The following is a 57,671-nucleotide window of genomic DNA, read 5'->3' on the forward strand; positions in this document are numbered from 1 at the left end:
TCGACCGTCCCGCGCGCGTGCTGTCGGCCGACGGCCAGCTGATCGCCGAATTCCGGCCCGTCAACCGCGAATGGGTGCCGCTCAAGCAGATCTCGCCGCACATGGTCGATGCGCTGATCGCGACCGAGGACCATCGCTTCTACGCGCATCACGGCATCGACTGGCGCCGCACGCTCGCGGCCGGCCTGCACACGTTCTCGGGCAGCCGCCAGGGCGGCTCGACGATCACGCAGCAGCTCGCGCGCAATCTGTATCCGGATGAAGTCGGCCGTGCGCCGACGCTCACGCGCAAGCTGAAGGAGCTGATCACCGCGTTCAAGATCGAGACGGTGTACAGCAAGGACGAGATTCTCGAGACCTACCTGAACACCGTGCCGTTCCTGTACAACGCGTTCGGCGTCGAAATGGCCGCGCGCACCTACTTCGGCAAATCGGCGGACCAGCTCGACATCGTCGAAAGCGCGACGCTCGTCGGGATGCTGAAGGGCAACAGCTACTACAACCCGGTGCTGAACCCGGAGCGGGCGGTCCAGCGCCGCAACATCGTGCTCGCGCGGATGGCGGCGATGGGCATGCTGTCGCCGCAGCAGCTCGCGCGATTGCAGCGCCGGCCGCTGCGCGTCGACTTCGAGCCGCAGACGGCCCAGCCTGGCCCGGCCCCGCACTTCGCGGTGCAGCTGCGCAAGTGGCTGATCGCATGGGCCGACCGGAACAACTACGACCTCTACTCGGACGGCCTCGTCGTGCGCACGACGCTCGATGCACGGCTGCAGGACATGGCGACGCAAGCGCTGACCCGGCAGACCGAACGGCTGCAGACGGTCGCCGACGGCGCGTGGCGCGGCCCGTCCGGCTGCGGACTGCGCAACGACCTGTTCCGCGGCTTCATCCGGCAGACATCCGACTACCGCGACGCGCGCGATGCAGGGCTCGCCGATGCAGCGGCACTGAAGCAGCTCGGCGCGAATCGCGCGTTCATGCAGGCGTTGTGCGAACGCAAGACGCAGGTGCAGGCCGGCTTCGTCGCGATAGATCCACGCAACGGCGCGATCCGCGCGTGGGTCGGCAGCCCCGATTTCGGCAGCGAGCCGTTCGATCACGTCACGCAGGCGCGGCGCCAGCCGGGCTCGACATTCAAGCCGTTCGTCTATGGCGCCGCGTTCGCGGACGGGATGCGGCCGGGCGATACGTTCGTCGACCGCCCCGTCGCGATCCCGATCGACGCGCACACGGTGTGGCATCCGACCGATGCGGAGCCGCCGACCGACGCGCCGATGACGCTGCGCGACGCGCTCGCGCTGTCGCGCAATCGCATCACCGCGCAGGTGATGCAGCGCGAAGGCGCGGCCAGGGTCGCGCAGCTCGCGCGTGCGATGGGTGTGCGCGACAGCCCGCTCGAAGCGGTGCCGTCGCTCGCGCTAGGCACGAGCCCCGTCACGCTGAAGGAGATGGTGTCCGCGTACGGGACGATCGCGAACCGCGGCGTGTATGTCGCGCCGCAGATGATCACGCGCATCGAGGATCGCGACGGCAAGGTGCTCGCCGCATTCGGCAGCGCGCCGCCCGAACGCGCGCTGCCGGTGGCCGCGGCGCAAACGCTGGTCGACGTGATGCGCGGCGTCGTCGATTACGGGACCGGTGCCGACATTCGCTCGCGCTACGGAATTCGCATCGACGTCGCGGGCAAGACCGGCACGACGCAGGACAACACGGACGGCTGGTTCATCCTGATGCATCCGCAACTGGTGGCCGGCGCGTGGGTCGGCTTCGACGACGGCAGCGTGACGCTGCGCAGCGACTACTGGGGTGCGGGCGCACACAGCGCGTTGCCGATCGTCGGTTCGTTCTACGATGCAGCGCTGCGGGCGCGGGTGATCGACCCGCATGAGCAGTTCTCGCCGGACTTCCGGCCGCGCAGCGCACCGGCGCCGAAGCGGCGCGCGCCGCAGCATTCGGGCCTGTTCGACTGGTTGAGGTTCTTTCGCTGATTGGGATAGCTGCACGCCGGGCTACCGAGGCGTCGTCGTCGCGTGCCCGTCTGCGTACAGCCACACGGGCACGCCGTCGTCGCGCAATGCGGCGACCGGTTCGTCCATGCTCCAGCGCCGCGCGATCTCGACAAGGCGAACGAACCACGGCATCAGCGTCACATGCCGTGCATTGTCGTCGCGATCGTCGTCGAACAGCGTATCGTCGCCGATCCGCGTGTAACGCGCCGGATGCAGCACGGTGCCGTCCGCGCGCAGCACCGTCGCCCGCACGTCGTTGCCGCCCTCGTGCTGCACGCAGGCCAGCCAGCCGTGATCGGCTCCCCAGAACAGGCCGGCCACGTCGTCGTAGCGCCCCTGCGCGACCGTCCCGCCTGTCTCGAGATCGCAGATCGCGAGTTGCCCCGGCTCGCCCGGCAGGACGCCGATCGCGTAACGCGTGAACAGCTCGCCCGGCACGGCTTCGTCGTCGGGCAACCACGTCAGCGCCCCCATGTTGACGAAGTCGAACGGCGTCAGCACGCGGCCCTGCCCGTCAACGATCGCGCAACGCCCGTCGTCGCGCCGCACGATATGGCGGATCGCGCCGAGCGCGTCGAGCATCTCCGCCCGCTCACCGTCGGTCAGCGGAGCGACTTCCGCGTAATGCGGTTCGACAATCACCCGACCTTTCGCATCGACGAGACCGACGCGACCGTCGCGCCGTGCGACGAACGCGCCGCACGCGGACGACCATTCGAGCGCCGTCCACTCGGGCCGTGCGTGCCATTGCCCGTCGCGCCCGATCAGCCCCCACTGCTCGCCTTCGGCTACCGCCGCGACGGCGCCGTTCACGAATTCGTGCGCGTCGTCGAAGCGCGGCGGAATCGCCCACGCGCCACGCGCATCGACGAAGCCCCAGCGGCCATTCAGGCTCGCCGACGCGACGCCGCCGGTGAACTCGCCGAAATCGTCGAGCGACGGCTCGAGCGCCCACGCACCGTCCGTGCGCACGAGCCCGAACCGCTCGCCGACGCGCACGCAGGCGACGTCGCCGCTGAAATCCCACACCGCATCGAACGCCGGTTCGCGCACGATCCTGGCACCGTCGCCCTCACCGTCCCCATCGGCAAGCAGCAGGCCGACCTTGCCGTCGCGTGCGGCCCACAACAACCGGTCGTCACGCGCGCCACTGGCCCACAGGTTCGTCCATTCGGGCGGCACGATCACGTCCCACGCGTCGTCGGTTTCGCGCCGCACGCCCCAGAGGCCGTTGCGTCCGCGAAAGCTGAACGTGTCGTGATCGAGCCAGTTGCCGTGCAGTTCGCCGGCGTCGAACATCTCGGCGAACGTCACGCGGCGCGGCGGATTCTGGCGCCGGAAATAATGATGCGACACGCCGCCGAACCCAAAGCCCCACGCCCAGTCGCGCCAGTCGGCGGGCGTGTCGATCTCGAGTACGTCGCGCACACCGCGCACGTCGCGGAAGTCCATGCAGTTCGCGACGCGCCACCACAGGCGCGTGCAGGCATCGCGTTCCTCGTCGATGTAGTCGTTCGCATCGCCGTCGTCGAACCATGACAGTTCGTCGAGGTTCGCGGATAGTCGCGGCGCGCCGTGCGCATCGCCGAGCGCATCGATCGATTCGCCGAGATGGCGCACGACCGCATCGAACTGGCGCGCAAGCGCCGGATCGTCGCCCGGCAGCGGATACGCGGTGACGAACGCCGCGAGCCGGCTGATGCGTGCAAGCGCGGCGCGTGCATCGCTCACGAGATTCGGCGTGCCCGCGTCGCCGAACACACGCTGATCGGCAATCGCGTCGCCCGCGCCGCCGTCGGCGAGCAGCACGCGCCACAGCAGCGGGAAGTGGTTATTGGATTCCGCGAACTCGATCGTTCGCGCGACGTCGCCGTCACCGGCCTGCAGATACAGCCATGCTCGATTGCCCATCGGAAGGAGTCGCCTCGTTGTTATGTCGTCGTGTGCAGCAACCTGCCGGTCCGCTCGCCATCAGCGCGCGGCAACCGTGTTCACGGCGCCGGCGGCGAATCGCCGCTGCGCGCGACCGGATGGAGCTCGATGCCGTCGACCTGAAAGCCTTGCACCATCAGCAGCAGGACACCCGTGGTCGAATGCTTCGTCGTGAAGTTGCTGCCCGTGATCGACGTGACCTGATAGGGCGAGCCGATCGGCATCCTGATCAGTTCGCCGCCCGGCACGTCGAGCACGCACGCGTCGGCAGGCGGCTTCTCCGGACCGTCCATATCGAGCTCCGCCACGCGCGCCGGGGCCGTTTCGGCGCTCCAGCGGCCGGCATCACGCGCACGCAGCACGAAGCCGTCGCCCGCCTTCTCCACCCGCAGGGTCGCGGGCTTGCCGGCGGCCGGCGCGTAATCGCCCAGCAGCCCATCGCAAGCACTGCCGGCTCGCGCGGACAGCGAGACGAACAACATCAGACAGAAGACGGGGATACGCACGGGGAGCCTCTCGGAATCGAATTATTGTCGGAATGCCGGCGCGGGCGCGCGCGGCGGCAGCGACACGCTCGGGCGCTGCCGGTCGCCAATATAGCGAATGCGATCGAGGTATGCCAGCCTGACACGCATAGCGCGGCGCGGAGAGACGACAGGACGCGTGCGCGGCATCCTGCTCCGCCCGTGCACGGCCCGGGGCCGTCTGGAAGAAGTGCCGACCGGTCGAGCGACCGGCCGGAAAGCATGCCCGGGCGCGCTCAGTCCGCCGCGAGCGTATCAGCCAGCATGTCGAATTCCGGCGCCCACGCCGCGCGCCACGCGGCCTTCGTGTCATCGTCGACCCACGCGCCGTCGATCCCGTTCAGCATGAACTGCTTCAGGTCGGCGATCGCGAAGCCGAAATGGCTGAACATCAGCTCCCACGCCTCGGACGGATTCACCTTGTGCAGCGTCGGGTCGTCGGTGTTCGGATGGATCTTCAGCCCGAGGCCCGGCATCTTGCGCATCGGATGCCGCTCCGCCCATTGGTCCGGCGGCAGCGTGCGCAGGTAGTACGAGTTGGTCGGCACGACCGTGAAGACGATCCCGCGCTCCGCATAGCGCGCGCAGAGCTCGGGGTTGTCGACGATCGTATAGCCGTGATCGACGCGATCGACGTGCAGCAGATCGACGGCCGTCTCGACGTTGCGCCACGGCATCCCGAACTCGCCCGCATGCGCGGTCGTGCGGAAGCCGGCCGCACGCGCGTCGCGATACGCCTTCCAGAACAATTCCGGCGGCCGGTCGTTCTCGCGATAGTCGATCCCGAGCCCCGCGACTTCGTCCGCGCGATTCGCCTTCATCCAGTCGACGATCGCGACTGCTTCGTCCGGATCCTGCTCGCGGTCGATGCTCGGAATCAGGCGCGCACCGATCCCGAAATCGCGCGCGGCATCGCGCATCCCCGTCACGATCGCGGCCTGCGCGTCCGCATACGGAATGCCCGACACGCGCACCGTACCCGTCGGATTCCAGAAGAATTCCGCATGCCGGACGTTGTGCGCGGCTGCATCCTCGAGATACTCGTACGCGATCCGCCGCAGGTCGTCGGGCCGCGTGAGCAGGTATCGGTCGAGCGCGCGCAGCACGTGCAGCACGCCGACCGGCTTCTCGCCGCGCGCATAGAACGCGTCGATCTCCGCGCGCTCGATCGGTGCGCCGCTGCGCTGCGCGAGCGCGACGAACGTGTCGTGCCGCACCGCGCCGAGCAGGTGGCAATGCAGCTCGACCTTCGGCAGCGCATGGAAGAAGGCCCCATGAGCGGCCGTGATCTCGATGCCCGTGCGCGCGGCCGGGACGTTGCCTGGTGTTCCCTTCATGTGTGTCTCTTTTACGGTAGTGCCGATGCGTCGTGAACACCGTCTCTCAGTGCGGCTTCACGACGGTCCAGAAGTAGTAGCCGAGCGGCAGCGCGAGCAAGACGAGCCCCCACGACACGTCGCGCCAGCGGCCGGCCAGCAGCTTGACGAGCACGTAGCACAGCAGCCCGCCCGCGATGCCGGTGCCGAAGCTGTTCGACATCAGCGTGAGCAGCACCATCGACGTCACGGGCAGTGCATCGGTGAAGTCATCGAAGTGCGTATGGCGGATCGTCGCGAACATCGACAGCCCGATCAGGATCAGCGCCGGCGCGGTCGCCTCCTTCGGGATCGCGAGCGCGACCGGCACGAACAGCAGCATCGCGGCGAACAGCACGGCCGCCGCCAGCGACGACAGCCCGCTGCGGCCGCCGGCCTCGACGCCCGCCGCCGATTCGATCAGTGCGGTCAGCGCGGGAATGCCGAACACGGGGCCGAACGTCGCGGCGAGCGAGTCGACCAGGAACGGCCGGTTGATGTTCGGCAGGTTCCCTTGCCCGTCGAGCAGGTTCGCCTTCGCGCCGACCGCGAGCGCCGTGCCGAGCGTCGAGAAGAATTCCGCCGCGAAGAACGCGAACAGGTACGGCGCGGCCGCCAGCGTCAACGCGCCGCGGAGGTCGAGCTTGAACGCAATCGGCGCGATGCTGTGCGGCAGCGACACGAACGACGTTGGCAGATGCGTGACGCCGAGCGGCACGCCGGCCGCGGCCGCGACGAGAATCGCGATCAGGATTGCGCCGGGCACTTTGCGCGCCTGCAGCACGATCGCGACCGCGAGACCGATCAGCGCGACGAGCGCACCCGGCCGCGAGAAGTCGCCGAGCGCGAACGCGTTGGTCTTCGCGTTCGCGACGACCATCCCTGCATTGCGCAGCCCGAGCATCGTCACGAACAGGCCGATCGATGCGCCGAGCCCGAGCTTGATCTGCACCGGAATCAGCCGCATCACGACGCCGCGCGCGCCGAAGATCGTCAGCAGGAAGAACAGCACACCCGACACGCACGCGATGCCGAGGCCCGTCTGCCAGCCGACGTGTTCCGTCGTCGCGAGCGTCACGCCGATGATCACCGAGCCGCCGATGCCGGGGCCGACGAGGAACGGCAGGTTCGCGTAGAAGCCCATCAGCGTCGTGAACAGCACGAACACGATGATCGTCGCGGTCGTCGCCGCGCCGCGCTCCATCCCGCCCGTCGCGAGCAGCGACGGGATCACGACGAGCAGGTACGCGGCCGCGAGAAACGACGTGATGCCGGCGAGCGTCTCGGTGCGCACGCTCGTGCCGCGCGCCGCGAGCGCGAAGCGCCGTTCGAGCCAGTTGGCCGGCGTACGCGCCGGCATCGTGTCAGTCGCTGACATGGTGGTTCTCCTGTGATTCCGATTATTGTCCTGTGTCGGTTCGCGCGGCGCGGCCCTATACTGCCGCGTACCGCCTCCGACCGTTATTGCCCGATGTCGTCCGACCGCTCGTCGCTGTTACCCGCACTCACGCTGCGGCAGGTCCAGCACTTCGTCGTCCTTGCGCATGCGCGCAGCTTCACGCAGGCCGCGCAGGCGCTGTCGCTCACGCAACCGGCGCTCACCGCGTCGATCCGCCAGATCGAGTTCCTGCTCGGCGGGCGCCTGTTCGCGCGCACCGCCCATCGACTCACGCTGACCTCCGCCGGCGAGGCCGTGCTGCCGCTCGCCGAGCGGCTGCTGAACCAGGCGCGCGGCACCTTCGACGACATGACGCGGCTCATCGGCGAACGCATCCAGACGGTGCGGATCGCGTTCATCCCGTCGGTCGCCGGCCGGCTGCTGCCCGCGCTCAACGCACTGCGCGGCACGCATCCGGCGCTGCGCTTCACGCTCACCGATCTGCCGAACAGCGCGCTCGTCGAAGCCGTGCGCGACGGCGTCGCGGATCTCGGCATCGGCGTGCGCGAACCCGACAGCGACGACGGCACGCTGCACTACCAGCAGCTCTTCGAGGACGAGATCGTGATCGTCGTGCGGCACGACGATCCGCTCGCGGGCGCGAAGAGCGTCACGTGGGCGAAGCTCGTCGACCGCGAGCTGGCCGTGTTCGTGCGCGGCAGCGTCAGCGAGTCGCTGCATCGCACCGGCGGCGCCGCGAAGCTGCGCCTGAACGTCGCGTACCGGATGGAATACACGGAGCCGCTGTACGCGCTCGCGCGCAACGGCCTCGCGACCGCCGTGCTGCCGAGCCTCTACACGATGCATCTGCACGATCCCGAACTCGTCGCGCTGCGCGTCGAGAAACCGCGCGTCACGCGCGCGATCTCGCTGATCTCGCTCGCCGCCGACGATCGCGGCCCGCACGTGCGCACCTGCCGCGAGTGGATTGCGAAGCACATCTGATCCGGTTCGGTGCGGGGCGCGTTGCGTTCAAGGAAGCTTCGCGATGCGCTCGGCGAGCGTCGCGTAGAAGCGGTCCGCGTCGACCTCGTTGATCCACGTCGCGTTCGGCGCGCGGCCGCTGCGCCCGTTCCAGTCGATCACCGTCTCGCCGAGCGTCCACTGCCCGGCCGTCTCGACGACCACGTTCACCTTGCGTCCGTTGAACAGCGTCGGATCGACGAGATAGCCGACCGCGGTCGGGTCGTACATCGGGCCGTCGTCGACGCCGCGCCGCTTCTTGTTGTACGCGAGCTCGGCGTCCATGATGTCCGCGACGATCGCGCCGCAGCGGTTGCCGAGTGCACGGAACGGCGCGATGCGCGCCGGCGTGATCGGCGCCTTCACCGCGACGTCGCGCGGCAGCACGACGATCGGCACCCCGCTGCCGAACACGACTTCGGCCGCCTGCGGATCGACGTAGATGTTGAACTCCGCGGCCGGCGTGATGTTGCCGCGCTCGAAAAACGCGCCGCCCATCAGCACGATCTCGCGCAACGCGCCGCGGATCTGCGGCGCTTCGACCAGCGCGGTCGCGATGTTCGTCAGCGGGCCGAGCGCGCACAGCGTCACGCTGTTCGGCGCCGCGCGGCTCAGCGTATCGACGAGGTACGACACCGCATGCCCGGACGCGAGCGGCGCGTGCGGCTCGTGCAGCGCGACACCTTCGAGGCCGGTCTTGCCGTGCACGTTCGCGGCCGTCACGAGTTCGCGCACGAGCGGGCGCGGGCAACCCGCGAAGACCGGCAGTGTCTGCGTGCGGCCGGCCCAGTCGCGGATGATCCGCGCATTGCGTTCGGTCAGCTCGAGCGGCACGTTGCCGGCCACGGCGGTCAGCGCGCGCACGTCGAGGCGGTCCTGCGCGCCCAGCGCGAACAGGATCGCGATGGCGTCGTCCTGCCCCGGGTCGGTATCGATGATCACCGTGCGGCGCGCGGCGTCGCCGCCGGCCGCGAACGCGCCCGTTTCGGGCAGCAGCGCGGTGCCGGCCAGGGCGGCGGACAGTTTCAGGAAGGTGCGGCGGGATGCGATCGGATGGGTCATGGTCGGGCTCTCAGAATACGTGCCGCACGCCGAGCGTCGCCATCATCTGGCGCGTGCCGGTCGAGCGTGCGTACGCGAAGATCTGCGCGTGCTGCGCGTCGCCGGCCGCCTGCTGTGCGATCACCGTCAGCGCGACGTCGGTGCGTTTCGACAGGAAGTAGTCGGCCTGCAGGTTCACCTGATGCCATTTCGGCCGCTTGTCGATCACGTCGTACTTGCCGTTCGTGAACGCATACGCGGCACCGAGAAAGAGCTGCGGCGTCATCGTATAGACGACGTTCACGCCGACGTTCTGCAGGTGCAGATGCGAATTGTCGAGGTAATCGTAGCGCACGTCGGTAAACAGCGCCGCGAACTGCGCGCGGCCGATCGTGTAGAAGCCGCCCGTGCCCGCGATGCGCTGCCGACTCGCGAACACCGCCGGTGACATCGCGCTCTTCGCGAAGATCAGCAGCGGCGAACCATAGTCGTTCGCGATCGCGCCGTCCGGATTCGTGCTGCTATAGGGATGGTTGTACTGCGCGTAGACCACGCTCCAGCGCAGCGGGCCGCGCTCGTAGCCGAGCCCGAAGCTGTACGCGCTGTTGTTCGCGAAGCCGGTCGCGTTGCTGAAGCCGTACAGCGCGGTAAATTTCAGGCCGTAGTAGACGGGGCTCACGTACTTCACCGAGTTCTGCACGCGGATGTCGTTGTAGCCGTTGTCGTTGTCGCCGATGTTCACGCCGTTGCTCGCGATGATCACGGGCCCGATGTAGTCGTGGATCGCGTCGTACTGGCGGCCGAACGTCAGCGCCCCGTAGGTGCGGTCGGCGAGGCCCACGTAGGCCATGCGCCCGAACTCGCGGCCGTTCTGCGCGGCCGTGCCCGTCATCACGTTGAAGCCGTTCTCGAGCTGGAAGATCGCGGACAGCCCCTGCCCGAGATCCTCCTTGCCCTTCAGCCCCCAGCGCGGATTCTGGTTCGTGCCGGACAGCGCCTGCCACGCGTTCTTGCCGCCCTGGTTGGTTGCGTACCCGACGCCGGCGGAGATGAGACCGTACAGCGTGATGCTGCTTTGCGCACCGGCATGGGTCGCGAAGGCGCCGAGCATCGCGAGCGGAGCGAGCTTGTAGAGAGTTTTCATGCGGGTCGTAGGGTCGGTGAGGGTCCGGGCGCGGCAGGTTTTCCGCGAAACCGGACTCGACTATACGAATCGCGATCGGATAATAAAAGTTTGCTTTTCTTATGTATCCATAAAACGGATTTATTCTTATCCGACCACCTCCCGCGGCGGACCGGCTGCCGTCAGTCCGCCGTGTCGCCGTTCTTCGGCAACTTCGACCACGCGTTGCGCCCCGGCGCCGGCGACCATGCCGGACGCGTCTTGCGCGCGCTGTCGATCACGACCAGGTAGCGGCCGGCGATCGGCGTGATGTCGCGATCGTGGCGCAGCACCCACAGCGACTTGCCGGCTTCGACGCGCGCCTGATAGTCGTCGTCGAGAATGCCGTGCCGGTCGAGGAACGTGTTCAGCGACGCGGGGATCCGCACACAGCCTTTCGAGTGGCGGATGCCCAGCAGCGCCTCGAGACGGTCGGGGTCGGTCGCGTGCATCTGGAAACGCATCGGCGACTTGCCGCCCTTGCCCCAACCGCGCTCGCCGTCCACCCAGCCGAAGTCGTAGATGCGCATGTCGCGGTGGCCGTAGCCGCGAATGCCGTTGTCGTTCGTCGTGCCTTCCGCGCGGAAGTCCATGTTGTCGGGCGTGTGATGGAACACGCCGAGCGGCGTCAGGAAGTGATCGTACTTGCCGGGCCAGCCGGTGCCGACCGGCGACGCGCCGATCATCAGCCACGCATTGGTCGGCGTCGCGCGGAAGTAGATGAACAGCGCCTGCACGTTCGGCGCGCGATCGACCATCACGATGTACTCGCCGGCGAGGTCGCCGAGGTTCGCATCGGCGAGGGCTTTCTGAAGGCGCACGCCGTACGCGCGCTGCTCGCTCGCGGGCACGTTCAGGCGCCGCGTGACTTCCTGCGTGAAGTCCTTGCGCATGTCGATCGCTCGCGCGGTTGCGTTCTTCGCTTCATCGGCCGACAGCGGCGGGTGCCGGCGCGGCGGCATCGGCGCGGGAGCCTCGGCTTCGCTCGCGGGCGTGCCGGAAGCGGCCGATGCGGGCGATGCCGCGGACGCCGGCGATGCGGTGGACGCGGCGGATGCTGCTGATGCCGCGCTGGCGGATGCAGCATGATTCACAGCGGATGCCGCTGATGCCGCGCTGGCCGGCGCAGCGTGATGCACAGCGGATGCCGCCGATGCCCCGTTGGCCGGCGCAGCATGATTCACGGCCGATGCCGCGGACGACCCGTTGGTCTGCGCAGCATGATTCACGGCGGAGGCCGCGGACGACCCGCTGGCCGGCGAAGCATGATGCACGGCCGATGCCGCAGACGCCCCGCTGGCCGGCGCAGCACGATGCACGCCCGATGCCGCAGACGCCCCGTTGGCCGACGAAGCACGATGCACGGCAGATGCAGCAGACGACGGCATTGCCCCCGACGATGCAGACGCCCCCGAAGCCGGATGCGTGGGCGACGCAGTTGATAAGGATAACGTAGCACCAGACGACGGCACGTCGGACGCGGCAAAGGCGGGCCGCTCGACAAGCACGGAGATCGGGAGCGCGGCCGCGAGCCACACGGACGCGGCGACGGCGAGAGTACGGCAACGCAACTTGGGCAACCGTCGCGTCAGGTAGGAAAGCATCATACGATCGAGGCCATCGGCCGATCCGGCCGCCGCACAGGGCGAACGGCGCGTCTTCCGCACGAGCCATCGACACGCCGCAGGCATCGCATGCCTCGGCGCCGACGCCTCTTCGCGGTGGAGCCGTTCGCGGTACAACGCGTTCGGCACGATGGCGGCTAATGAGTCGTCAGGTCTTTCATTCTACCCGCGCGAATGACGATCCGCAGGGCCGAACCCCTGGTTTGACGGCGGTTTTGCGCTTCGTCACGCTTTGTTTCAACTCGTTGCCGATTGCGTCGCGGCCGCATGGCAGGCTATTACGTTGCGTGTTTTCAGCAACGCCGCGCTCGCGTGCGGTACCCAACACACGAGCGCCCCACCCGCCTCTCTACTTCGAAATCGCTTCGAGCGCGATGCCTTTGGTGCGCGGCCCCATGAGCCCGATCGCGGCCATCACGATCACCATCGCGCCGGCGATGAACGCGAACACGCCGAACGTGCCGAAGCCTTTCAGCACGGCCGCGATCACGAACGACGAGAAGATCGCCGAGAAGCGGCTCCACGAGTAGACGAAGCCCACCGCGCGTGCGCGGATCGACGTCGGGAACAGTTCGGCCTGATACGCGTGGAAGCTGTACGACATGATGTTGCTCGCGAGCGTGAGGCCGATGCCGAGCACGATCAGGAACGCGCCCACCGTCGTCTGGCTGAACATCAGCCCGCAGACGACGATCGCCGCGGCCATCGCGACGATCACCGACTTGCGCTCGAAACGGTCGGCGATCACGAGGCCGATCAGCGGACCGAGCGGCGCCGCGAGCGCGATCACGCTCGAATACATGAGGCTCGACGTGATCGTGATGCCCTGCTTGATCAGCAGCGTCGGCACCCAGTTCGCGAAGCCGTAGAAACCGACCGTCTGGAACACGTTGAAGATCGTCATCATGATCGTGCGGCTGCGATACGGCGGCACCCACATGTCGCGGAAGCTGCCGCGCGGCGGCACCGGCTCGGCCGGCGCGGGCGGCGGCAGCGGCCGACCGTATTCGGCTTCGACCTTCGCCTCGAGCGCGCGCATGATGCGGTCGGCTTCTTCGACGCGGCCCTGCTGGGCGAGCCAGCGCGGGCTTTCCGGCAACGCGCGGCGAATCCACCACACGAACAGCGCGCCGTGCGCGCCGATCAGCACGACCCAGCGCCAGCCGTCGAGACCGAACGGCGCATGCGGCACGAGCAGGTATGCGAGGAACGCGACCACCGGCACCGCGACGAACCCGACCGCCTGCTCGCACGCGAATGCGCGGCCGCGGATCTGCTTCGGCACGAGTTCGGAGATGTACGTGCCGATCGTGACCATCTCGACGCCCAGGCCGAGACCAACGACAAAGCGCCAGAAGTTCAATCCGCCCGCGGTGTCCTGGAACGCCATCACGACGTTGGCGGCCGTGTACCACAGCAGCGACCACGTGAAGATCGCCCGGCGGCCGAAGCGGTCCGCGAGAAAGCCGCATGCGATCGTGCCGATGAAGAGGCCGGAGAACAGCGCGGCGATGAAGCTCGCGACGCCCGTGGTGCCGAACAGGCCGTGCGTCGTCGCGGACAGGATCCCGCTTTTCACGAGGCCCGGCGCGATGTAGCCGCTGTACAGCAGGTCGTAGAGTTCGAAGAAAAAGCCGAGGCTCAGCAGCACGACGAGCTTCCAGACGCTGCGGGTCGGCGGCAGGCGGTCGAGGCGGGCTGAAATCGAGCCGGCGTCGATGGGGGCAGTTCGAATGGTGTCCGCTACGGAAGCGGGATCAGGCACGGTCGATGCCATGGTGGCGAGTCTCCGGATTATTGATTGTCTTGGCGCTACCAGAGGGCATTGGCAAGCGGCTTTGCGCATTTTAGCGACGCGAGCGACCGAGCACATCAATCGTTGAAGCACGGTCGCTGGCGACAACGCGCCGGAATCGACAATCACCCCACGCACTCGATCCCCGTTTATGCACGCCATCCGCGCGCTGGAGTATGTAACTTTCGTAACCATCGATCCGGCTGATCGCGCGCGCAGCATCGTCGAAACACGGCTTTCCGGCTTCGGCAAAATCGGCGTTCGCCCTGCTGCCACGGGCGCGAGCGGCCGTTTCGAGCGCAGCCGCTGACGCCCCGCCGGCGGAATTCGCGCATATCTGTTCGAATTTCGTTCGAGCCGCACCCCGGTAACATGCTACGGGGCCAAACTCCCGGCTTCCGGGCGCCTTTCGGCGTTCGGCATTGTCGGCAAAACGTAAGCATTCCATGTCCATACAACGACTCTCCACCTACGCACGCCGGATCGCGCTGTTCGCGTTGCTGCAGTTCGCTGCGCTCGCGACCGCGTCGGCGTTTCCGGGCGCCGCATCCGCGCCGAGCGCGAGCGGCGTCGGCGTCCCCGTGCCGACCATCTCGCTGAGCGACGCGGTTGCGCAGCTCAAGCAGATGCAGGTGCAACAGGACCGTATCAAGCAGCAGACGTCGAACGCGACCAACAGCAAGGAGCTCGACGGGCTCGGCGAAGCGACGCAGGAACTGAGCGCCGACGTCGAGAAGCTGCAGAGCGAGCTCGCGCCGCAGCGCACGCAGATCCAGGCTCAGCTCGACGTGCTCGGCCCGCCGCCGGCGCCGGGCGCGTCGCCCGAAACACCCGCGGTCGCGCAGCAGCGGGCGACGCTGAACGCGCGCAAGACGCAGATCGAAGCAGCGCTGAAACAGGCGGCCGACCAGAAGGCCAACCTGGCGAACCTGAACGACCAGTTCGCGAAACTGCACCGCAGCCTGCTGCGCAATCAGCTCGCGTTCCGCTCGGGCAGCATCTTCGGCGCGCAATTCTGGCTGCCGCTGTTCCATCTGTCGCCGGACGATGTCCAGCGCCTCGACGACTTCAACGACGAACTGCGCGACATGCTGCGCTCGTCGTGGACACCCGGCCAGCGCGCCATCACCACGCTCCTGCTGATCGCCGCGCTCGCGGTGTGGCTCGGCGGCCGCCGCCTCGTCGAGCGCGGGCTCGCGTGGTTCTGCCTGAACCGTCTGCCGCCCACCCGGCTGCGCCGCAGCGCACTGGCGCTGGCGACCGCATTCTCGACGCTGCTGGCGACCGCGGTCGCCGTCCAGGTGCTCTATCTCGCGCTCGCCCGCCACTACGAGCTCACGCCGTCGATGAGCGATCTGTGGGACCAGTTCGCGAAGCTCGCCGTGACCTGCGCGCTGATCGCCGGCCTCGGCCGCGCGCTGCTCTGCACCAAGCATCCGTCGTGGCGGCTGCCGGCGCTCGCCGATCCCGTCGCGCTCGCGATGCGGCCGTTCCCCGGCGTGCTGGCCGCGCTGCTGCTGATGTCCGGCACGCTCGAATCGATCAACCGGATCGTCGATACCAGCCTGTCCGTCACGCTGCTCGGCCGCGGCATCGTATCGCTCGTCGTCGCGCTGACCGTCGGCGCGTCGATCCTGCGCGCGAACCGCGTACGCACCGCGCTCGCGGCATCCGGCGAGGCGCCCGAGGAGCGGTCGACGCTCGCGGGGCTGATCCATGCGGGCGTCACGCTGGCGATCGTCGTGTCGCTCGTTGCGCTGCTGATCGGCTACATCACGGTCGCGCGCTTCATCACGTACGAGCTCGTGTGGTTCGAGATCGTGCTGTGCAGCGTCTACATCCTGACGCAGCTCACGCGCGACGCGAGCGAAAGCCTGTTCTCCGCGAACCTGTCGAGCGGCAAGCAGATCAAGCACCTGTTCGCGCTCGACGACCGGCATCTCGAGCAGGCGCACACCGTCGTGTCCGGGCTCGGCACGAGCCTGCTGATGCTGGTCGCGGCCATCGCGCTGGTGACGGGCGGCTTCGGCACGACGCCGAGCGACCTGCTCGACAGCGCGATCGCGATGATCGGCGGCCAGCGGCTGCAGAGCCTGAACATCATGCCCGACCGGATCCTGAACGCCGTCATCGGGTTCGCGATCGGCTTCTACCTGCTGCGCTCGGTGCGCCGCTGGCTCGACAACGAATTCATGCCGGCGCTCGGCATGGACGCGGGCATGCGCGTGTCGCTGGTCACGCTGTTCACCAACGTCGGCTACGTGCTGCTCGTGCTGATGACGCTGGGGCTGCTCGGTGTCCGGTGGAGTAACCTCGCGTGGATCGTCAGCGCGCTGTCGGTCGGTATCGGTTTCGGCCTGCAGGAGATCGTGAAGAACTTCGTGTCGGGGCTGATCCTGCTGACCGAGCGGCCGGTGAAGGTCGGCGACATGGTCAGCATCGCGGGCGTCGAAGGCGACATCCGCCGCATCAACGTGCGCGCGACCGAGATCCAGCTCAGCGATCGTTCGACCGTGATCGTGCCGAACTCGCAACTGATCTCGCAGAACGTGCGCAACGTGACGATGGGCAACAGCACGCAAGGCGTCGCGACGCTGACGCTGACGTTCCCGCTGAACACCGATCCCGTGCAGGTGCGCGACCTGCTGCTCGATGCGTATCGCGAACACCCGGCGATTCTCGACAAGCCGGCGCCGTCGGTCACGTTCAGCCAGCTGGCGCCGGACGGGATCACGCTGAGCGTGACGGGCTACGTGGCGAGCCCGCGGATCGCGGCCTCGACCAAAAGCGACCTGCTGTTCGAGATCCTGAAGCAGTTGCGCGCGGCGCAGATCACGCTGTCGACGCCGCAGATGCTGGTCGTGCAGAACATGCCGGCGCTCGAGAGTTCCCCGCAGCACGAGCCGGAAGCGAACCCGCGGCTGCACGCTGGTCGATCCTCGTAGCACACGCCTCACCGGAAACGACAAGGGCCGGTTACCGCTCCCGCGGCAACCGGCCCTGTTCATTTGACCGCCAAGGCGCCCTGCCGGGCGCCGCCCATCATACGTCGAACTTCACGCCCTGCGCGAGCGGCAGCTGACGGCTGTAGTTGATCGTGTTCGTCGCACGGCGCATATACGCCTTCCACGCATCCGAACCCGACTCGCGGCCACCGCCCGTTTCCTTCTCGCCACCGAATGCGCCGCCGATCTCCGCGCCGCTCGTGCCGATGTTCACGTTGACGATCCCGCAATCGCTGCCCGCTGCCGACATGAACTGCTCGGCCTCGCGCATGTCGTTCGTGAAGATCGCCGACGACAGGCCTTGCGGCACCGCGTTGTGCAGCTCGATCGCATCGTCGAAGTTGTCGTAGATCATCACGTACAGGATCGGCGCGAACGTTTCGCGCTCGACCACCGCCGATTGCTTCGGCATCCGCACGATGGCCGGACGCACGTAGTACGCATCCGCATGACCGATGTCGACGCGCTCGCCGCCCTTCACTTCGCCGCCCTGCTCGCGTGCATCGGCCAGCGCCTTCTGCATCGCGTCGAACGACGCGCGGTCGACCAGCGGGCCGACGAGCGTGCCTTCCTCGAGCGGGTTGCCGACCTTCACCGACGCATACGCCTTCTCGATGCGCGGCAGCAGTTGCTCGACGAGGCTGCGATGCACGATCAGGCGGCGCAGCGTCGTGCAGCGCTGGCCGGCCGTGCCGACCGCCGCGAACGTGACCGCGCGCACCACGAGGTCGAGGTCGGCGCTCGGCGCGACGATCATCCCGTTGTTGCCGCCGAGCTCGAGGATGCCGCGCGCGAGACGCTGGCTCAGCACCTTCGCGACTTCCTGGCCCATCCGCACACTGCCCGTCGCGCTGACGACCGGCACCTTCTTCGACGACGTCAGCACTTCGCCGACATCGCGCATGCCGAGCACCAGCTGGCTCAGGCCCTGCGGCGCGACGCCCGGGTGGGTCTTCTCGAATTCGCGGATCGCCTTTTCGAGCAGCACGTGGCATGCAATCGCGGTGAGCGGCGTCTTCTCCGACGGCTTCCACACGACCGAATCGCCGCACACGAACGCGAGCGCCGCATTCCACGCCCACACCGCGACCGGGAAGTTGAACGCCGAGATCACGCCGCACACGCCGATCGGGTGCCACGTTTCCATCATCCGGTGGCCCGGCCGCTCCGACGCGATCGTCAGGCCGTACAGCTGGCGCGACAGGCCGACCGCGAAATCGCAGATATCGATCATTTCCTGCACTTCGCCAAGGCCTTCCGACGTGATCTTGCCGGCTTCGAGCGTGACGAGGCGGCCCAGCTCGGCCTTGTGCTCGCGCAGCACGTTGCCGAACACGCGCACGAACTCGCCGCGCACCGGCGCCGGCACCGTGCGCCACTTGAGGAATGCGTCGTGCGCGGCGTCGATCTTGCGCTCGGCGTCGGCGGGCGAGTCGACCGCCAGCGTCGCGAGCGTCGCGCCGTCGAGCGGCGAACGCGCGGTCAGCGCAGTGCCTTTCCACCGGGCGAGATCGATGTCGAGCGCAGCAAGAATGTCGTTGAATTGCATCACTTCCTCTTCAGGGACAGATTGATCGGTGCGGCGGCGACGCCGCCCGCGTGATTCGATTGGAGCGCGTTCGCGCGCCTTGTGCAAGCGGATGCGCGCCCCGGCCGGCCCGACGCGCCGCACGGCGCATCGCCCGCGCGCCGTCGCCGCAACCCCGGCCGACCGGCACGCCATCGCCTCGCGACGCACGATCCATGAGACACATTGTCGGTGGCCACAACTCGGCCCGCTATTGATATTAACTCACGACTTCATTCCGAAAGCGCAACACCCTGGCGGGACGAATCCCTCGCTTTCCGTAACGGCATGAGACTTGTCCAAAGCCCGTGACGGGGCCGGCCGCCGCGTTGCCGGCCATCCCGACTTGATGACTATCCGGCATTACCCTGTGCGGAAATATCGTTTGCCGCGCGTGCTCCGGCCCCACACAATCGGGTCGTGTCGAAGTGCTCCGCACCCGGCGCGACGACGGCCGCCCGACATGCGGCCGGACGACAGACGAACGCGACGCGCATCGCGCTCCGCGGTTCGCCCGAACCGGGCCGCGCGGAACCGCCGCTGTCCGGCCGGCGGCCGGCGACGGGTGGCGCTTCGCGGCCAAAAACAATTCCGGAGACAGCGCCCAGCACCGCCCATGCATTCAGATGCCCGCCCCGATTCCCCCTCCCCGTCCGGCTCGCGTCCTGCGAAACCGTCCCTCCACCGCAGCCTGCAGGCGCGCCATCTGCGGATGATCGCGATCGGCGGCTCGATCGGCACCGGCCTGTTCGTCGCGTCCGGCGCATCGATTTCCCAGGCCGGCCCCGGCGGCGCGATCGTCGCGTACATGCTGATCGGCCTGATGGTCTACTTCCTGATGACGAGCCTCGGCGAAATGGCCGCGTTCATGCCGGTGTCGGGTTCGTTCGCGACCTACGGCTCGAAGTTCGTCGACGAAGGCTTCGGCTTCGCGCTCGGCTGGAACTATTGGTATAGCTGGGCCGTCACGCTCGCGGTCGAACTCGTCGCCGCGCAGCTCGTGATGCATTACTGGTTTCCGCACGTGCCGGGCGTGTGGTGGAGCGCGCTGTTTCTCACGCTGATCTTCGCGCTCAATGCGCTGTCGGTGCGCGGTTTTGGCGAAGCCGAATACTGGTTCGCGCTGATCAAGGTGCTGACGGTCGTCGCGTTCCTTGGCGTCGGCGTGATGATGATCTTCGGCATTCTGCAGGGCGGCCCGAGCGCGGGCTGGGCCAATTTCACGATCGGCGACGCACCGTTCGCCGGCGGCCTGCCGGCGCTGATGGGCGTCGCGATGATCGCGGGCTTCTCGTTCCAGGGCACCGAAATGATCGGCGTCGCGGCCGGCGAATCGGAGAACCCGCGCACGACGATCCCGCGCGCGGTGAGCCAGATCTTCTGGCGCATCCTGCTGTTCTACGTGCTCGCGATCATCGTGATCGGCGTGCTGATTCCGTACACCGACCCGAGCCTGCTGAAGAGCGACGTGACCGACATCGGCGTGAGCCCGTTCACGCTGGTGTTCCGCCACGCGGGCCTCGCGGTCGCGGCCGGCGTGATGAACGCGGTGATCCTGACGGCCGTGCTGTCGGCCGGCAACTCGGGCATGTACGCGTCGACGCGGATGCTCTACAACCTCGCGACGGAAGGCCGCGCGCCGAGGCTGTTCGCGAAGCTGTCGCCGGGCGGCGTGCCGCGCAATGCGCTGTACGCGACCACGGCCGTCGGCGCGCTCTGCTTCCTCACGTCGCTGTATGGCGACAAGACGGTGTACCTGTGGCTGCTGAACACGTCGGGCATGGCCGGCTTCATCACGTGGCTCGGCATCGCGATCAGCCACTACCGCTTCCGCAAGGGCCTGCTCAAGCAGGGCTATCGCCTCGACCAGCTGCCGTATCGCTCGAAGTGGTTCCCGTTCGGCCCGATCTTCGCGTTCGTGCTGTGCGCGGTCGTCGCGCTGGGCCAGGACTACCAGGCGTTCATGGGCAGCAAGATCGACTGGGCGAGCGTGGCCGCGACCTATATCGGCGTGCCGTTCTTCCTCGCGATCTGGCTCGGTTACGCGCTGGTGCGCAAATGCCGCCTCGTGCGCTACGAGGACATGGAGATCGCGCCGTGGATCGAGCGCAACGCGACGCCCGACGCGACGGAGAAGGCCGACGCCGGCTATCCGGCTTTCGTCGCCAGCCCGGCCAACCCGACGCCGGGCGCCTGACGTCCGGTAAGCCCGGGAAGCCCAATAACGCAGCGGCCGCCGCCCGAATGCGACGGCCGCTGCGCTGAAAACCCCATTCGACGCGGCGCGCGCGTTCAGGCAAGATCGACGCGCGCCGCCTGTTTTTCCGCCGTTACGAGTCACCGAAACCGCATGCAGAACTTCTACGAAGCCACCGTTACCCGCCAGCCCTACCCGCAACTGACCGGCCCGATCGATACGCAGGTCTGCATCGTCGGCGGCGGCCTCGCCGGCCTGTGCACCGCGCTCGGTCTCGTCGAGCGCGGCGTGCAGGATGTCGTCGTGCTCGACGGCGAACGGGTCGGCTTCGGCGCGTCGGGCCGCAACGGCGGCTTCGTGTTCGGCGGCTACAGCCTCGACAACGCGGACCTGCTGCGCGCGCTCGGCCGCGACGAAGGCCGTCGCCTGTACCGGCTCACCGTCGACGCAGTCGAGCTGATCCGCGCGCGGATTGCCCGCTACGGCATCGACTGCGACATCGTCGACGAGGGCGTGATGCTCGCGAACTGGTTCGACGATCCGTCGCGGCTCGACAGCGTGCGCACGCTGATGAAGCAGGAATTCAACGTCGATTGGGAACCCGTCGCGACGGACGCGCTGCGCGCGCGGCTGAAGACGCAGCGCTATCACGGCGGCCTGTTCGAGCCGAACGCGTTCCACTTCCATCCGCTCAAGTACGTGCTCGGCGTCGCGGCGGCCGCATCGCGCGGCGGCGCACGCGTGTACGAACGCTCGGCCGCGCTCGGCATCGCGCGCGAAGGCGCCGGCTACGTCGTGCGCACGGCGCACGGCACGGTACGCGCGAAGGATGTCGTGTTCGCCGGCGGCGGTTATGCGCGCGGCGTGTCGCCGCGCATCGAGCGCGCGGTGCTGCCGATCGCGACCTACGTGATCGCGACCGAACCGCTCGGCACGCGGCTGCCGGACGCCATCGATGCGCCATACGCGATCTACGACACGCGTTTCGCGTTCGACTACTACCGTCCGCTGAAGGACACGCGGATTCTGTGGGGCGGCCGGATCTCGGTGCTCGACCGCGGCCCCGACGCGATCGCGCGGCTGCTGCGGCGCGACCTGCTGCGCGTGTATCCGCAGCTCGACGGCGTGAAGGTCGAATACGCGTGGGGTGGGCTGATGAGCTACGCGCGGCACAAGATGCCGCAGATCGGGCGCGACGCGGACGGCGTGTGGCACGCGATCGCGTTCGGCGGCCACGGGATGGCGCCCACCACCGTCGCCGGCGAAGCGCTCGCCGCCGCGCTGGCCGGCGAGCGGCCGGTGCCGGAAGGCTTCGCCGCGTTCGGCCTCACGCGCACGTTCGGGCTCGCGGGCCTCGCCGCCGCGCAGCTCACGTACACCGCGTATCAGGCCCGCGACGCACTCGCGTCGTGCCGGCGCTGAACCGTCGCGGCGGCGGCCGAAACCGTGCCGCCGATTAGAGCAGCGAGTCGGCAGGATGGCGATTTCCTGCATGCTAGAATGATTTTTTCATGCCGCCGCGAACGCACAACAAAGTCACATGAAAGCTGCAAGCAAGGCCGCCACGTCCGAAAGCCGCGCGCTTGCGACCGATGCGCGGCGCAAATACGATCCCGAGCAAACCAAGCGCAACATCCTCGACGTCGCCACGCAGGAGTTCTCCGCGATGGGCCTCGCCGGTGCGCGCGTCGACGCGATCGCCGAGCGTACGAACACGACGAAGCGGATGCTCTACTACTACTTCGAAAGCAAGGAAGGCCTGTACGAGGCCGTGCTGGAGAAGGTGTACGGCGACATCCGCGCGCTCGAGCAGGAACTGCACGTCGGCGACATGGAGCCGCGCGAAGGCATGCGCCGGCTCGTCGAATTCACGTTCGACTATCACGACAAGCATCGCGACTTCGTGCGCCTCGTGTCGATCGAGAACATCCACGGCGCGAAGTATCTCGAACAGCTGAAGTCGTTCAAGAACCGCAACGTCAGCATCATCAAGACGCTCGAGGAACTGCTCGAGCGCGGCGCGGCGAGTGGCGCGTTCCGCAAGGACATCGACGCGTTCGACCTGCACCTGCTGATCAGCTCGTTCTGCTTCCACCGCGTGTCGAACCGCTACACGTTCGGCGCCGCGTTCGGCCGCGATCCGTCGGCGCCGCGGCTGCGCTCGCGGCATCGCGAGACGATCGCCGACTCCGTGCTGCGCTACGTCGCCGCGTAGTCGCACCGCGCGATTCTGCCCGATTCCACCCGAAGGCCGAACGACATCACGACGCGTGCAACCGGCATGAGCCGGAAGCACGTCGCGCTTCCGGCCGAGCGGATGCGTCATGCGCCACGCGTCAGTCCGTCGGCGCGGTCGACGCCAGCGCGATCCGCGCCTTCTCTTCCGGGCTCCCCGCCACGTAATACTTCTTCGCCCAGCTCGAATCCGGCGCGAGCGCGAGTTGCCGATGCGAACCGGCGCCGTGCCGTTTCGTCTCGATCGCCAGCGCCCGCGCGCGATAGTGCTCGTAGAGCCGCAGGAATTCCGCGAGATAGATCGCGGCGATCCGCGTGTCGCGAATCTCGAGCAGGTTCTCGTCGTTGTACTGCTCGGAATTGCGGCTCATGTTCGCGGAGCCCGTATAGACGATCGGGTTCGCGCCTTCCGCATCGATCACGATGAACTTGTGGTGGATCACGACCGGCGGATAGGCCGGCGCCGGCTCGCCCGGAAAGAGGCGCAGCTCCGGCTCGAAACCCTGCGGCACCGTCGACGGCGAGAAATACGCGGCATCGATCACGTCGCGACGATCGCGCTGGCGATGGTAAAGCTCGAGATTCGCGAGCGTCGCCGCATCGAGCGTCTGGCCGTCGTGCTGCGCGGCATCGGCCTTCGTCGCGCTGCCGGCGCTGATGCGGTTCACCAGGCCGAACATCATCAGGCCGCGGTCGCCGGCCGCGAAGCATGCGTCGCGCAGCGCCGCGTCGGTCGGCATGAACAGGCAGAACGACACCGAATGCTTCGCGGCCGCGATCGCGGCGACGATCGTATCGATCTCGGTGCGCTGCCCCGCCCGCTCCGGCGAAAACGCGACGCGCACCTGCGCGCTGCCCACCGTCAACGGCGCCGACCAGCCCGGCGACAGCCGCGCCGTCTCCGCGATCGGCGGATTCGCGGCCAGCGCATGCGCCCGCTCGTTGTACAGCGCGGCGAGCGCCGGCGAGTCGAATGCGTGCAGCACGTTGGCCTGTTCCGTCAGCCCTTCGGTCGTGAAGTTCGCGGAACCGGTCAGCACGCGGGCGGGCGTCGCATTCCCCGGCGCGTCGGTCACGATGAACTTGTCGTGCATGATGTGCGTGCGGTCGCGCGGCGCCAGCGTCGCGAGGCCCTGCAGCGCGTCGACGGCCGGCTGGTTCGGCGACGGCAGCGCCGGCTTGCCCTTGCGCGCGGTCGTGTGCGCGTCGTAGACGATCGCGAGCGACGCTTCGCCGTGCCGGCGCCCGAACGCCTCGAAGGCGGGCAGCGCCCACAGCGTGTCCGTCAGGTGATAGACGGCCGACACCGCGCGCGACGCGGGATCGAGCATCTCCGCGAACACCTGCTCCATGTCGTTCGCGAGCCACGTGCGCAGCTTCAGCGCCTGCGCATCACTCGGCGCGGCGCCCGGCGCGAGACCCAGCGCCGCGACCTGCTTCGCGAACGCCTGCGAACTCACCACCGCGCGGTTGAACCAGGTGCCGATGCCGTCGACGATATGCGCGGGCAGCACGACATCGCACACGCCGGCTTCCGCATCGAGCACCTGCAGGTTCGCCGGCGTGCCGACGACGGGAAAGACGTCATAGCGGAACGACGCATCGCGATCCGGCGGATCGATACGGGCATCCCACCACATGAATTTCTGGATCGGCGCCTGGTCGGTCGGCGCGTCGCCCTGCGTGTCGGCGGCCGGGCCGTCGAACGTCAGCCGGTTCGGCAGCCAGCTGTTCGGCGCCCGCGTCTTGCCGTCGGCCGACCAGAAGCCCGGCGTGCGCCGGATCGCGAAGCCGAGGAAGTCGGTGCGCGACGCCGCGTCGGGCCAGTCGAAGGCCAGCAGGACCAGGGTGGGGGAAAGATAGCTGCGTGCGCTGACGGTCATTCGTGCTCCTGGCGTTTCGGCCGAAAGAGAGGAATGGGTCAGTGTTGACGGCGGTTCTTCCCGGGCGATGACCGTTCGATGAACCTTGTATGTCGGAGCCGCGTCAGTCGCACACGAGCAACTCGATGCCGCGTGCGGCCAGCGCGCGGCGCACGGCCTTGTCGGGCGTGCGCTCGGTGACGAGGTAGCGCGCGGCCGACGTGCCGTTGATCCGCACCGGCGTCACGCGGCCGAACTTCGAATGGTCGGCGACGATGACCGCCGTGCCGGCCGCCGCGATCATCCGGCTGCGCACTTCGGCGGCAAGCCGCGAGTAGTCGGTGCAGTCGCCGTCGACCGTGATGCCGCCCGCGCCGACGAACGCGAAATCGACGTGGTATTGCGCGAGTTGCTGGATCGTATCGAGCCCGAACGTCGCGTCCTCGTCGTCGGACAGCTCGCCGCCGAGCAGCGTCACGCGATTGCCGTTGCGGCGCGCGAGCACGAACGCCGTGCGCCAGTCGTTCGTGTAGATCGACAGCCGGTGCCGGTCGGCGAGCGCGAGCGCCACCGCATGCGGCGTGCTGCCCGAGTCGATCAGCACCGATGCATCGTCGGGCACGAATTCGGCCGCGCGTCGGCCGATCGTGCGCTTCGCCTCGGCGTTCGCCGCTTCGCGCTCGGACAGGCTCGGCTCGCGGCGGTCCGCCGCCAGCGCGCCGCCGTGCGTCATCACGAGCAGGCCGCGCGCCGCGAGTGCGTTCAGGTCGCGCCGCACGGTCTCGCGCGACACGTCGAGCGAGCGCACGAGTTCGGCAACCGACAGCGCGCCCGAGCGGCCGAGCTCCGACAGAATGTATTGATGACGTTGTTCCGCCAGCATCGCAATGCGCCCGAGGCGACTGGTAATGGGTAAGCCAGCCATTGTATTACGGCCGTTTGACTGTCATTTGACGGCGCCGCGTCCGGCAGCGGCCGCGTTTCACGCCAGCGAAATTCTGTATTGCCGGATGCGCGCGAATCGGCACGGCAAGCGATTGCTACACTTTGCGCTTCGCCTAACGACAGACCATCAAGGGGCTTGCGCAATGTATCGCAAAGGCAGTGTGCTCGAAATCCAGTTTTCGCCGGAACGACTCAACGACGGGGCCGGCGATCCGTACTGGATCGACCTGACGCTCGACGAAGCGCGCCGGCTGTATGAACAACTCGCCGCGCGCTTCGCGACCGACGCGCGCGCCAACCAGCCGCTCGACACGTTCTCGCTCGACTGATCTCCGTTTCTTTTCCCGCGCCACGGTGCGCTTTCATGCGGCGGCCCCTTCGCCCGGCCGGGTAATAACCGGACGGCTGGCTCGACTGATCTCCGCTCCTTTGCCCGCGCGACGGCGCGCCTTCATGCCGCGGCCCTTTCGCCCGGCCGGGTGATAACCGGACGGCTGGCTCGACGGATCTCCGTTCCTTTGCCCGCGCCACGGCGCGCCTTCATGCCGCGGCCCTTTCAGCCGGCCGGCCGCTGACCGAACGGCCGGCACGCTAGCGCGCGACGCGCTGGCCACGCATCACATCCGCGGTCGCCGCTTGCAGCCGCAGCAGCGGCGCGGCCCATGGCCGCTGCATGCATCCCGCACGCGCGACGCCCGAGTGCAGAATCCGACAAGACGGAGGCACCGCTTCATCCGATACTGACCGACTTCACGATTCGTCCGGCCGTATCGCGGCCCGCCACGCATGTTTACCCCGCTCGTCGCCGCGGCTTTCGTCGCGCTGTGGTCCACCGGCTTCATCGTCGCCCGGGCAATCAAGCCCTACGCCGATCCGAACCTGTTCCTGCTCGCGCGTTTCGCCGGCACGGCCGTGCTGTTCGGCGCGGTCGCACTCGTCGCGCGCGCGCCGTGGCCGGCCCGCCGCGAATGGCCGCGCCACCTGATCGCCGGCGCGCTACTGCAGGGCGTCTATCTCGGCGCCAGCTACTGGGCCGTCGCGCAAGGGCTGAATGCGGGCGTGATGGCGCTGCTCGGCGCGCTGCAGCCGCTCGCCACCGCCGTGCTCGCCGTGCCGCTGTTCAACGAGCGACTGCCCGCGCGCGGCTGGCTCGGGATGGCGCTCGGGCTGGCCGGCGTGGCGCTCGTGCTCGCGCCGAAGGTCGCGGGCGGCGTCGCGCCGCCGCCGGGCGCCGCGCCCGCGTGGTTCGTCGTGACCGTATCGATCCTGGCGGTCGGCTCGATCACCGCCGGCTCGCTGTACCAGAAGGGCAAGCTCGCGCAGAACGACCTGCGCACGGCCGTCGCCGTGCAGAACCTCGGCGCGGCGATCGTCGCGGCCGTCTTCGTCGTGCTGCTGCATGAAACGCGCTGGATCGGCGCGCCGGCGCTGTGGATTTCGCTCGTGTGGGGCGTCGTGTTCCTGTCCGGCGGCGCGGTCACGATGCTGATGTGGATGCTGCGGCGGGGCAACGCGGCGCGCGCGACGTCGTTGCTGTTCCTCGCGCCGCCGCTCGCCGCGCTGCAGGGCTACCTGCTGTTCGGCGAAACCCTCGCGACCGTCCAGCTCGCCGGCTTCGCGCTTGCGCTCGTGGGTGTCGTGCTCGCGCGGCGCTGACGCACGGGGTCGGGCAGGCAGTCGGGCGATCAGGCGATAGGAAGCACCCGTCACCGCCCCCACCCCGCATCGAAACGAAGCATCCGCCCGCGCGCCCGGGAGCACCGCCGCGCACTCTGCACCATGACGATGCACCGCGTCTCGCCGATGCAACGCGAAGCCGCCGGATCGCATGCCCGGCGCGGCGCCGCGCCCCGATTGCGCTTATGATGGGCGCCTCGCATTTCGTTCCGGAACCACCCCCATGACATCCGCCGATTACGCCAGCCGCCAACGCGCGATCATTGCCGAACTGAACGTCGCCCCGCACTTCGACGTCGACGCCGAGATCGCCCGGCGCGTCGATTTCCTCGCGCAGTACCTTCGTTCGAGCGGCCTGCGGACCTACGTGCTCGGCATCAGCGGCGGCGTCGATTCGTCGACGGCCGGGCGGCTCGCGCAGCTGGCGGTCGAACAGTTGCGCGCCGGCGGCTACGATGCCCGCTTCATCGCGATGCGCTTGCCGAACGGCGTGCAGAACGACGAAGCCGATGCGCAGCGCGCGCTCGCGTTCGTGCGCGCGGACGAGACGTTCACGGTCGACGTGAAGCCCGCCGCCGACGCGATGCTCGCGTCGCTGGTCGCGTCCGGCCACGCGTTCGAAACCCCGGCGCAGCAGGACTTCGTGCACGGCAACATCAAGGCGCGCGAGCGCATGATCGCGCAGTACGCGGTCGCCGGCGCGCGGCGCGGCATCGTGATCGGCACCGATCACGCGGCCGAATCGCTGATGGGCTTCTTCACGAAATTCGGCGACGGCGGCGCGGACGTGCTGCCGCTTGCCGGCCTGAGCAAGCGCCGCGTGCGTGCGGTCGCGCGCGCGCTCGGCGGCGACGAACTGATCGTGATGAAGGTGCCCACGGCCGACCTCGAGGAACTGCGTCCGCTGCGCCCCGACGAGCACGCATACGGCGTCACCTACGACGAGATCGACGATTTCCTCGAAGGCAAGACCGTCGCCGACACGGTGTACGAAACGGTGCTGCGCTTCTACGACGGTTCGCGCCACAAGCGCGCGCTGCCGTATACGCCGTTCGACTGGCCGACCGCGTAAGTCGACCACGTAAGTCAAACCGCGCCGCGCGAACCGTAACGGTCACGCGCGGCACGTGCACGACGGGCGACGCTACGCGTGGCCGCCCGTCTTCTTCGCCTGCAGCGCACGAATCCGCAGCCGCGCGCCCGTATCGCTGACCGTCGCGTCGTACATCGTCGCGAGATCGCGCTTGAGCGCGGTGCGCGAACCGCCATCGAGATACACCATGTGCCCCGACGGATAGAAGCGCGCGGACAAGTTCTGCCGCACTTTCTGATCCTCGAGCGGCATCTGCTGCAGATCGATCACGGTCTGGTAGAACGGCGTGACGAAATCGTACAAGCCGTTCGCCGACAGCACCTTCAGGTCGACGTTCAGCGCCATCACCGCGGCGAGGTCGCCCGCCGTGTAGAGGATCACGTTCCCCTTCGCATCGATGCCCTGCTGCTCGCCGGTCGGGTCGATATGGCTGAAGTCCCAGTTCTGGAACGCCTGGTCGTTCAGGTCCGTGAACGCGGAGTTCGACGTGAACTTCAGCTGCTCGTTCAGGTAGCTGTTCCACATCGCCGTATAGACGCCCGTCACGGCCGTCATCGTCGGATCGTTGCCGCCCGAGTTCGGATCGATCTTGCCGGCGATACCGGTCGAGATCGCCGTCACGCGGCCGTCGTACGAACCGAGCGCGAGCCCCTGCGCGTGCAGCAGCGTCGTCAGGAACAGCGAATTGCCGCGCGCGTTGTAACCGGCGATGTCGAGCCCCCAGGTCTGCAGCGTCGCCGTGTCGATGCCCGTGTAATCCGCCAGCTTCTGCACGGCAGCCGGGTCGGCATGCGGCACGTTGCGCAATGCCTTCAGGTAATCGGTGCGCGCGAACTGCGCGACTTCCTCGATGAACGCGCCGAGATCGGCCGGCGCCGGCTTGACGCCGAGTTTCTTGTGATACCACGCGTCGGCCGCCGCGGTCGGCAGCGCGCCGACCGGGTTGCCGGCCTGCCGGTAGTCGAGGATCGACGACTGCAGCGTGACGCCGTTCAGGTCGACGCCGTCCTCGTGCAGCTTGTACGCGAGCACGCAGCTGCGCGCGGTGCCATACGACTCGCCGAACAGGTATTTCGGCGAATTCCAGCGGTTGTTCTTCGTCAGGTAGCGCTTGATGAACTGCTTCAGCGAATCCGCATCCTGGTCGACGCCCCAGAAATTGCGGTTCTTGTTCGGCGCGACGGCCGCCGAATAGCCGGTGCCGACCGGATTGATGAACACCAGGTCGCTGTGGTCGATCATGCTGTCCGGGTTGTCCTCGATCTGATACGGCGCGGGCGGCGTGAACCCTGGCATCGACGTCTTGATGCGCTTCGGCGCGAACGAGCCGAGCAGCACGAACACCGACGACGAACCGGGCCCACCGTTGTAGAAGAACGTGACGGGCCGCGTTTCCTCCTTCGCGCCGTCGGCGGTGAAGGCGACGTAGAAGATCTTCGCGGCCGGCTGCGAACTGCTCGGATCGACCGTCACGAGATGGCCGACCGTCGCCGTGTATGCGATCCGCTTGCCGCCGATCAGGATCGTGTGATGCGTGATCGCGGCCGCTTCGGTCGTGTCGGTCACCGAGTCGTCGGGGCCGTTGCCGTACGCGACCGGATCGAAGAACGGCTGGTCGCGGCCGTGGCTCAGCGCGACGGGATTGATGGTCGGCGGCACGCTATGCGAATTGTGGTCGCCGTGATGCAGCGGATACACGCCGCCGGAAGATGCGGAATCGATGCCCATCGTGCTGCTCCTGGAGGTGAAAAAAGACGCGGGCAAGGAACCCGCGTCACATGGAAAGACTTGTGCCGACGCGTCAGCGCGATGGCTTGCGCGCGAGGATCGCCGCGAGTTTCGCGCCGTCGGGGCTGCCGAGGCCCGTGCACGCGTCCCAGCCGGACGCGGCCGCATACGTGCCGTTCGAGCCTTTCGTGATGTCGCGCAGCGCACCCGGATGCTTGTACAGCGCGGGGTTGATCCAGCCGGCCGATGCGCCGGCCGCCGCGTTGATCCGCGCGATCAGCGCGGCCCACAGCGGCGCGACCGCGCTCGTGCCGCCCATCACCGCGGGCGTTCCGGCGATCGACACTTCGTAGCCCGTTTGCGGCGACGCATCGCCGGCGACGTCCGGCACGCCGCGCTTCGCGAGCGGCCTGCTGCTGCCGTCGGCGAGCGCGACGGTCAGCCCCTTCTGCCAGGCCGGCACGTCGAACATCGTGCTGACGCCGCCGCCACCCGCGCCGCCGCCGGCCGCCTCGTCGTCCCACGTGACCTCGCCGCGAATGCCCTGCCCCGGCAGCGCATCGAGCTGCGTGCCGCCGCAGCCGAGCACGTACGGGCTCGACGCCGGGAAGTCGACGTGATCGGCGCCGTCCTGCAGCCCGTCGCCCGAGCCGCTGTCGCCCGACGCCGCGCACACCGTGATCCCCTGCGCGGCCGCCGCCTGCAGCACGCGGTTGAACGCATGGGCCGACTGCGCCTGCCAGATCGCTTCCGGGCCGCCCCAGCTGATCGAGATCACGGACGGCCGGTTGGTCTTGTCGGTGACCGCCGCGTTGACGGCCTGAATGAAGCCCGCGTCGCTGTTCGGCGCGAAGTACACCGCGATCTTCGCGGCGGGCGCGATCGCACCGGCGATCTCGATATCGAGCGCGACTTCGCCGTCCGGGCCGTTCGCGTCGCCGGTCGGCGTGTTGCGGCCGGTGCCGACGTTCACGTCGACGACCGTCGGCGGCTTGTCGATCCCGAGCCCGCGGAAATACTGCTGGATATCGGTCGCGCGATAGCCGCCGCCGAGTTCGACGATCGCGATGCATTGCCCGGCGCCATCGCCGGCCGGAAAGCCGTACAGCGACGCGAGCTGGGGCGGCGTGAACGTGACCGAGGTGGCGCCGCGCGCGGGCTTGAACGGCGGACGCAGCCGAAAGTGCGGCCGCGCCTGCGGCCGGCTGTCGAGGCCGAGGACGGCCGTGACGACGTCGCCGAGCTCGTCCGGCAGCGCGATGGGGCCCGAGCGGCCGCGGTACTGGCCGATCGAGCGATGCTCGAAACGCTCGAGCTTCACGCTGAATGCCGCCTCGAACTGCTGGATCGTGCCGGACAGCACGACGACGCTTTCCACCGGATCGACGCGATCGACCGTCAGCTGGTGACGGTGCGCGAAGTCCTCGGTCTTGCGAATGTCGTCGGGATTGGCGGAGAAACGCTGCGCGAAGGCGTCGCGCGACAGCGGTGTTGCGTCGGTGTCGCCAGCGGCGAGCTGATTGACCAATGCGTCGAGTTGCCCTTCTTCCGGCCGCCGCAACATCATCGTGACGTGGATGCGTTCCGCCGGATCGCACTGACCGAGGCACTTGGACTCGGCGACGATACGGGGTTCACGGTCGGCTTGAAGATGCCTTGCCATGTTCAGACCCTCCTTGGTACCGCGTTGCACAGGCGTTGCACACGCGTTGCACGGAACAGCCAGGAAATCGGACAGGGCCGGCGGCAGACGGTTCCGTCTGGTCGTCGGTTCGCGGCAGCGCGAAGTCAAAGCAAGTTTAGAACAGTCAGATGATTTGCGCGCGCCCCTGGGCGTGTCGGGCACGTGCGCGAAGGCCGGCATTGCGCGCGGCGTTCGTTGCTGCACTGCACCGCGTGGCTGTCGACCCGCGCGGTGCAGTGCGATGTTGCAGATCAGTCCATCGACAAGCGCAGCGCGAAGCCGATCAACGCCGCCGAGAAGGTCCAGCGCTGCACCGTCTGCGCGAGCGGATGCGCGCGCATCCACGCCGCGATGCGCGACGCGCCGAACACGCATGCGAGGTCGAAACACACGCCGGCCGCGACGAGCATCGCGCCGAGTTCGAACATCTGAAACACGACGGGCCCGGCCTCGGGCCGCACGAATTGCGGCAGCAATACCGAGCAGAACAGCAGCGCCTTCGGGTTCAGCAGGTTCGTCAGCAACCCCTTGAAGAACGACTGACGCAGCTCGCCCGCGGCGGCCGCGTCGCCGTCGCCGAGCGCGAACACCGGCGAGCGGAACACCTGGATCGCGACGTACGCGAGATACAGCGCGCCGCCGTAGCGGATCGCTTCATACAGCCACGGCGCGCTGCGGATCAACGCCGCGACGCCGCAGGCGGACAGCGTTACATGCACGGTGCGCGACAGCGACAGGCCGGCCGCCGCCGCCATTCCCGGCCGCACGCCGCGACCGATGCTGGTCTGCAGCACGAGCGCCATGTCGGGGCCCGGGACCGCGTAAATGGCCGCCAGCGCGGCGATATAAATCAACAGCAAATGCGTGGAAATCATGGTCTGCCCCCCGTCCTTCAATGACGATATGTTGCCGCTGAAGGTGGAGGGATTATTGGCCATCTGAGGCTCGGACTTGGCTATCCGTAGCGGAATCCGCCACAATCTAGAGATCACAACACGGATTCCGCCAACATGACCGAACTCGACAAAACCGATCGCGCGATTCTCGCCGCGGTGCAGCGCGACGGCCGCCTGCCGATCGCGCGCCTCGCCGATTCCGTCGGCCTGTCCGAGACGCCGTGCGCGCGGCGCCTGAAACGTCTCGAAAACGACGGCTACATCGAGCGCTACCGCGCGCAGCTGTCGCGCCAGGCGCTCGGCTATGGCGTCGTCGCGTTCGTGCTCGTACGGTTCGCGACGCACGACCGCAAGGTCGCCGACCGGTTCGAACGGGAAGTGCTCGCCATCGAGCGGATCCTCGCGTGCCACAACGTTGCGGGCACGGCCGACTACCTGCTGCAGGTGGTTGCGCGCGATCTCGACGACTACGGCACGTTCATCCGTGATTCGCTGCGGATGCTGCCCGGCGTGACGTCGATCGAATCCGCGCTGTCGCTGCGGGAGGTGAAGCACGACGCGGGGTTGCCGGTGCCGTGATGCGGCGGCCCAACCTCGGAAAGCGGCACGTTACCGCACGCGGCTGGTCACTTCGACGCCCATCGATGTGGGCGGTCGGCCGCCCGCCGCGTAACACTTGTTCACCTGTTTGACGCGACCGGCCTCACACGGCGTCGGGCGCCTGGTGCGCGTGCTCGAGGTCCTCGAGAAACGCCTCCACAAGCGGATTGCCTCGCCCGTCGCGCGCGACGACCATATGGAACGTGACGTCGTAGCGCAGCTGCTCCGGATTGAGCGGCGCGAGCAGCCCCTGCGCGACGTACGGCGCCGCGAAGTGCTGCGGCAGATAACCGAGGTGATGGCCCGACAGGATCAGCAGCGCGACGGCCTCCATGTTGTCGGCGGTCGCGGTCACGCGGTCGGGCGTCGTCGACATCTGCGCCTCCGGCAGCGGATACGAGCGCCACGCCCACTCGAATTCCGCGACATCGGCCGGCGTCAGCGCGCCGGCCGCGTCGAACAGCGGATGGCCGCGCCCGCAATACGCGATCTGCCGCTCGATGAACAGCGGCGTGTAATGCAGCGACGGCACGCGATGCCAGAAATAGCCGACGGCAATCTGGATCTCGTCGCTCAGCAGCTTCTCCTCGAGATCGCCCGGCGCGCGCACCGAGATCGAGAAGCGCACGGCCTGATCGCGCATGCGGAACGCGGCGATCGCCTCGGCGATCCGCGCGTTCTGGCTGATCGGCGTATGGCCGATCAGGCCGATGTTCAGCGTGCCGACCAGCTGGCGGTCCATGTGCCGCGCCGCCATCCCGAATTCGTCGAGCGCCGCGAGCAGCTTGCGGCTCATCGCATGGAACCGCTCGCCCTTCGGCGTGAGCCGGAAGCCGCTGCGGCCGCGCTCGCAGAGCCGGTAGCCGAGCCGCGTCTCGAGCGACGACAGCTGCGCGCTGATCGTCGACTGGCCGACGTTCAGCATCGCCTGCGCGGCCGACACGCCGCCCGCGTCCGTGACCGCGAGAAACACGCGGATCAACCGCAGATCGAGGGTCGACAGATTCCCCAGCACGCTATTCCCCTTCCATACATCGATGAAGATCGATGTTTACGTCGATATCTTCGCATTCTTCTTTGCGGTCGGACGCGTAAGACTATGCGCCAGACCGCGTCGCATGATACGGCAACCCCACATCGGAAGAGACACCATGAACGACCACACCCATTTCCAGCCGCTCGGCGGCAATGAAATGCCGCGCTGCGGCGGCATCGCGACGATGATGCGCCTGCCGCACGTGGCGAGCGCCGCGGGCCTCGACGCCTGCTTCGTCGGCGTCCCGTTCGATCTCGGCACCTCCAACCGCACCGGCGCACGCTTCGGCCCACGCCAGATCCGCACCGAATCCGTGCTGCTGCGCCCGTACAACATGGCCACGCGCGCCGCGCCGTTCGATTCGCTGCAGATCGCCGACATCGGCGATGTCGCGATCAACCCGTACAACCTGCACGATTCCATCGCGCGCATCGAGGCCGCATACGACGCGATCCTCGAGCACGACTGCAAGCCGATCACGCTCGGCGGCGACCATACGATCGCGCTGCCGATCCTGCGCGCGATCCACCGCAAGCACGGCAAGGTTGCATTGATCCACGTCGATGCGCACGCCGACGTGAACGATACGATGATGGGCGAAAAGATCGCGCACGGCACGCCGTTCCGCCGCGCGGTCGAGGAAGGCCTGCTGCACGGCGACAAGGTCACGCAGATCGGTCTGCGCGGCACCGGCTACGCCGCGGAGGATTTCGACTGGTGCCGCGAGCAGGGCTTCCGCGTGGTCCAGGCCGAGGAGTGCTGGAACAAGTCGCTCGCGCCGCTGATGGAAGAAGTGCGCGCGCGCGTCGGCGACACGCCCGTCTACATCAGCTTCGACATCGACGGCATCGATCCGGCCTACGCGCCCGGCACCGGCACGCCGGAAATCGCCGGCCTCACGGTGCCGCAGGCGCTCGAGATCATCCGCGGCGCGAAGGGGCTGAACATCGTCGGCTGCGATCTCGTCGAAGTCGCGCCGCCGTACGACCCGTTCGGCACCACGGCGCTGCTCGGCGCGAACCTCGCCTACGAGCTGTTGTGCGTGCTGCCCGGCGTCGCATACCGCGACTGACCCGGCCGCACGACCTATTCCAAATCAGAGGATTCCAGAGGAGCACACGACAGATGGGGACTTCCGTCAAACAACCGAAGCGGGCGGCGCTCGCGTCGTTCGTCGGCACCACGATCGAGTGGTACGACTTCTACAGCTACGCGACCGCCGCCGCCATCGTGTTCGGCCCGCTGTTCTTTCCCGGTGAAAACCGCTTCGTCAGCCTGCTCGCGTCGTTCGGTTCGTTCGCGGTCGGCTTCTTCGCGCGGCCGCTCGGCGGCGTGATGTTCGGCTATCTCGGCGACCGCTTCGGCCGCAAGCGTTCGCTGCTCGCGACGTTGATGCTGATGGCCGTGTCGACGGTCGCGATCGGCCTGCTGCCGACCCATGCGCAGGCCGGCGTGATTGCACCGATCCTGCTCGTGCTGATGCGCGTGTTGCAAGGCATCGCGGTCGGCGGCGAATGGGGCGGCGCGGTGCTGCTCGCCGGCGAGCATGCGCCCGAAGGCAAGCGCACGTTCTTCGCGTCGTTCGCGCAGCTCGGCAGCGCGAGCGGTCTGATCCTGTCGATGCTCGCGTTCGGCGCGATCAGCACGCTGTCGAAAGACGACATGATGAGCTGGGGCTGGCGCGTGCCGTTCCTCGCGAGTTCCGTACTGCTGGTGGTCGGCTTCGTGATCCGCGCGAGCGTGTCGGAGTCGCCCGAGTTCGAGGAAGTCAGGAAGAGCGGCAACACCGCGCAGAACCCGGTGCGCGAAGCGCTCAAGTATTGGCCGCTGCTGCTGCTCGCGATCGGCGCGAACGTATACGGGATCGCCGGCGTGTATTTCAGCAACATCTTCATGATCAGCTACGCGACGCAGTTCCTGTCGCTCGACCGGTCGATGGTGCTGCATTGCATGACCATCGTCGCCGTGCTGCAGTTCGTCGTGCAGCTCGCCGCCGCGTTCCTCGCGCAGCGCTTCGGCACGACGCGCGTGCTGCTGATCACCGGCGCCTGGGCCGCGATCGTGCCGTTCGTGATGCTGCCGCTCGTGCACATGGGCACGCCGCTGTCGATCACCGTCGGCGTCGGCCTCGCGACGCTCGCGGAATCGGGCTACTACTCGGTGGTCGCCGGGTTCGTCAGCGGCATCTTCATCGCGCGCATCCGCTACACGGCGATCTCGATCGCGTACCAGGTGTGCGGCGCGCTCGCCGGCGGCCTGACGCCGCTCGTCGCCACGCTGATCGCGCAGAACGTCGCGCCGCAATGGTGGCCGCTCGCGATCCAGTACACGAGTGCCGCCGTGCTGTCGTCGGTGTGCGTGTGGCTGATCTCGCGCCGCGTCAGCATCGACGATGCGGGCGCGCCGCGTGAAGCGCTGCCGCGCGGCGCTCGCACCGCCTGACGCACCACCCGACGGGCGGCCTCCCGGGCCGTCCTCCCCCTATACGATCATTCAGGGCCTGCTGCGACGCTGTCGCGGCAGGCTTGCGCGCGCCCCGGCCTCGCGGCCGTGCGCCAGGAGACACTGCCGTCTTGACGTCCTCACCCGCCTAAAGGCAGGTGATTCCCACACCTGGCGATGCACGTCCGCATCGGAGAATGTTCAGCGCAGCGTTGGTATCTCGATCATGCTCGACACCACAGCCATCGCAGGCCCATTCTCTTATTCCCAGTCCCGCGATACCTTTCGGCCGCGTCGTGCTGTCTTTCGACCCGCACGCCGAACAGGACTGGGTAGAACCGCTTTCGTCGACTTCCTCGAACGTGGCTCCGTGCGCGATCGCCTTGTAGCGGAGTTTGCTTCGGAAGGACGACCAGGATGCGTCGTAGACGCTCTTCGCCATCCTGGTTCTGGCGAGCTTCGCGGCCGACACGTTGCCGACCGCGATGTAATCGAAACGCCGCACCAGATCGAGCGCGAGCTTGTGCTGGAAATCGGCACGGGCATTCGCCACTTTGGCGTGCAACTTCGCGATATGCCGCTTGTGCTTTCGCGCCCGTTGCGCTTTCGCCAGTTTCTCCGCCGCTCGTCGACCGAACTGGTCATTGGGCAGCTTCTCGCCGGTCGAAAGTGTGGCGAAGTCTTTCAGGCCGAGATCGATGCCAACACCGGAACGGACCGGGCGGGCCTGCATATCGGGCATCTCGATCACGATGTTGAGAAACCAATTGCCGCGTGCATCCTGCGCAAAGTTGGTCCCATCCTTGATCTTGCCTTCGGGAAGCGAGCGGCTATTGAATACGCGAAAGGTATTGCCGGCAAAACGAAACGCATCGCCTTCGCGCTTCAGGTCACGCCCCTTCAGCGGCACCCAGCCCAGCGATTTCCTGCCGCGATAGCGCAGGTAGGGGCGTCGGTGCTGACTGCGCGACTTCGCGTATTGCTCGCACGTCGCGTTGATCGTGCCGGAGTGGATGCCGAGTTCCTTACTGCTGCCGGTGGTAAGCACATTCAAGTCGAAACCCGTCGGCCACCTCTTGCTCCACTTAAGCGCGTGCTTCTGCGTGTCGTTGCAGAAGTTCCAGACGTAGTTCACCGCACGGCTTTGCTTGTTGAGCAGTCCGTTGAGCGACTTCACGCGGTAACGGTAGACAAGAATCATGCCGGTGATCCTAACCCGTGGAAGAAGCTGCCTGTCAATAGCACTCCTTTCCTTCCCGCCATCCGCCCCGAAGGAAGTCCCCTTGGGGGAAATGGCGGGGTTTCTCGGAGCAAATTCTGATGAACCGCCCCGACACCCTCGCGCTCGACCGCGCCGAACCGGCCGGTCTCAAGATCGAGCATCGCTCGATCGACTACATCCCCGAAACCGAACGTCACGCGAAACTCGCGAGCCAGGGCCCGTTCTGGTTCCTCGGCAACTTCCATTTCTTCACGATCTCGATCGGCTTCGTCGGGCCCGGCATGGGGCTGTCGGCCGGCTGGACCACGCTCGCCGGCGCGCTCGGCATCATGTTCGGCACGCTCTTCATGGCGTTCCACGGTTCGCAGGGCCCAGAGATGGGCCTGCCGCAGATGATCCAGTCGCGCGCACAGTTCGGCTATCGCGGCGTGATCGTCGCGCTGCTCGCGACGTTGTTCGTGTTCGTCGGCTTCAACGTCGTGAACGTGTCGCTGATCGTCGACGGCGTGCATAACGTGTTCGGGATCGACGGCGGATTCGTCGCCGTCGCGGCCGTGTCGATTGGCGCGCTGCTCGCGATCTACGGCCACGACCTGATGCACCGCACCTTCAAGTGGGCGCTGGTCGCGACGCTGCCGCTCTATGCACTCGTCACGCTCGCGCTCGCGTTCGGCCACACGGCGCCCGCGCAGGCGAGCACCGCCGCCGCGCCGGGCTTCAACTGGATCGCGTTCGCGACACAGTTCGCGATCGCCGCGAGCTACAACATCTCGTATGCGCCCTACGTGTCCGATTATTCGCGCTACCTGCCGAAACACACGAGCCGCGCGAAGTTGATCGCGGTGATCTTCGCCGGCGCGTCGCTGTCGGGCGCGTGGATGATCGGGCTCGGCGCATGGCTCGCGCAGACGCTGCACGCGGCCGATGCGCTGGTCGCGATGAACGACGTCGGCACGTCGCTCGCACCCGGCCTCGGCAAGCTGATCGCGATCGTGTCGATCGTCGGCTTCCTGCCGATCATCGCGCTCAATGCGTACAGCGCGATGCTGACCGTGCTCACCGGCGTCGATTCGCTCGTGCCGATCAGGCCGACCCGGCGCGCGCGCATCGTGTCGATCGTCGCGATCAGCGCATTTGTGCTCGGCTGCGTGTTCGCGATCCGTGGCAACGGCATCGCGCTGCTGCAGACGTTCCTCACGCTGATGCTCTACTTCCTCGTGCCGTGGACCGCCGTGAACCTCGTCGACTATTTCTTCGTGCGCCGCGGCCGCTACGCGATCGCGCACTTCTTCACGCCGCGCGGCCTGTACGGTGCGTGGCAATCGCGCGGCATCCTGTCGTACCTGATCGGCTTCGCGGCGATGGTGCCGTTCTTCTACGTGTTCGACGCCGAAGCGAACCGCGAGGTATTCGTCGGCCCGTTCGCGCGGATGCTCGGCGGCGTCGATCTCGCGTGGCTCGTCGGGCTGGTCGTCGCCGGCGGCGTCTACGGGCTGCTGTCGCGCTCGCTCGACCTCGACCACGAGCGGCGCGTGATCGCCCAAACACCCGCGCCGGACGCGCCGGCCGCTACCGCGGCGCAGGGAGACGCACGATGAACGGTCCGCGCATTCGCATCGTCCAGTCGGCACTGCGCGACGGCGACGTGGCCGGCAATCTCGCCAAAGCGCTCGCGATCATCGCCGCCGCGCGCGGCGCAACCGACCTCGTCGTGTTCTCCGAAACTTACTCCAGCGGCTTTCCGACGCCCGACGACGTCGCCCGGCTGGCCGAGCCGCTCGACGGGCCGTCCGTCACCGCGGTACGCGATGCCGCACGCGATGCGGCGGTCGCCGTTGCGTTCGGCTTCCCGGAACGAGACGGCTCGCGCTTCTTCAACACCGCGCTGCTGATCGATGCGAACGGCGACGTGCTGTTGCGCTACCGGAAGACACATCTGTACGAATCCGACCTCGGCGTGTTCGAGGCCGGCGACGCGCTTCCGGTCTGCACGTGGCATGGGATGCAGGTCGGCCTGCTGATCTGCTTCGATCTCGAGTTTCCGGAAACGGCGCGCGCGCTCGCGCATGCCGGCGCCGAACTGATCGTGATACTCGACGGCATGATGAATCCGTACGGCGACGTGCATCGCCGGATGATCCCGGTGCGCGCGCTGGAAAACCAGCTCTACGTCGCGATGGCGAACCGCGTCGGCGCCGGCGACCGCTACACGTTCAGCGGCACGAGTCTCGTCGCAGCCCCCGACGGCACGTGCGTCGCGGTCGCGCCCGGCGACCGGGAAGCGATCGTCGACGTCACGCTCGATCCCGCGGCGATTCGCGATGCACGCGCGGCGTTCCGCTACGTCGACCTCGCCGCGGTGCCGCTCGGCGCGGCGACGCGGCGCAATTGACGCGAACGGCCCGGCGGTTGGGAAATGGCCCGCGACGATCCGGCATCGCGGCGACGGCGCGCGCGCAGCGCCCTGCGCGTCATTGCACCTGGTTGCGCAGCGTCTTCGCGGCGGCGACCATGTTCGTCAGTGCCGGAATCACTTCCGCCCACTGGCGCGTCTTCAGCCCGCAGTCCGGGTTCACCCACAGGCGTTCCGCCGGAATCCGCTCGGCCGCCTTCCTCATCAGGCCGACGATGTGATCCTGCGTCGGGATGTTCGGCGAATGGATGTCGTACACGCCCGGCCCGATCTCGTTCGGATACCTGAAGTTGTCGAACGCGTCGAGCAGTTCCATGTCCGAGCGCGACGTCTCGATCGTGATCACGTCCGCGTCCATGTCGGCGATCGACGCGATGATGTCGTTGAACTCCGAATAGCACATGTGCGTGTGGATCTGCGTGTCGTCCTGCACACCGTTCGCGGTGATGCGGAACGCCTCGACCGCCCACTTCAGGTACTCGCCCCATTGCGCGCGGCGCAACGGCAGCCCTTCACGCAGCGCGGCCTCGTCGATCTGGATCACGCGCACGCCGGCCTTCTCGAGATCGAGCACTTCGTCGCGGATCGCGAGCGCGAGCTGGTAGCACGACACCGAGCGCGGCTGGTCGTCGCGCACGAACGACCAGTTCAGGATCGTCACCGGGCCGGTCAGCATGCCCTTCATCGGCTTGTTCGTCAGCGACTGCGCGTACGTGATCCATTCGACCGTCATCGCCTTCGGGCGGCTGATGTCGCCGAACAGGATCGGCGGCTTCACGCAGCGCGACCCGTACGATTGCACCCAGCCGAACTGGCTGAATGCGTAGCCGTCGAGCTGCTCACCGAAGTATTCGACCATGTCGTTGCGCTCGGCTTCGCCATGCACGAGCACGTCGAGTTCGAGCGATTCCTGTTCGCGCACGCTGCGCTCGATCTCCGCCTGCATCGCCGCGCGGTAGCCGGCTTCATCCAGCGCGCCGGACTTGAACTGGCTGCGCGCGTGGCGGATGTCCGTGGTCTGCGGGAACGAGCCGATCGTCGTCGTCGGGAAGGCCGGCAGGTTCAGGCGTGCCGACTGCTTCGGCGCGCGCTGCGTATAGGGGCTCGCGCGGTTGCCGAGCTGCGCGTCGATGCGCGCGAGCGCGGCCTTCACCGCCGGGTTGTTCACGCGCGGCGAACGGCGGCGCGAGTCGATCGCGGCGGCATTGGCGGCCAGCGCGTCGGCCACCTTGTCGCGGCCTTCATTCAGCGCCGTCGCGAGCACCTTTAGTTCGTCGAGCTTCTGCAGCGCGAACGCGAGCCACGAACGGATCTCCGCGTCGAGCTTCTCTTCGCTCGCGAGATCGACCGGCACGTGCAGCAGCGAGCACGACGGCGCGATCCACAGGCGCTCGCCGAGTTGCTTCGCAAGCGGCTCGAGCCAGTCGAGCGTCGCGTTCAGGTCCGTCTTCCAGATGTTGCGGCCGTTGATCGCGCCCACCGACAGCACGCGGTCAGCCGGCAGTTCGCGCACGAGTGCGTCGACTTCGTCGCGGGCGTTGATCGCGTCGACATGCAGGCCGTCGACCGGCAGCGACGCCGCGAGCGTCAGGTTGTCCCCAAGCGTGCCGAAGTACGTGGCGAGCAGCACCTTGATACGGCGCGTTTCCAGCGCCGCGTACGCGGTGCGCAATGCCTGACGCCATTCGGCGTCGAGCTCGGTGACGAGGATCGGTTCGTCGATCTGCACCCATTCGACGCCCTGCGCGGTCAGCGTGTCGAGCAGCGCGCCGTACACCGGCAGCAGCTTCGGCAGCAACGCGAGGCGATCCGAATCGTCCTTCGCCTTGCCGAGCCACAGGTACGTGACGGGACCGAGGATCACCGGCTTCCCGGCGATGCCCAGCGCCCGCGCTTCGGCCAATTGCTGGAGCAGGCACGACGGATCGAGCGAAAAGTTCGTGTCCACGTGGAATTCCGGGACGATGTAGTGGTAGTTCGTGTCGAACCACTTCGTCATTTCGCCGGCGGAAACGCCGCCGCAGCAAGCGGCATGCGCGTCCACCGCTTGCGCCGAACGGCCGCGCGCGACGCGGAAATAGTTGTCGAGCACGTCGCCGTGGAAGCCCTGCACGCGCTTCGGCAGGTTGCCGAGCGTAAAGCTCATGTCGAGCACCTGGTCGTAGAACGAGAAATCGCCGATCGGCGCGAGATCGAGGTCGCGCTGGGCGTTCCAGTGACGCGCGCGCAGCTCGGCGCCGAGTGCCTTCAGCACGTCGCGCGACGATTCGCCCTTCCAGTAGCGTTCGAGACCGAACTTGAGTTCGCGCTGCGCGCCGATGCGCGGAAAACCGAGATTGTGTGTCGTAACCATGAAGCTGCCGTCCAGAGAGAAATTGAAGATCCGGCAGCCATCATAGGGATTTCATCTCATGAAATAAAATGGCATTATTTCATTCATCCATTAAATTTGTTCATGTGTTTGTGGAGTGAGCGATATCCATGCTGGAACGATTCCATCTCGTCGTGATCCGTGAAGTCGAGCGCCAGGGCTCGTTGACCGCGGCCGCCAACGCGCTGCACCTCACGCAATCGGCGCTCAGCCATACCGTCCGGAAAATCGAGCAGCAGCTCGGCACGCCGATCTGGGATCGGGAGGGCCGCGGCCTGCGGTTGACGCAGGGCGGGCAATATTTGCTGAAGCTGGCGAACCGGCTGCTGCCGCAGTTCGAGCTCGCCGAGGAGCGGATGAAGCAGTATGCAAAGGGCGAGCGCGGCACGCTGCGCATCGGGATGGAATGCCATCCGTGCTACCAGTGGCTGCTGAAGGTCGTGTCGCCGTACCTGTCGCGCTGGCCGGACGTCGACGTGGACGTGAAGCAACGCTTCCAGTTCGGCGGCATCGGCGCACTGTTCGGCCATGACATCGACGTGCTCGTGACGCCCGACCCGCTGAACAAGCCGGGGCTGCGCTTCGATCCCGTGTTCGATTACGAGCAGGTGCTGGTGGTCGCGGATGCGCACCGGTTCGCGAACGCCGACTACGTGACGCCCGAGCAGCTGACCGACGAGGTGCTGATCACCTACCCGGTCGAGACCGACCGGCTCGACATCTACAACCAGTTCCTGACGCCGGCCGGCATCGTGCCGCGGCGCCACAAGTCGATCGAGACGACCGACATCATGCTGCAGATGGTGGCGAGCGGGCGCGGCGTGGCCGCGCTGCCGAGATGGCTTGCCGATGAATACGCGGACCGGATGCCGGTCGTGCCGGTCAAGCTCGGCAAGAAGGGCATCGCGAAACAGATCTTCCTCGGCATCCGCGACGCGGACGCGTCGATCGACTATCTGGCCGCATTCGTCGCACTGGCGCGCGAATCGACGTGGAGCGCGCCGCGCATGCTGCGCTAGGCGCGCCCCGATGCGATGCGCGTCAGGCGGCGCGCATGGTGCGTTCGCCGCGTTCGACCCATGCGCCGAACAGCAGGCCGATCGTCGTCCACATGATCGCCTGCATGCCGATCGCGGCGACGCGGAACTTCCACAGCACCGCGGCCGGGAATTCGGCCGGCACTTCATCGATCGACGGCAGCCCGATCTGCACGGCGGCGATGATCGCGACGAACGCGAGGCCCGCGACGATCGATGCGTTCCACGGGCCGAACTTCGCCAGCAGATGACGACGCACGCTGACCGAGAACGCCATCGTCGCGACCGAGATCGCGATCATCAGGAAGAACAGGCCCGTGCGATAGCCGATCGTGTCGTGGTCGCCGACCGCCGGCGGATTGGCCGGGTATTTGATGCTCGGCACGATCACGAGCGCGACGAACGCCGCCGCCGCGAGCCATGCCGCGAGCGGCCGCGCCGGGAGGCGGCTGCCTCGCCCGTATGCAAACGCGAAGACCAGCGAGAACAGCCCGCCGAATGCCGCGCCGTAGGTCACGACGCCCGTCAGCAGGCCGACGCCGGCCTGCGTGTGGCGGCTGACCAGTTCGGGCTCCGGCGCTTCGCCGTTGGCGGCGTCGACTTTTTCTCCGAAGGAGATTGCCTGATCGACTTGCGGTTCGCCGACGATTCTGGCGAAACCGAACGTGAGGAGGCCCGCGACGATGCCTGCGAGCATCCCGCGCATGAGCAGCTTTCCGACCATCGTGTACTCCGCGTCAGTGGCAGGGAAAGCCGAGCAGATGGCGGCCGTCGTGAACGAACTCGTGCACGTACATGCCCGGCACGAGCGACGTCGCTCCCTGTTCCGCACCGACGAAATAGAGCGCGAGCAACAGGATCAGGCCGACGAAAATGGCCCACGGCAACAGCTCGCGGACGGGAATGGGCGCCGGCACGACGACCGGCTTCAGCACTGCTTCGCTCATGAATGCACCTCAGGGGAATCGCGCCCCGACAAATGTTGGATGGAATACGAAGGCAGGTCTGGCTTCCGGGATTGAAGATCCGCAGTTACAGTGGCGCGACCGCGCCGGGCTTGCACCGGCTTCCGCCCTTCGTATCGGGCGAATTGTACGCGCGAACGTTCGCGTGTTGAAGGCCCGCGCATCACGGGCGCGGCCGCTCCGAACTTTCCGGCCATCGACATGACCCAACCTGCCTCGCTGCGCCTGATCGCACATGCGCCGACCCGCGCGATGCGCATCGGCGCGTTTCCCGCCGACGATCCGCTCGATGCACCCGGGCTCGCCGAGGCTGCCGCGCTGCGCGAGCGGTTCGCCGGCGCACCCGACGCGATCGTGCTGTGCAGCCCCGCACGGTGCGCGCGGCAGACCGCCGACGCGCTCGGGCTGCGCGCGGGCATCGACGATGCGCTGCGCGATGTCGACTACGGCCACTGGCACGGCAAGCGGCTGCATGACCTCGCGCGCGACCTGCCGGACAAACTCGGCGCGTGGCTCGACGATCCGGCCGCATCGCCGCACGGCGGTGAATCGTTCGAAGACGTCGCACGCCGCGTCGGCGCATGGTTGAACGCACTGCCACGTAACCGCGATATCGTCGCGATCACGCATGCGGCGATCGTGCGGGCGGCCATCGCGCACGTGCGCCGGATGGACGCGAAGGCGGCGACCCGCATCGACGTCGCGCCGCTGTCGTGCACGATATTCGCCTCGTCGCGAGATGGCTGGACGTCGATCACGGACGACGTTCGACGCGATGCCGATGCGTAAGCCCGCCTGCTCACTATATGGAGAATGACGGCGCATTTTCTTACATCCCTGTAATAAAATGGTTCGTCCTCCCGACTGTCATCAAACTGACTGGTAGCGAAAGCTAGGATCGGCTGCGGTTACCTTACGAGATGCCGCCATGAATCAGCCTGCTTCGTCCGCCGCGAATAACGCCGGCTCCACCGAACGTACCCGACAGGTCGGCTATGCCGTCTTTCTGCTGGTACTCGTGATCGGCGCCGTCTATATCGCCACCCACCTTATCGCCGATCTGTCGCCCGTGCGCGAAGGGTCGCTGTTCCCGTATCTGATGCTCGGCGCCGCGCTGGTGATTGCGCTCGGCTTCGAATTCGTCAACGGCTTCCACGACACCGCGAATGCGGTCGCGACCGTGATCTACACCCACTCGCTGACGCCGAACGTCGCGGTGATCTGGTCCGGCATGTGGAACTTCCTCGGCGTGATGGTTTCCAGCGGAGCCGTCGCCTTCGGCATCCTGCAGCTGCTGCCGGTCGAGCTGATCCTGCAGGTCGGCAGCGGGTCGGGTTTCGCGATGGTGTTCGCGCTGCTGATCGCCGCGATCGTCTGGAACCTGGCGACCTGGTATTTCGGGTTGCCGTCGTCGAGCTCGCATACGCTGATCGGATCGATCATCGGCGTCGGGCTGATGAACCAGTTGATGCACGGGCCGTCGGGCACGAGCGGCGTCGACTGGGGCCAGGCGCTCGGCGTCGGCAAGTCGCTGCTGTTGTCGCCGATCGTCGGGTTCCTGTGCGCGTCGCTGCTGCTGCTCGTGCTGAAGGCCGTCGTGCGGATTCCGGAGCTGTACAAGGAGCCGCCGAAGGATCAGCCGCCGCCGTTCTGGATCCGCTGCCTGCTGATCCTCACGTGTACCGGCGTGTCGTTCGCGCACGGGTCGAACGACGGGCAGAAGGGGATGGGCCTCATCATGCTGATCCTGATCGGCACGATGCCGACCGCGTATGCGCTGAACAAGGCGGTCACGACGGCCGAATCGCAGACCTTCGTCGCCGTCGCGAACCAGGCTGCCGCGACCTTCGCGAAATATTCGAACGGCGTCGCGCCGTCCGCGAATCCGCGCGCCGACGTCGAGCACTTCGTGCAGCACCGCGAAATGACGCCTGCCGTGCTGCCGGCCGTGCAGCAACTGTCCACGTCGCTCGCGGCCTCGGTCGGCTCGTCGGGCTCGATGGCGGCCGTGCCGCAGGGCGACGTCGACAACGTGCGCAACACGATGTATCTGGTATCCGAAGCGATTCGCCTGATCGAGAAGGCGGGTCAGCCCGCGTTCGCCGCCGACGACAAGCTCGCGATCGACAACTACCGCAAGCAGCTCGATCACGCGACCAAGTTCATTCCGACCTGGGTGAAAGTGGCCGTTGCGATCGCGCTGGGTCTCGGAACGATGGTCGGCTGGAAGCGGATCGTCGTGACCGTCGGCGAGAAAATCGGCAAGCAGCATCTGACGTACGGACAGGGTGCGTCGGCCGAACTCGTCGCGATGCTGACGATCGGCGCGGCCGACGTGTACGGGTTGCCCGTGTCGACGACGCACGTGCTGTCGTCAGGCGTCGCGGGCACGATGGCGGCGAACGGGTCCGGATTGCAGTGGAGCACGGTGCGCAGCCTCGTGCTCGCGTGGGTGCTGACGCTCCCGGCGTCGATCGCACTCGCGGCCGGGCTTTACTGGCTGTTCCGGTCGATCGCCTGAGCGGATGGGCGGCGAGCGGCTGAGGAATTGGTCGCTCGCCGTGGAGGATTTGGTTCGGGTGCTACGTCTCGTCTCCTCACCTCACCTTTCATCGCTTCCTCACCTTTCATCGCTTCCTCCCTTCCTCCCTTCCTCCCTTCCTCCCTTCTGCGCTTCGGCGCCTCTTCGCGTCCGCCTCCGCCTCCGCCTCTTCGCCTCTTCGCCTCTTCGCCTCTTCGCCTCTTCGCCTCTTCGTCTCTTCGTCTCTTCGTCTCTTCGTCTCTTCGTCTCTTCGTCTCGCCGTCCGTGTCGCGCACACTACGCTCAACTTATCCCGGTCAGTCGCGCAACGACGTCGCACTGAATCGCCGTTGCGCCCGACTGCTCGCCCCGCGATCTGCCCCCGCTCTCCCGAATTGAAGCGCAAGATCTGGAGCGCGCCGTCGCACCTGCGACATTAGACTGGGTTCATCGACTTTCATCGGGGACACGGTCGTGCTCGCAACGCTTCCCGACATCGTCTCGCCGACCATCCTGCTGCGACCGCCCGCGCATATTCCGGCGCGCACGACATGCCCGCACGACTCCGTATTCCCATCGCTGACTAACGAGGTACACCCGTGAACATCGCCGATCTGCAACCTGCCATCGAATCTGCCGACCTCGCGCAACGCGTGAGCGCAGTCGACTGGACCGCCGTCGGTACCGAACTCGATCGCTATGGGTGCGCTCGCGTACCGGGCCTTCTCCGCGCCGACGAATGCACGGCGCTGGCGTCGCTCTATCCGCGCGATGCGCTTTACCGTTCGCGCGTCGTCATGGCGCGGCATGGCTTCGGCCGCGGCGAATATCGGTATTTCGCTTATCCGCTGCCGGCGGTCGTCGACACGTTGCGAACCGCGATCTACCCGCATCTCGCGCCGATCGCGAATCGCTGGAACCAGGCGCTCGGGATCGACGTCCGCTACCCGGCCGACCACGCGTCATTCCTCGAGCGCTGCCATGCGGCCGGACAGCCCCGACCGACACCGCTGATCCTGCAGTACGGTCCGGACGACTACAACTGCCTCCATCAGGATCTGTATGGCGAGCATGTCTTTCCGCTGCAGGTCGCGATTCTCCTGTCGGCGCCGGGCCGGGATTTCACGGGTGGCGAGTTCGTGCTGACGGAACAGCGGCCGCGGATGCAGTCGCGTGCGGAAGTGGTGCCGCTGACACAAGGCGACGCCGTGATCTTCGCCGTGCACGGCAGGCCCGTGCAGGGAACGCGCGGCGTCTATCGCGTCAACCTGCGTCACGGCGTGAGCCGTATCCGGACCGGGCACCGCCATACGGTCGGCATCATCTTTCATGATGCTCAGTAGCGGCAAGCGACGCGAGAACGGTGGCGTCGGGTGGAGGCGGGCGGCGGCGGTGGCGGTGGCGCGGGTGCGGGTGCGGGTGCGGGTGCGGGTGCGGGTGCGGGTGCGGGGTGCGGGGTGCGGGTGCGGGTGCGGGTGCGGGGTGCGGGGTGCGGGTGCGGGTGCGGGTGCGGGTGCGGGTGCGGGTGCGGGTGCGGGTGCGGGTGCGGGGTGCGGGGTGCGGGGTGCCAGGTGCCAGGTGCCAGGTGCCAGGTGCCAGGTGCCAGGTGCCAGGTGCCAGGTGCGGGGTGCCAGGTGCGGGGTGCCAGGTGCCGGATGCCGGGTGCCGGGTGGCGGCGGGAGGGCGGGTGGCGGGTGGCGGGTGGCGGGTGGCGGGTGGCGGGTGGCGGGTGGCGCATCAGGCCCGAGGTCGTGCGTGCGCGGCATGGCGGCTGAGCATCGCCGGCAACACGGCAGTGTGTTCATGAAAGGCATGCGCGAAGATTCGTCGCGCCCGTGACGCACCGAACCGTCAGGCGAGCTGAGCAACCGAGCGCGACCATATGCACCCGTCGCGATTCACGCCCGACCAGCCGTTCGATCTACCCTCGCGCGACACTCGCCCGAAGTCGGTCGCCCGCATCGGACGCGAGCCGCGCATAGCCCGGCAACGTCAGCAGCGCGAGCGCGCCCGCGGCAACGAATGCCCAGCGAAAATCGTCGAGCACGTAGTGAATCCCTGCCGCATCGCCGCGCATCAGCGCGGCGAGCCGCAATGCCAGCGCGCCGAATGCGATCCCCATCCCGATCGTCATCTGCTGCGCGGCGCTCCACAGCGTGCTCGCAGCGCTCGTCTGGTGCGACGGAACATCGGCATAGGCGAGCGTCGCCAACGTCGTGAACTGCATCGAGCGCGTCAGCCCGTAGACGAATACGACCAGCAGCGTGATCGCGAGCGGCGTCGATGCGGTCAGCCAGCCGCATGCGATCGTGAAGAAGCCGACGATCGTCACGTCGACGAGCGCAACGCGGCGGAACCCGAAACGATCGAGGATCCACGACGTGCCCGCCTTCATGCCCAGATTGCCGAGCGCGCTCGCGAGCAACAGCAAGCCGGACTGGAACGGCGACAGCCCGAAACCAATCTGGAACAGCAGTGGCAGCAGATAAGGCACCGCATTGATCGCAACCCGCGTAATCGATCCCGTGAGCACCGTGACCGAAAAGGTCGGCACCTTCAGCGTCGTGAAGTCGAGCAGCGGGTGCGCGCAACGCCGCGCGTGCAGCCACGCGGCGACGCCGAACAACACGCTGACCCCGACCAGCACCGCAGCACGCGTGAACTGCGCATCCTCCTGACCGGCCGTTTCCGTACCCAGCAGCAGACAGGTCAGCGCACCGCCTGCCAGCACGAACCCGACCCAATCGAGCGGCCGCTGTTCGTCCGCACGCGTATTCCGCACGATCAAGCACGTACAAACCAGCGCGGCGAGGCCAAGCGGCACGTTCAACAGGAAGATCCATCGCCAGGACGCATAGGTCGTGATGAAACCGCCGATCGGCGGCCCGACGACCGGCGCAACGATACCCGGCCACGTGATCGTCGCGATCGCGCGCATCAGCCGTGCTTTCTCGGTGCTGCGCACGACGATCATCCGCCCGACCGGCACCATCATCGCCCCGCCGACGCCCTGCAGCACGCGTGCGGCCGTAAACGTCACCACGCCGTTGGACAGCCCGCACAGAATCGATGCGCCGGTAAAAATCACGATCGCGCTGCCGAACACCGTGCGGGAACCGTATCGGTCCGCGATCCAGCCGCTGATCGGGATGAACACCGCAAGCGCGAGCATGTAGGCCGTCATCCCGAGACTCAGCGCATTCGGCCCGACGCCGAAGGATTGCGCCATCTGCGGCAGCGCGGTCGCGATCACGGTCGTGTCGAGATATTCCATGAAGAAGGTCGCGGCGACGAGATACGGCAAGAAGTCGGTCGTCCGACCACTCTGAGCAGAGCTGGAAGTCATGAACGATGCAGTTGCGGAAGGCGGAACACACCGGCAACCACGCGCGGAAGCCGGACGAGTGGCGATATTACCCTGAAGTGTCCGCACGCCGCGCTGCGGACACTTGGCGCTGAAACCACTTTATGCGCATAGATTCGACGTGGCTCGGCAGCCGAGCCATACATGCACTGACGTCAGTAAGCACGTATTTGAGCCGATATCGGAGAAGATCGGCGATGTTACTCGCCCAACAGGCCATCCTGGCGAATTCTGTAGTGCTCACCTCGACACGCATCGCTCCAGTCAGCTCGCCCTTGGTCGTCGGTTGTTCCTTGATGGACCACGGCGCCATCCGACACCCGGATCAGGGAAAACTTCATATTGGCGAACGGGCCCACATCGCCGTCTGCGTCCTGGAATTTTGCGTGAAATGGCGCATGGACGCAGTCAGCGTGAGATTGCGCAGCCCATCCCAGCAGGGCGAAGCAATACAAAAGCGGGACGAGCTTTTTCATTGGGATTGCCAGGGGATATTCGTCCGTGACGGTGAATCAAGGAAGTGTGATGTGGCCGATCTAGCTGCCCCACCGGCCCTACGGATGCGGCGTGCGTGAGGATCCTGCCCGGCCAGCTCACCTGCCCCGCCGGCGCCATGGGCCCCACCTCGCTGTCATCGCTTTTCCGCCGCTCAAATGCAAAAACCCCCGCCTTTCGGGCGGGGGTTTCTGGCTTAGGGAGCCTGACGATTACCTACTTTCACACGGGAATCCGCACTATCATCGGCGTAGAGTCGTTTCACGGTCCTGTTCGGGATGGGAAGGGGTGGGACCGACTCGCTATGGTCATCAGGCAAAGAGGGTTGTCACGTTGCTTCGCAACGCGACCAATCTGGGAAGAAGCAGTAATTTTGAGTTGTGTGTATCACACACGAGAATCCAACCGGTCCGACGCGCTCTGTCAGCGCGAAACAGACTTGTTATAGGATCAAGCCTTACGGGCAATTAGTATCAGTTAGCTGAACGCATTACTGCGCTTACACACCTGACCTATCAACGTCCTGGTCTCGAACGACCCTTCAAGGGGATCTAGTCCCCAGGGATATCTCATCTTAAGGCGAGTTTCCCGCTTAGATGCTTTCAGCGGTTATCTCTTCCGAACATAGCTACCCGGCGATGCCACTGGCGTGACAACCGGTACACCAGAGGTTCGTCCACTCCGGTCCTCTCGTACTAGGAGCAGCCCCCTTCAAATATCCAACGCCCACGGCAGATAGGGACCAAACTGTCTCACGACGTTTTAAACCCAGCTCACGTACCTCTTTAAATGGCGAACAGCCATACCCTTGGGACCGGCTACAGCCCCAGGATGAGATGAGCCGACATCGAGGTGCCAAACACCGCCGTCGATATGAACTCTTGGGCGGTATCAGCCTGTTATCCCCAGAGTACCTTTTATCCGTTGAGCGATGGCCCTTCCATACAGAACCACCGGATCACTATGACCTGCTTTCGCACCTGCTCGACTTGTCGGTCTCGCAGTTAAGCACGCTTATGCCATTGCACTATCAGCACGATTTCCGACCGTACCTAGCGTACCTTCGTACTCCTCCGTTACGCTTTGGGAGGAGACCGCCCCAGTCAAACTGCCTACCATGCACTGTCCCCGACCCGGATCACGGGCCAAGGTTAGAACCTCAAACAAACCAGGGTGGTATTTCAAGGACGGCTCCACCGAAACTAGCGTTCCGGTTTCATAGCCTCCCACCTATCCTACACAGATCGGTTCAAAGTCCAATGCAAAGCTACAGTAAAGGTTCATGGGGTCTTTCCGTCTAGCCGCGGGTAGATTGCATCATCACAAACACTTCAACTTCGCTGAGTCTCGGGAGGAGACAGTGTGGCCATCGTTACGCCATTCGTGCAGGTCGGAACTTACCCGACAAGGAATTTCGCTACCTTAGGACCGTTATAGTTACGGCCGCCGTTTACCGGGACTTCAATCAAGAGCTTGCACCCCATCATTTAATCTTCCGGCACCGGGCAGGCGTCACACCCTATACGTCCACTTTCGTGTTTGCAGAGTGCTGTGTTTTTATTAAACAGTCGCAGCCACCAGTTTATTGCAACCCCTTCACCCTCTGCGCGCAGGCGCATCAAGCTACAAGGGCGTACCTTATCCCGAAGTTACGGTACCAATTTGCCGAGTTCCTTCTCCCGAGTTCTCTCAAGCGCCTTAGAATACTCATCTCGCCCACCTGTGTCGGTTTGCGGTACGGTCATCGTTAGACTGAAGCTTAGAGGCTTTTCTTGGAACCACTTCCAATTGCTTCGCTCCCTAAGGAGCTCGCGCCACACCCTTGAATTACGCACCCGGATTTGCCTAAGTGCCTTCTCCAATGCAGCGACCGGGACTTCCAACACCCGGACAACCTTCCGCGATCCGTCCCCCCATCGCATCTAACAATGGTGCAGGAATATTGACCTGCTTCCCATCAGCTACGCATTTCTGCCTCGCCTTAGGGGCCGACTCACCCTACGCCGATGAACGTTGCGTAGGAAACCTTGGGCTTACGGCGAGGGGGCCTTTCACCCCCTTTATCGCTACTCATGTCAGCATTCGCACTTCCGATACCTCCAGCACGCTTTTCAACGCACCTTCGCAGGCTTACGGAACGCTCTCCTACCATGCGTGCATAGCACGCATCCGCAGCTTCGGTATATAGCTTAGCCCCGTTACATCTTCCGCGCAGGACGACTCGATCAGTGAGCTATTACGCTTTCTTTAAAGGGTGGCTGCTTCTAAGCCAACCTCCTGACTGTTTTAGCCTTCCCACTTCGTTTCCCACTTAGCTATATTTGGGGACCTTAGCTGGCGGTCTGGGTTGTTTCCCTCTTGACACCGGACGTTAGCACCCGATGTCTGTCTCCCGTGATTGCACTCTTCGGTATTCGGAGTTTGCTATGGCGGGGTAATCTGCAATAGACCCCCCAACCATGACAGTGCTCTACCCCCGAAGGTGAGACACGAGGCACTACCTAAATAGTTTTCGGAGAGAACCAGCTATTTCCAAGTTTGTTTAGCCTTTCACCCCTATCCACAGCTCATCCCCTAACTTTTCAACGTTAGTGGGTTCGGACCTCCAGTACGTGTTACCGCACCTTCATCCTGGCCATGGATAGATCACTTGGTTTCGGGTCTACGCCCAGCAACTGAACGCCCTATTCGGACTCGCTTTCGCTACGCCTGCCCTATACGGTTAAGCTTGCTACTGAACGTAAGTCGCTGACCCATTATACAAAAGGTACGCCGTCACCCCTTACGAGGCTCCGACTGTTTGTATGCATGCGGTTTCAGGATCTATTTCACTCCCCTCCCGGGGTTCTTTTCGCCTTTCCCTCACGGTACTGGTTCACTATCGGTCGATCACGAGTATTTAGCCTTGGAGGATGGTCCCCCCATCTTCAGACAGGATTTCACGTGTCCCGCCCTACTTGTCGTACACTTAGTTCTTTCATACTGTTTTCGCCTACGGGGCTATCACCCGCTATGGCCGCACTTTCCAGAGCGTTCGGCTAACAATACAAATAAAGAGTACAAGGCTCATCCCATTTCGCTCGCCACTACTTTGGGAATCTCGGTTGATTTCTTTTCCTGCGGTTACTTAGATGTTTCAGTTCACCGCGTTCGCTTCGCATGGCCTATGTATTCAGCCATGGATACTCCAAAAGGAGTGGGTTTCCCCATTCGGACATCTACGGATCAAAGCTCGTTTGCCAGCTCCCCGTAGCTTTTCGCAGGCTACCGCGTCCTTCATCGCCTGTGATCGCCAAGGCATCCACCACATGCACTTGTTCGCTTGACCCTATAACGAGTCTGTCTTGCGACAGTCGCTACAGGTTGAGTTCTCGCGTTGTGCCGTATTCCAATTGAGTCAAACATAGAGTTCGAATCATCTTGAGATACATCGATACAATCACAACCCGGATAGTTTCCACGTCCATCTCAAGACGCTTCCGCTATCCAAATTACTTACTTCTTCCAGATTGTTAAAGAACGACAGCCGATATGGTGTTACTCATATCACTCTGACTGGCTCAATCGCCAATGCAAAATTCTCGGTTCAGTGTCTGAACCAAGCCCTTAGCGTTGGTGATTGGTGGAGGCAGACGGGATCGAACCGACGACCCCCTGCTTGCAAAGCAGGTGCTCTCCCAGCTGAGCTATGCCCCCATGTACAGATGACCTCAGGATGTACCTACCGTCAGACAATGGTGGGTCTGGTTGGATTCGAACCAACGACCCCCGCCTTATCAAGACGGTGCTCTAACCGACTGAGCTACAGACCCCTGAGTCTGTCTTTAATTTACAGCCGATAAGCGTGAGCGCTCAACTTTGCGAGAAGCTCTGGAAAGGAGGTGATCCAGCCGCACCTTCCGATACGGCTACCTTGTTACGACTTCACCCCAGTCATGAATCCTACCGTGGTGACCGTCCTCCTTGCGGTTAGACTAGCCACTTCTGGTAAAACCCACTCCCATGGTGTGACGGGCGGTGTGTACAAGACCCGGGAACGTATTCACCGCGGCATGCTGATCCGCGATTACTAGCGATTCCAGCTTCATGCACTCGAGTTGCAGAGTGCAATCCGGACTACGATCGGTTTTCTGGGATTAGCTCCCCCTCGCGGGTTGGCAACCCTCTGTTCCGACCATTGTATGACGTGTGAAGCCCTACCCATAAGGGCCATGAGGACTTGACGTCATCCCCACCTTCCTCCGGTTTGTCACCGGCAGTCTCCTTAGAGTGCTCTTGCGTAGCAACTAAGGACAAGGGTTGCGCTCGTTGCGGGACTTAACCCAACATCTCACGACACGAGCTGACGACAGCCATGCAGCACCTGTGCGCCGGTTCTCTTTCGAGCACTCCCACCTCTCAGCAGGATTCCGACCATGTCAAGGGTAGGTAAGGTTTTTCGCGTTGCATCGAATTAATCCACATCATCCACCGCTTGTGCGGGTCCCCGTCAATTCCTTTGAGTTTTAATCTTGCGACCGTACTCCCCAGGCGGTCAACTTCACGCGTTAGCTACGTTACTAAGGAAATGAATCCCCAACAACTAGTTGACATCGTTTAGGGCGTGGACTACCAGGGTATCTAATCCTGTTTGCTCCCCACGCTTTCGTGCATGAGCGTCAGTATTGGCCCAGGGGGCTGCCTTCGCCATCGGTATTCCTCCACATCTCTACGCATTTCACTGCTACACGTGGAATTCTACCCCCCTCTGCCATACTCTAGCCTGCCAGTCACCAATGCAGTTCCCAGGTTGAGCCCGGGGATTTCACATCGGTCTTAGCAAACCGCCTGCGCACGCTTTACGCCCAGTAATTCCGATTAACGCTCGCACCCTACGTATTACCGCGGCTGCTGGCACGTAGTTAGCCGGTGCTTATTCTTCCGGTACCGTCATCCCCCGGCTATATTAGAACCAAGGATTTCTTTCCGGACAAAAGTGCTTTACAACCCGAAGGCCTTCTTCACACACGCGGCATTGCTGGATCAGGCTTTCGCCCATTGTCCAAAATTCCCCACTGCTGCCTCCCGTAGGAGTCTGGGCCGTGTCTCAGTCCCAGTGTGGCTGGTCGTCCTCTCAGACCAGCTACTGATCGTCGCCTTGGTAGGCCTTTACCCCACCAACTAGCTAATCAGCCATCGGCCAACCCTATAGCGCGAGGCCCGAAGGTCCCCCGCTTTCATCCGTAGATCGTATGCGGTATTAATCCGGCTTTCGCCGGGCTATCCCCCACTACAGGACATGTTCCGATGTATTACTCACCCGTTCGCCACTCGCCACCAGGTGCAAGCACCCGTGCTGCCGTTCGACTTGCATGTGTAAGGCATGCCGCCAGCGTTCAATCTGAGCCAGGATCAAACTCTTCAGTTTAAACCTGTTACTGTTTTCGGTTCGGTTAAGAACCGGTCGCTCACTCAAAGCTGACAGGAATATGAATCACTTCATAAACCTGACTTACTTTAGTGTGAGACTCTTGATACTTTCGCTATCTGATCCGAGGATCAGCTCGCTTCCATCAAGCGCCCACACTTATCGGCTGTTAATTTTTAAAGAGCATTTCTGCGAGAAACCTTCTGTTTCTCAGCAGCGCTGCGTTTTCAGCAGCAGAGAAGCGAGATTATGAACCGTCTTTCTTCGCTCGTCAACAACTTTTTGAACTGCTTCGTTGCGACGGCGAGGGGTTCAACTTCGTGTGCGCCGGGGTTCCTACAGCAACCCGCGTCAGCACCGCTTCCCTTCCCTCCCGCGCTGCGTTTCCGTTAGCGCGAAAGAGGCGTGATTGTAGGCACCCTCCTCGAACCGCGCAAGGGGTTTCTCGAAAAAAATATAAGGCCCCGCACGCTACCGCGCGCGGGGCCTTCCTTATATGGACGCACCCGGGCCGTCAGGCCACACGCACCTGGCGCGCCACTATCTCCATATAGTGATCGAGGTTGGGCGTCACCTTGCCCTCTTCCTTCGCCGTATCGTCCCAGCGGCGCAGACGTAGCGCATCCTCCGCGAACGGGTGTTGCAGGAATGCCGCCGTCTCCTCGTCACTGAAGACGCCGCCCTGCAGTGCGAGACTGCGCACCGAATCCGGCGACAGGCTCTCGAGGTAGCCGGCGTCCGTCCGGCACAGGCAACGCTTCGCGTCGACGTGCAGCCGGATCGGCTCCAGCACCGCATCGTTGAACAGCGGCCGCAGGAACGGCAGCACGTAATACTGATGAAGATCGTCGATTCCGCGTGCGCTCGGCGTCTCGCCCTGGCGATTCAGCAAATGACCGAGGTCGTGCAGGAATGCCGCCGCGACCAGCGCGTCGTCGGCACCCGCCTCCTCCGCCAGCAAGCCGCTTTGCAACGCATGCTCGAGCTGCGTGACCGGTTCGCCGCTATAGGCGACATGGCCATGCTCGCGATACAGCCCGTGGATCTCTTCCACCGTCAGTGCCA

The 57,671-nt window shown here is 66.0% G+C and carries 41 protein-coding genes, 2 tRNA genes, 3 rRNA genes and 1 riboswitch (2 of these 47 only partly in view); of the genes, 19 read left to right on the forward strand and 27 right to left on the reverse strand.

Annotated elements, in window-relative coordinates; translation table 11 throughout:
* A protein-coding gene (locus ACP26O_RS20770; RefSeq protein ID WP_175666578.1) for a penicillin-binding protein 1A crosses the window boundary here: on the forward strand, positions 1 to 1,988 show its 3' portion. Its footprint begins 211 nt before the window's first position; 1,988 of the gene's 2,199 nt are visible here — the last part of the coding sequence; its start codon lies off the left edge, out of view; the stop codon is at positions 1,986 to 1,988.
* A 21-nt stretch (positions 1,989 to 2,009) separates the two neighbouring features.
* On the opposite strand, the gene ACP26O_RS20775 is transcribed toward ACP26O_RS20770, so the two are convergent.
* From ACP26O_RS20775 to ACP26O_RS20790, 4 genes are all read right to left on the reverse strand, one after another.
* The gene (locus tag ACP26O_RS20775) at positions 2,010 to 3,920 is read right to left on the reverse strand and encodes a WG repeat-containing protein (protein ID WP_175666579.1); all 1,911 of its coding nucleotides are present in this window, start codon (positions 3,918 to 3,920) and stop codon (positions 2,010 to 2,012) included.
* An 80-nt stretch (positions 3,921 to 4,000) separates the two neighbouring features.
* Entirely contained in the window at positions 4,001 to 4,447 is a 447-nt protein-coding gene (locus ACP26O_RS20780; RefSeq protein ID WP_227739322.1) for a hypothetical protein, read from the reverse strand.
* Positions 4,448 to 4,701: 254 nt separating this feature from the next.
* Positions 4,702 to 5,802: an adenosine deaminase gene (gene add, locus ACP26O_RS20785; RefSeq protein ID WP_175666580.1), complete on the reverse strand. Its 1,101-nt coding sequence runs from the start codon at positions 5,800 to 5,802 to the stop codon at positions 4,702 to 4,704.
* 46 nt (positions 5,803 to 5,848) lie between these two features.
* Positions 5,849 to 7,198: an NCS2 family permease gene (locus ACP26O_RS20790; protein ID WP_175666581.1), complete on the reverse strand. Its 1,350-nt coding sequence runs from the start codon at positions 7,196 to 7,198 to the stop codon at positions 5,849 to 5,851.
* Between the two features lie 93 nt (positions 7,199 to 7,291).
* Here ACP26O_RS20790 and ACP26O_RS20795 point away from each other — a divergent pair, with 93 nt between their 5' ends.
* On the forward strand, positions 7,292 to 8,203 hold the full coding sequence (locus tag ACP26O_RS20795) for a LysR family transcriptional regulator (RefSeq protein ID WP_175666582.1): 912 nt from the start codon (positions 7,292 to 7,294) through the stop codon (positions 8,201 to 8,203).
* A 27-nt stretch (positions 8,204 to 8,230) separates the two neighbouring features.
* On the opposite strand, the gene ACP26O_RS20800 is transcribed toward ACP26O_RS20795, so the two are convergent.
* From ACP26O_RS20800 to ACP26O_RS20815, 4 genes are all read right to left on the reverse strand, one after another.
* Positions 8,231 to 9,283: a nucleoside hydrolase gene (locus ACP26O_RS20800; protein ID WP_175666583.1), complete on the reverse strand. Its 1,053-nt coding sequence runs from the start codon at positions 9,281 to 9,283 to the stop codon at positions 8,231 to 8,233.
* A 10-nt stretch (positions 9,284 to 9,293) separates the two neighbouring features.
* A complete protein-coding gene (locus ACP26O_RS20805) occupies positions 9,294 to 10,406 on the reverse strand; it encodes a porin (RefSeq protein ID WP_175666584.1) in 1,113 nt (370 codons plus the stop codon).
* A 161-nt stretch (positions 10,407 to 10,567) separates the two neighbouring features.
* Positions 10,568 to 12,031, reverse strand: a complete 1,464-nt coding sequence (locus ACP26O_RS20810; RefSeq protein ID WP_425101554.1) for a hypothetical protein — start codon at positions 12,029 to 12,031, stop codon at positions 10,568 to 10,570.
* Between the two features lie 367 nt (positions 12,032 to 12,398).
* Positions 12,399 to 13,826, reverse strand: coding sequence for an MFS transporter (locus ACP26O_RS20815; protein WP_175666585.1), 1,428 nt, complete (start codon positions 13,824 to 13,826; stop codon positions 12,399 to 12,401).
* A 169-nt stretch (positions 13,827 to 13,995) separates the two neighbouring features.
* On the opposite strand from ACP26O_RS20815, the gene ACP26O_RS20820 reads away from it, so the two are divergent.
* Entirely contained in the window at positions 13,996 to 14,154 is a 159-nt protein-coding gene (locus tag ACP26O_RS20820; RefSeq protein WP_175666586.1) for a hypothetical protein, read from the forward strand.
* 136 nt (positions 14,155 to 14,290) lie between these two features.
* Positions 14,291 to 16,789 carry a DUF3772 domain-containing protein gene (locus ACP26O_RS20825; protein WP_175666587.1) on the forward strand — a complete coding sequence of 833 codons (2,499 nt, stop codon included), beginning with the start codon at positions 14,291 to 14,293 and terminating at the stop codon, positions 16,787 to 16,789.
* A 97-nt stretch (positions 16,790 to 16,886) separates the two neighbouring features.
* On the opposite strand, the gene ACP26O_RS20830 is transcribed toward ACP26O_RS20825, so the two are convergent.
* Positions 16,887 to 18,398 carry an L-piperidine-6-carboxylate dehydrogenase gene (locus tag ACP26O_RS20830; RefSeq protein ID WP_126226063.1) on the reverse strand — a complete coding sequence of 504 codons (1,512 nt, stop codon included), beginning with the start codon at positions 18,396 to 18,398 and terminating at the stop codon, positions 16,887 to 16,889.
* 634 nt (positions 18,399 to 19,032) lie between these two features.
* Between ACP26O_RS20830 and ACP26O_RS20835 the strand changes: the two genes are divergently transcribed.
* The 3 genes from ACP26O_RS20835 (at position 19,033) to ACP26O_RS20845 (ending at position 22,828) form a co-directional block, all read left to right on the forward strand.
* A complete protein-coding gene (locus ACP26O_RS20835; RefSeq protein ID WP_175666588.1) occupies positions 19,033 to 20,613 on the forward strand; it encodes an amino acid permease in 1,581 nt (526 codons plus the stop codon).
* Positions 20,614 to 20,766: 153 nt separating this feature from the next.
* Positions 20,767 to 22,035, forward strand: a complete 1,269-nt coding sequence (locus tag ACP26O_RS20840) for an NAD(P)/FAD-dependent oxidoreductase (protein WP_175666589.1) — start codon at positions 20,767 to 20,769, stop codon at positions 22,033 to 22,035.
* 118 nt (positions 22,036 to 22,153) lie between these two features.
* On the forward strand, positions 22,154 to 22,828 hold the full coding sequence (locus ACP26O_RS20845) for a TetR family transcriptional regulator (protein ID WP_166725025.1): 675 nt from the start codon (positions 22,154 to 22,156) through the stop codon (positions 22,826 to 22,828).
* 121 nt (positions 22,829 to 22,949) lie between these two features.
* Here the strand turns inward: ACP26O_RS20845 and ACP26O_RS20850 are convergent, their stop codons facing one another.
* Positions 22,950 to 24,731, reverse strand: coding sequence for a phospholipase D-like domain-containing protein (locus ACP26O_RS20850; protein WP_175666590.1), 1,782 nt, complete (start codon positions 24,729 to 24,731; stop codon positions 22,950 to 22,952).
* Between the two features lie 103 nt (positions 24,732 to 24,834).
* A complete protein-coding gene (locus ACP26O_RS20855; RefSeq protein ID WP_166725027.1) occupies positions 24,835 to 25,593 on the reverse strand; it encodes a DeoR/GlpR family DNA-binding transcription regulator in 759 nt (252 codons plus the stop codon).
* 205 nt (positions 25,594 to 25,798) lie between these two features.
* Here ACP26O_RS20855 and ACP26O_RS20860 point away from each other — a divergent pair, with 205 nt between their 5' ends.
* From ACP26O_RS20860 to nadE, 3 genes are all read left to right on the forward strand, one after another.
* Entirely contained in the window at positions 25,799 to 25,984 is a 186-nt protein-coding gene (locus ACP26O_RS20860; RefSeq protein WP_006752380.1) for a hypothetical protein, read from the forward strand.
* A gap of 457 nt (positions 25,985 to 26,441) precedes the next feature.
* Positions 26,442 to 27,311: a DMT family transporter gene (locus tag ACP26O_RS20865; protein WP_175666591.1), complete on the forward strand. Its 870-nt coding sequence runs from the start codon at positions 26,442 to 26,444 to the stop codon at positions 27,309 to 27,311.
* A gap of 244 nt (positions 27,312 to 27,555) precedes the next feature.
* Positions 27,556 to 28,404 carry an ammonia-dependent NAD(+) synthetase gene (nadE, locus tag ACP26O_RS20870; RefSeq protein WP_175658704.1) on the forward strand — a complete coding sequence of 283 codons (849 nt, stop codon included), beginning with the start codon at positions 27,556 to 27,558 and terminating at the stop codon, positions 28,402 to 28,404.
* A 72-nt stretch (positions 28,405 to 28,476) separates the two neighbouring features.
* Here nadE and ACP26O_RS20875 read toward each other — a convergent pair whose 3' ends face one another.
* From ACP26O_RS20875 to ACP26O_RS20885, 3 genes are all read right to left on the reverse strand, one after another.
* The gene (locus ACP26O_RS20875) at positions 28,477 to 30,153 is read right to left on the reverse strand and encodes a S10 family peptidase (protein ID WP_175666592.1); all 1,677 of its coding nucleotides are present in this window, start codon (positions 30,151 to 30,153) and stop codon (positions 28,477 to 28,479) included.
* A gap of 73 nt (positions 30,154 to 30,226) precedes the next feature.
* Complete coding sequence (locus tag ACP26O_RS20880; protein ID WP_175666593.1) at positions 30,227 to 31,816, reverse strand: S53 family peptidase; 1,590 nt, start codon at positions 31,814 to 31,816, stop codon at positions 30,227 to 30,229.
* Positions 31,817 to 32,088: 272 nt separating this feature from the next.
* Entirely contained in the window at positions 32,089 to 32,712 is a 624-nt protein-coding gene (locus tag ACP26O_RS20885; RefSeq protein ID WP_175666594.1) for a LysE family translocator, read from the reverse strand.
* 135 nt (positions 32,713 to 32,847) lie between these two features.
* Here ACP26O_RS20885 and ACP26O_RS20890 point away from each other — a divergent pair, with 135 nt between their 5' ends.
* On the forward strand, positions 32,848 to 33,312 hold the full coding sequence (locus ACP26O_RS20890) for an Lrp/AsnC family transcriptional regulator (RefSeq protein ID WP_006752374.1): 465 nt from the start codon (positions 32,848 to 32,850) through the stop codon (positions 33,310 to 33,312).
* Between the two features lie 124 nt (positions 33,313 to 33,436).
* Here ACP26O_RS20890 and ACP26O_RS20895 read toward each other — a convergent pair whose 3' ends face one another.
* Entirely contained in the window at positions 33,437 to 34,348 is a 912-nt protein-coding gene (locus ACP26O_RS20895) for a LysR family transcriptional regulator (protein ID WP_175666595.1), read from the reverse strand.
* A 136-nt stretch (positions 34,349 to 34,484) separates the two neighbouring features.
* Between ACP26O_RS20895 and speB the strand changes: the two genes are divergently transcribed.
* A complete protein-coding gene (speB, locus tag ACP26O_RS20900; RefSeq protein ID WP_006752372.1) occupies positions 34,485 to 35,441 on the forward strand; it encodes an agmatinase in 957 nt (318 codons plus the stop codon).
* A 53-nt stretch (positions 35,442 to 35,494) separates the two neighbouring features.
* On the forward strand, positions 35,495 to 36,811 hold the full coding sequence (locus tag ACP26O_RS20905) for an MFS transporter (RefSeq protein WP_175666596.1): 1,317 nt from the start codon (positions 35,495 to 35,497) through the stop codon (positions 36,809 to 36,811).
* A gap of 148 nt (positions 36,812 to 36,959) precedes the next feature.
* On the opposite strand, the gene ACP26O_RS20910 is transcribed toward ACP26O_RS20905, so the two are convergent.
* On the reverse strand, positions 36,960 to 38,012 hold the full coding sequence (locus tag ACP26O_RS20910; RefSeq protein ID WP_426356398.1) for an RNA-guided endonuclease InsQ/TnpB family protein: 1,053 nt from the start codon (positions 38,010 to 38,012) through the stop codon (positions 36,960 to 36,962).
* 119 nt (positions 38,013 to 38,131) lie between these two features.
* Here ACP26O_RS20910 and ACP26O_RS20915 point away from each other — a divergent pair, with 119 nt between their 5' ends.
* Entirely contained in the window at positions 38,132 to 39,631 is a 1,500-nt protein-coding gene (locus tag ACP26O_RS20915; RefSeq protein ID WP_175666708.1) for a purine-cytosine permease family protein, read from the forward strand.
* Positions 39,628 to 40,425, forward strand: a complete 798-nt coding sequence (locus ACP26O_RS20920) for a carbon-nitrogen hydrolase family protein (protein ID WP_175666709.1) — start codon at positions 39,628 to 39,630, stop codon at positions 40,423 to 40,425. The genes ACP26O_RS20915 and ACP26O_RS20920 overlap by 4 nt, the downstream gene beginning before the upstream one ends.
* Positions 40,426 to 40,504: 79 nt before the next feature.
* Here the strand turns inward: ACP26O_RS20920 and metE are convergent, their stop codons facing one another.
* A complete protein-coding gene (gene metE / locus ACP26O_RS20925) occupies positions 40,505 to 42,799 on the reverse strand; it encodes a 5-methyltetrahydropteroyltriglutamate--homocysteine S-methyltransferase (RefSeq protein WP_175666710.1) in 2,295 nt (764 codons plus the stop codon).
* Positions 42,800 to 42,927: 128 nt separating this feature from the next.
* Between metE and ACP26O_RS20930 the strand changes: the two genes are divergently transcribed.
* Positions 42,928 to 43,836, forward strand: coding sequence for a LysR family transcriptional regulator (locus ACP26O_RS20930; RefSeq protein ID WP_011659607.1), 909 nt, complete (start codon positions 42,928 to 42,930; stop codon positions 43,834 to 43,836).
* Between the two features lie 22 nt (positions 43,837 to 43,858).
* Here ACP26O_RS20930 and ACP26O_RS20935 read toward each other — a convergent pair whose 3' ends face one another.
* On the reverse strand, positions 43,859 to 44,578 hold the full coding sequence (locus tag ACP26O_RS20935) for a CbtA family protein (protein ID WP_175666711.1): 720 nt from the start codon (positions 44,576 to 44,578) through the stop codon (positions 43,859 to 43,861).
* 13 nt (positions 44,579 to 44,591) lie between these two features.
* Complete coding sequence (locus ACP26O_RS20940) at positions 44,592 to 44,801, reverse strand: CbtB domain-containing protein (protein WP_006752367.1); 210 nt, start codon at positions 44,799 to 44,801, stop codon at positions 44,592 to 44,594.
* 34 nt (positions 44,802 to 44,835) lie between these two features.
* A riboswitch (cobalamin riboswitch) is annotated at positions 44,836 to 44,977 on the reverse strand.
* A 43-nt stretch (positions 44,978 to 45,020) separates the two neighbouring features.
* Here ACP26O_RS20940 and ACP26O_RS20945 point away from each other — a divergent pair.
* From ACP26O_RS20945 to ACP26O_RS20955, 3 genes are all read left to right on the forward strand, one after another.
* The gene (locus ACP26O_RS20945; RefSeq protein ID WP_426356399.1) at positions 45,021 to 45,608 is read left to right on the forward strand and encodes a histidine phosphatase family protein; all 588 of its coding nucleotides are present in this window, start codon (positions 45,021 to 45,023) and stop codon (positions 45,606 to 45,608) included.
* 139 nt (positions 45,609 to 45,747) lie between these two features.
* Positions 45,748 to 47,340: an inorganic phosphate transporter gene (locus tag ACP26O_RS20950; RefSeq protein ID WP_175666713.1), complete on the forward strand. Its 1,593-nt coding sequence runs from the start codon at positions 45,748 to 45,750 to the stop codon at positions 47,338 to 47,340.
* Positions 47,341 to 47,939: 599 nt separating this feature from the next.
* Entirely contained in the window at positions 47,940 to 48,683 is a 744-nt protein-coding gene (locus ACP26O_RS20955; protein ID WP_175666714.1) for a 2OG-Fe(II) oxygenase, read from the forward strand.
* A gap of 578 nt (positions 48,684 to 49,261) precedes the next feature.
* Here ACP26O_RS20955 and ACP26O_RS20960 read toward each other — a convergent pair.
* From ACP26O_RS20960 to ACP26O_RS20995, 8 genes are all read right to left on the reverse strand, one after another.
* Entirely contained in the window at positions 49,262 to 50,686 is a 1,425-nt protein-coding gene (locus tag ACP26O_RS20960) for a DHA2 family efflux MFS transporter permease subunit (RefSeq protein ID WP_175666715.1), read from the reverse strand.
* A 218-nt stretch (positions 50,687 to 50,904) separates the two neighbouring features.
* A complete protein-coding gene (locus ACP26O_RS20965) occupies positions 50,905 to 51,180 on the reverse strand; it encodes a hypothetical protein (RefSeq protein WP_175666716.1) in 276 nt (91 codons plus the stop codon).
* Between the two features lie 222 nt (positions 51,181 to 51,402).
* Positions 51,403 to 51,515 (reverse strand): 5S ribosomal RNA (gene rrf, locus ACP26O_RS20970).
* 130 nt (positions 51,516 to 51,645) lie between these two features.
* Positions 51,646 to 54,527: ribosomal RNA gene (locus tag ACP26O_RS20975) — 23S ribosomal RNA — on the reverse strand.
* Between the two features lie 292 nt (positions 54,528 to 54,819).
* Positions 54,820 to 54,895 (reverse strand) — tRNA-Ala (locus ACP26O_RS20980).
* Between the two features lie 39 nt (positions 54,896 to 54,934).
* Positions 54,935 to 55,011 (reverse strand) — tRNA-Ile (locus tag ACP26O_RS20985).
* Positions 55,012 to 55,073: 62 nt separating this feature from the next.
* A 16S ribosomal RNA gene (locus ACP26O_RS20990) occupies positions 55,074 to 56,606 on the reverse strand.
* Together the 16S, 23S and 5S rRNA genes with 2 tRNA genes alongside form the textbook arrangement of a ribosomal RNA operon.
* A 514-nt stretch (positions 56,607 to 57,120) precedes the next feature.
* On the reverse strand, positions 57,121 to 57,671 hold the 3' portion of the coding sequence (locus ACP26O_RS20995) for a phosphonate degradation HD-domain oxygenase (RefSeq protein ID WP_175666483.1). It continues 1 nt past the right edge of the window; 551 of the gene's 552 nt are visible here — the last part of the coding sequence; only part of the start codon is in view: it crosses the right edge, with 2 bases visible at positions 57,670 to 57,671; it ends in the stop codon at positions 57,121 to 57,123.

Origin of the sequence: Burkholderia sp. R-40 (assembly GCF_049942845.1) — a bacterium.
Lineage (GTDB): Bacteria > Pseudomonadota > Gammaproteobacteria > Burkholderiales > Burkholderiaceae > Burkholderia > Burkholderia ambifaria.

What these genes read in the sequence shown, in the direction of transcription:
- ACP26O_RS20835 (WP_175666588.1), top strand. Translation starts at nt 19,033, where the DNA reads ATGCATTCAGATGCCCGCCCCGATTCCCCCTCCCCGTCCGGCTCGCGT.
- ACP26O_RS20855 (WP_166725027.1), bottom strand. Translation starts at nt 25,593, where the DNA reads ATGCTGGCGGAACAACGTCATCAATACATTCTGTCGGAGCTCGGCCGC.
- ACP26O_RS20945 (WP_426356399.1), top strand. Translation starts at nt 45,021, where the DNA reads ATGACCCAACCTGCCTCGCTGCGCCTGATCGCACATGCGCCGACCCGC.
- ACP26O_RS20820 (WP_175666586.1), top strand. Translation starts at nt 13,996, where the DNA reads ATGCACGCCATCCGCGCGCTGGAGTATGTAACTTTCGTAACCATCGAT.
- ACP26O_RS20920 (WP_175666709.1), top strand. Translation starts at nt 39,628, where the DNA reads ATGAACGGTCCGCGCATTCGCATCGTCCAGTCGGCACTGCGCGACGGC.
- ACP26O_RS20850 (WP_175666590.1), bottom strand. Translation starts at nt 24,731, where the DNA reads ATGACCGTCAGCGCACGCAGCTATCTTTCCCCCACCCTGGTCCTGCTG.
- ACP26O_RS20910 (WP_426356398.1), bottom strand. Translation starts at nt 38,012, where the DNA reads ATGATTCTTGTCTACCGTTACCGCGTGAAGTCGCTCAACGGACTGCTC.
- ACP26O_RS20825 (WP_175666587.1), top strand. Translation starts at nt 14,291, where the DNA reads ATGTCCATACAACGACTCTCCACCTACGCACGCCGGATCGCGCTGTTC.
- ACP26O_RS20960 (WP_175666715.1), bottom strand. Translation starts at nt 50,686, where the DNA reads ATGACTTCCAGCTCTGCTCAGAGTGGTCGGACGACCGACTTCTTGCCG.
- ACP26O_RS20930 (WP_011659607.1), top strand. Translation starts at nt 42,928, where the DNA reads ATGCTGGAACGATTCCATCTCGTCGTGATCCGTGAAGTCGAGCGCCAG.
- ACP26O_RS20840 (WP_175666589.1), top strand. Translation starts at nt 20,767, where the DNA reads ATGCAGAACTTCTACGAAGCCACCGTTACCCGCCAGCCCTACCCGCAA.
- ACP26O_RS20965 (WP_175666716.1), bottom strand. Translation starts at nt 51,180, where the DNA reads ATGAAAAAGCTCGTCCCGCTTTTGTATTGCTTCGCCCTGCTGGGATGG.
- ACP26O_RS20790 (WP_175666581.1), bottom strand. Translation starts at nt 7,198, where the DNA reads ATGTCAGCGACTGACACGATGCCGGCGCGTACGCCGGCCAACTGGCTC.
- ACP26O_RS20775 (WP_175666579.1), bottom strand. Translation starts at nt 3,920, where the DNA reads ATGGGCAATCGAGCATGGCTGTATCTGCAGGCCGGTGACGGCGACGTC.
- ACP26O_RS20845 (WP_166725025.1), top strand. Translation starts at nt 22,154, where the DNA reads ATGAAAGCTGCAAGCAAGGCCGCCACGTCCGAAAGCCGCGCGCTTGCG.
- add (WP_175666580.1), bottom strand. Translation starts at nt 5,802, where the DNA reads ATGAAGGGAACACCAGGCAACGTCCCGGCCGCGCGCACGGGCATCGAG.
- ACP26O_RS20935 (WP_175666711.1), bottom strand. Translation starts at nt 44,578, where the DNA reads ATGGTCGGAAAGCTGCTCATGCGCGGGATGCTCGCAGGCATCGTCGCG.
- ACP26O_RS20890 (WP_006752374.1), top strand. Translation starts at nt 32,848, where the DNA reads ATGACCGAACTCGACAAAACCGATCGCGCGATTCTCGCCGCGGTGCAG.
- ACP26O_RS20810 (WP_425101554.1), bottom strand. Translation starts at nt 12,031, where the DNA reads ATGATGCTTTCCTACCTGACGCGACGGTTGCCCAAGTTGCGTTGCCGT.
- ACP26O_RS20880 (WP_175666593.1), bottom strand. Translation starts at nt 31,816, where the DNA reads ATGGCAAGGCATCTTCAAGCCGACCGTGAACCCCGTATCGTCGCCGAG.
- ACP26O_RS20950 (WP_175666713.1), top strand. Translation starts at nt 45,748, where the DNA reads ATGAATCAGCCTGCTTCGTCCGCCGCGAATAACGCCGGCTCCACCGAA.
- nadE (WP_175658704.1), top strand. Translation starts at nt 27,556, where the DNA reads ATGACATCCGCCGATTACGCCAGCCGCCAACGCGCGATCATTGCCGAA.
- ACP26O_RS20865 (WP_175666591.1), top strand. Translation starts at nt 26,442, where the DNA reads ATGTTTACCCCGCTCGTCGCCGCGGCTTTCGTCGCGCTGTGGTCCACC.
- ACP26O_RS20830 (WP_126226063.1), bottom strand. Translation starts at nt 18,398, where the DNA reads ATGCAATTCAACGACATTCTTGCTGCGCTCGACATCGATCTCGCCCGG.
- ACP26O_RS20915 (WP_175666708.1), top strand. Translation starts at nt 38,132, where the DNA reads ATGAACCGCCCCGACACCCTCGCGCTCGACCGCGCCGAACCGGCCGGT.
- metE (WP_175666710.1), bottom strand. Translation starts at nt 42,799, where the DNA reads ATGGTTACGACACACAATCTCGGTTTTCCGCGCATCGGCGCGCAGCGC.
- ACP26O_RS20815 (WP_175666585.1), bottom strand. Translation starts at nt 13,826, where the DNA reads ATGGCATCGACCGTGCCTGATCCCGCTTCCGTAGCGGACACCATTCGA.
- ACP26O_RS20885 (WP_175666594.1), bottom strand. Translation starts at nt 32,712, where the DNA reads ATGATTTCCACGCATTTGCTGTTGATTTATATCGCCGCGCTGGCGGCC.
- ACP26O_RS20905 (WP_175666596.1), top strand. Translation starts at nt 35,495, where the DNA reads ATGGGGACTTCCGTCAAACAACCGAAGCGGGCGGCGCTCGCGTCGTTC.
- speB (WP_006752372.1), top strand. Translation starts at nt 34,485, where the DNA reads ATGAACGACCACACCCATTTCCAGCCGCTCGGCGGCAATGAAATGCCG.
- ACP26O_RS20940 (WP_006752367.1), bottom strand. Translation starts at nt 44,801, where the DNA reads ATGAGCGAAGCAGTGCTGAAGCCGGTCGTCGTGCCGGCGCCCATTCCC.
- ACP26O_RS20800 (WP_175666583.1), bottom strand. Translation starts at nt 9,283, where the DNA reads ATGACCCATCCGATCGCATCCCGCCGCACCTTCCTGAAACTGTCCGCC.
- ACP26O_RS20860 (WP_006752380.1), top strand. Translation starts at nt 25,799, where the DNA reads ATGTATCGCAAAGGCAGTGTGCTCGAAATCCAGTTTTCGCCGGAACGA.
- ACP26O_RS20795 (WP_175666582.1), top strand. Translation starts at nt 7,292, where the DNA reads ATGTCGTCCGACCGCTCGTCGCTGTTACCCGCACTCACGCTGCGGCAG.
- ACP26O_RS20805 (WP_175666584.1), bottom strand. Translation starts at nt 10,406, where the DNA reads ATGAAAACTCTCTACAAGCTCGCTCCGCTCGCGATGCTCGGCGCCTTC.
- ACP26O_RS20875 (WP_175666592.1), bottom strand. Translation starts at nt 30,153, where the DNA reads ATGGGCATCGATTCCGCATCTTCCGGCGGCGTGTATCCGCTGCATCAC.